The 57,671-nt window shown below is 58.6% G+C and carries 46 protein-coding genes and 4 tRNA genes (1 of these 50 cut by a window edge); 15 read left to right on the top strand and 35 right to left on the bottom strand.

The features are described 5' to 3' along the window. Nucleotides 1–115: 115 nt before the first annotated feature. From MD273_RS06305 to MD273_RS06280, 6 genes are read right to left on the bottom strand one after another with little or no spacing between them, the layout of a single operon-like run. The gene (locus MD273_RS06305; protein ID WP_239036899.1) at nt 116–1,579 is read right to left on the bottom strand and encodes an SLC13 family permease; all 1,464 of its coding nucleotides are present in this window, start codon (nt 1,577–1,579) and stop codon (nt 116–118) included. 47 nt (nt 1,580–1,626) lie between these two features. Continuing rightward, nucleotides 1,627–2,241 (bottom strand): DUF2238 domain-containing protein, encoded by a 615-nt coding sequence (locus MD273_RS06300; protein ID WP_239036898.1) that lies wholly within the window; start codon nt 2,239–2,241, stop codon nt 1,627–1,629. A 56-nt stretch (nt 2,242–2,297) separates the two neighbouring features. Then, nucleotides 2,298–3,512: an efflux RND transporter periplasmic adaptor subunit gene (locus tag MD273_RS06295; RefSeq protein WP_239036897.1), complete on the bottom strand. Its 1,215-nt coding sequence runs from the start codon at nt 3,510–3,512 to the stop codon at nt 2,298–2,300. A 47-nt stretch (nt 3,513–3,559) separates the two neighbouring features. Then, a complete protein-coding gene (locus MD273_RS06290; protein ID WP_239036896.1) occupies nt 3,560–5,935 on the bottom strand; it encodes an ABC transporter permease in 2,376 nt (791 codons plus the stop codon). A gap of 4 nt (nt 5,936–5,939) precedes the next feature. Beyond that, nucleotides 5,940–6,686, bottom strand: coding sequence for an ABC transporter ATP-binding protein (locus MD273_RS06285; RefSeq protein ID WP_239036895.1), 747 nt, complete (start codon nt 6,684–6,686; stop codon nt 5,940–5,942). After that, entirely contained in the window at nt 6,679–6,999 is a 321-nt protein-coding gene (locus MD273_RS06280; protein ID WP_239036894.1) for a TraR/DksA family transcriptional regulator, read from the bottom strand. Before MD273_RS06280 ends, MD273_RS06285 begins: the two co-directional genes overlap by 8 nt. 186 nt (nt 7,000–7,185) lie before the next feature. On the opposite strand from MD273_RS06280, the gene MD273_RS06275 reads away from it, so the two are divergent. Then, the gene (locus tag MD273_RS06275; protein ID WP_239036893.1) at nt 7,186–8,565 is read left to right on the top strand and encodes an SLC5/6 family protein; all 1,380 of its coding nucleotides are present in this window, start codon (nt 7,186–7,188) and stop codon (nt 8,563–8,565) included. A gap of 179 nt (nt 8,566–8,744) precedes the next feature. Here MD273_RS06275 and MD273_RS06270 read toward each other — a convergent pair whose 3' ends face one another. After that, nucleotides 8,745–9,869: an esterase/lipase family protein gene (locus MD273_RS06270; protein WP_239036892.1), complete on the bottom strand. Its 1,125-nt coding sequence runs from the start codon at nt 9,867–9,869 to the stop codon at nt 8,745–8,747. A 252-nt stretch (nt 9,870–10,121) separates the two neighbouring features. Here MD273_RS06270 and MD273_RS06265 point away from each other — a divergent pair, with 252 nt between their 5' ends. The 3 genes from MD273_RS06265 (at nt 10,122) to glpD (ending at nt 14,523) form a co-directional block, all read left to right on the top strand. Further along, nucleotides 10,122–11,165: a hypothetical protein gene (locus MD273_RS06265; RefSeq protein WP_239036891.1), complete on the top strand. Its 1,044-nt coding sequence runs from the start codon at nt 10,122–10,124 to the stop codon at nt 11,163–11,165. Between the two features lie 383 nt (nt 11,166–11,548). Next, nucleotides 11,549–12,799: an ABC transporter substrate-binding protein gene (locus tag MD273_RS06260; RefSeq protein WP_239036890.1), complete on the top strand. Its 1,251-nt coding sequence runs from the start codon at nt 11,549–11,551 to the stop codon at nt 12,797–12,799. A gap of 182 nt (nt 12,800–12,981) precedes the next feature. Further along, on the top strand, nt 12,982–14,523 hold the full coding sequence (gene glpD, locus MD273_RS06255) for a glycerol-3-phosphate dehydrogenase (RefSeq protein ID WP_239036889.1): 1,542 nt from the start codon (nt 12,982–12,984) through the stop codon (nt 14,521–14,523). On the opposite strand, the gene MD273_RS06250 is transcribed toward glpD, so the two are convergent. The 3 genes from MD273_RS06250 to edd are packed head-to-tail and all read right to left on the bottom strand — an operon-like array spanning nt 14,517 to nt 17,937. Continuing rightward, the gene (locus MD273_RS06250; RefSeq protein WP_239036888.1) at nt 14,517–15,128 is read right to left on the bottom strand and encodes a uracil-DNA glycosylase family protein; all 612 of its coding nucleotides are present in this window, start codon (nt 15,126–15,128) and stop codon (nt 14,517–14,519) included. The two genes, glpD and MD273_RS06250, sit on opposite strands and share 7 nt — an antisense overlap. 26 nt (nt 15,129–15,154) lie before the next feature. After that, nucleotides 15,155–16,120 carry a glucokinase gene (locus MD273_RS06245; protein ID WP_239036887.1) on the bottom strand — a complete coding sequence of 322 codons (966 nt, stop codon included), beginning with the start codon at nt 16,118–16,120 and terminating at the stop codon, nt 15,155–15,157. Further along, on the bottom strand, nt 16,117–17,937 hold the full coding sequence (edd, locus tag MD273_RS06240) for a phosphogluconate dehydratase (protein ID WP_239036886.1): 1,821 nt from the start codon (nt 17,935–17,937) through the stop codon (nt 16,117–16,119). Before edd ends, MD273_RS06245 begins: the two co-directional genes overlap by 4 nt. A gap of 169 nt (nt 17,938–18,106) precedes the next feature. Between edd and gap the strand changes: the two genes are divergently transcribed. Continuing rightward, entirely contained in the window at nt 18,107–19,111 is a 1,005-nt protein-coding gene (gap, locus tag MD273_RS06235) for a type I glyceraldehyde-3-phosphate dehydrogenase (protein WP_239036885.1), read from the top strand. A 21-nt stretch (nt 19,112–19,132) separates the two neighbouring features. Continuing rightward, complete coding sequence (gene pyk / locus MD273_RS06230; protein ID WP_239036884.1) at nt 19,133–20,581, top strand: pyruvate kinase; 1,449 nt, start codon at nt 19,133–19,135, stop codon at nt 20,579–20,581. A gap of 64 nt (nt 20,582–20,645) precedes the next feature. Here the strand turns inward: pyk and MD273_RS06225 are convergent, their stop codons facing one another. Genes MD273_RS06225 through zwf form a run of 3 tightly spaced genes read right to left on the bottom strand, consistent with a single transcriptional unit; the run spans nt 20,646 to nt 23,517 of the window. Beyond that, nucleotides 20,646–21,293, bottom strand: coding sequence for a bifunctional 4-hydroxy-2-oxoglutarate aldolase/2-dehydro-3-deoxy-phosphogluconate aldolase (locus MD273_RS06225; RefSeq protein ID WP_239036883.1), 648 nt, complete (start codon nt 21,291–21,293; stop codon nt 20,646–20,648). Nucleotides 21,294–21,335: 42 nt separating this feature from the next. Continuing rightward, nucleotides 21,336–22,055 carry a 6-phosphogluconolactonase gene (gene pgl / locus MD273_RS06220; RefSeq protein WP_239036882.1) on the bottom strand — a complete coding sequence of 240 codons (720 nt, stop codon included), beginning with the start codon at nt 22,053–22,055 and terminating at the stop codon, nt 21,336–21,338. Then, nucleotides 22,042–23,517, bottom strand: a complete 1,476-nt coding sequence (gene zwf, locus MD273_RS06215; RefSeq protein WP_239036881.1) for a glucose-6-phosphate dehydrogenase — start codon at nt 23,515–23,517, stop codon at nt 22,042–22,044. The genes pgl and zwf overlap by 14 nt, the downstream gene beginning before the upstream one ends. 215 nt (nt 23,518–23,732) lie before the next feature. Here zwf and MD273_RS06210 point away from each other — a divergent pair, with 215 nt between their 5' ends. Beyond that, on the top strand, nt 23,733–24,605 hold the full coding sequence (locus tag MD273_RS06210; RefSeq protein ID WP_239036880.1) for a MurR/RpiR family transcriptional regulator: 873 nt from the start codon (nt 23,733–23,735) through the stop codon (nt 24,603–24,605). Between the two features lie 294 nt (nt 24,606–24,899). Here MD273_RS06210 and MD273_RS06205 read toward each other — a convergent pair whose 3' ends face one another. The 10 genes from MD273_RS06205 to MD273_RS06160 form a co-directional block, all read right to left on the bottom strand. After that, on the bottom strand, nt 24,900–26,753 hold the full coding sequence (locus MD273_RS06205) for a SurA N-terminal domain-containing protein (RefSeq protein ID WP_239036879.1): 1,854 nt from the start codon (nt 26,751–26,753) through the stop codon (nt 24,900–24,902). Between the two features lie 126 nt (nt 26,754–26,879). Next, the gene (gene hbs / locus MD273_RS06200; protein ID WP_008174603.1) at nt 26,880–27,152 is read right to left on the bottom strand and encodes a non-specific DNA-binding protein Hbs; all 273 of its coding nucleotides are present in this window, start codon (nt 27,150–27,152) and stop codon (nt 26,880–26,882) included. A 238-nt stretch (nt 27,153–27,390) separates the two neighbouring features. Beyond that, nucleotides 27,391–29,808, bottom strand: a complete 2,418-nt coding sequence (gene lon / locus MD273_RS06195; RefSeq protein WP_239036878.1) for an endopeptidase La — start codon at nt 29,806–29,808, stop codon at nt 27,391–27,393. A gap of 293 nt (nt 29,809–30,101) precedes the next feature. Continuing rightward, the gene (gene clpX, locus MD273_RS06190) at nt 30,102–31,385 is read right to left on the bottom strand and encodes an ATP-dependent Clp protease ATP-binding subunit ClpX (protein WP_239036877.1); all 1,284 of its coding nucleotides are present in this window, start codon (nt 31,383–31,385) and stop codon (nt 30,102–30,104) included. Nucleotides 31,386–31,461: 76 nt separating this feature from the next. Continuing rightward, nucleotides 31,462–32,097 (bottom strand): ATP-dependent Clp endopeptidase proteolytic subunit ClpP, encoded by a 636-nt coding sequence (clpP, locus tag MD273_RS06185; protein ID WP_239036876.1) that lies wholly within the window; start codon nt 32,095–32,097, stop codon nt 31,462–31,464. A 171-nt stretch (nt 32,098–32,268) separates the two neighbouring features. Next, a complete protein-coding gene (gene tig, locus MD273_RS06180) occupies nt 32,269–33,573 on the bottom strand; it encodes a trigger factor (protein WP_239036875.1) in 1,305 nt (434 codons plus the stop codon). 219 nt (nt 33,574–33,792) lie between these two features. Beyond that, nucleotides 33,793–33,877 (bottom strand) — tRNA-Leu (locus MD273_RS06175). Between the two features lie 77 nt (nt 33,878–33,954). Further along, nucleotides 33,955–34,030: transfer RNA gene (locus MD273_RS06170), tRNA-His, on the bottom strand. 88 nt (nt 34,031–34,118) lie between these two features. Continuing rightward, a tRNA-Arg gene (locus tag MD273_RS06165) sits at nt 34,119–34,195 on the bottom strand. Between the two features lie 32 nt (nt 34,196–34,227). After that, nucleotides 34,228–34,304, bottom strand: a tRNA-Pro gene (locus tag MD273_RS06160). 221 nt (nt 34,305–34,525) lie between these two features. On the opposite strand from MD273_RS06160, the gene folD reads away from it, so the two are divergent. Beyond that, nucleotides 34,526–35,383 (top strand): bifunctional methylenetetrahydrofolate dehydrogenase/methenyltetrahydrofolate cyclohydrolase FolD, encoded by an 858-nt coding sequence (gene folD / locus MD273_RS06155; protein ID WP_239036874.1) that lies wholly within the window; start codon nt 34,526–34,528, stop codon nt 35,381–35,383. Between the two features lie 118 nt (nt 35,384–35,501). Here folD and MD273_RS06150 read toward each other — a convergent pair whose 3' ends face one another. From MD273_RS06150 to MD273_RS06140, 3 genes are all read right to left on the bottom strand, one after another. Further along, entirely contained in the window at nt 35,502–37,682 is a 2,181-nt protein-coding gene (locus MD273_RS06150) for a malate synthase G (protein WP_239036873.1), read from the bottom strand. A gap of 62 nt (nt 37,683–37,744) precedes the next feature. After that, on the bottom strand, nt 37,745–39,133 hold the full coding sequence (cysS, locus tag MD273_RS06145) for a cysteine--tRNA ligase (protein ID WP_239036872.1): 1,389 nt from the start codon (nt 39,131–39,133) through the stop codon (nt 37,745–37,747). Next, the gene (locus tag MD273_RS06140) at nt 39,130–40,809 is read right to left on the bottom strand and encodes a glutamine--tRNA ligase/YqeY domain fusion protein (RefSeq protein ID WP_239036871.1); all 1,680 of its coding nucleotides are present in this window, start codon (nt 40,807–40,809) and stop codon (nt 39,130–39,132) included. The genes cysS and MD273_RS06140 overlap by 4 nt, the downstream gene beginning before the upstream one ends. 136 nt (nt 40,810–40,945) lie before the next feature. Between MD273_RS06140 and MD273_RS06135 the strand changes: the two genes are divergently transcribed. After that, on the top strand, nt 40,946–41,446 hold the full coding sequence (locus tag MD273_RS06135) for a peptidylprolyl isomerase (RefSeq protein WP_239036870.1): 501 nt from the start codon (nt 40,946–40,948) through the stop codon (nt 41,444–41,446). Further along, nucleotides 41,443–42,168 carry a UDP-2,3-diacylglucosamine diphosphatase gene (locus tag MD273_RS06130; protein ID WP_239036869.1) on the top strand — a complete coding sequence of 242 codons (726 nt, stop codon included), beginning with the start codon at nt 41,443–41,445 and terminating at the stop codon, nt 42,166–42,168. The genes MD273_RS06135 and MD273_RS06130 overlap by 4 nt, the downstream gene beginning before the upstream one ends. Nucleotides 42,169–42,205: 37 nt before the next feature. Here the strand turns inward: MD273_RS06130 and MD273_RS06125 are convergent, their stop codons facing one another. The 5 genes from MD273_RS06125 to MD273_RS06105 all read right to left on the bottom strand — a co-directional run bounded on the left by MD273_RS06125 (nt 42,206) and on the right by MD273_RS06105 (nt 47,543). Beyond that, the gene (locus tag MD273_RS06125) at nt 42,206–42,916 is read right to left on the bottom strand and encodes an amino acid ABC transporter ATP-binding protein (RefSeq protein ID WP_251068180.1); all 711 of its coding nucleotides are present in this window, start codon (nt 42,914–42,916) and stop codon (nt 42,206–42,208) included. 95 nt (nt 42,917–43,011) lie between these two features. Further along, entirely contained in the window at nt 43,012–44,097 is a 1,086-nt protein-coding gene (locus MD273_RS06120; RefSeq protein WP_239036868.1) for an amino acid ABC transporter permease, read from the bottom strand. Further along, the gene (locus MD273_RS06115; RefSeq protein WP_239036867.1) at nt 44,097–45,284 is read right to left on the bottom strand and encodes an amino acid ABC transporter permease; all 1,188 of its coding nucleotides are present in this window, start codon (nt 45,282–45,284) and stop codon (nt 44,097–44,099) included. Before MD273_RS06115 ends, MD273_RS06120 begins: the two co-directional genes overlap by 1 nt. A 90-nt stretch (nt 45,285–45,374) precedes the next feature. Next, the gene (locus tag MD273_RS06110; protein WP_239036866.1) at nt 45,375–46,400 is read right to left on the bottom strand and encodes an amino acid ABC transporter substrate-binding protein; all 1,026 of its coding nucleotides are present in this window, start codon (nt 46,398–46,400) and stop codon (nt 45,375–45,377) included. Between the two features lie 252 nt (nt 46,401–46,652). After that, nucleotides 46,653–47,543 (bottom strand): hypothetical protein, encoded by an 891-nt coding sequence (locus tag MD273_RS06105; RefSeq protein ID WP_239036865.1) that lies wholly within the window; start codon nt 47,541–47,543, stop codon nt 46,653–46,655. Between the two features lie 245 nt (nt 47,544–47,788). Between MD273_RS06105 and MD273_RS06100 the strand changes: the two genes are divergently transcribed. Then, nucleotides 47,789–48,352: an outer membrane beta-barrel protein gene (locus tag MD273_RS06100; RefSeq protein WP_239036864.1), complete on the top strand. Its 564-nt coding sequence runs from the start codon at nt 47,789–47,791 to the stop codon at nt 48,350–48,352. 51 nt (nt 48,353–48,403) lie between these two features. Here MD273_RS06100 and MD273_RS06095 read toward each other — a convergent pair whose 3' ends face one another. Beyond that, nucleotides 48,404–48,796 carry an acyl-CoA thioesterase gene (locus MD273_RS06095; RefSeq protein WP_239036863.1) on the bottom strand — a complete coding sequence of 131 codons (393 nt, stop codon included), beginning with the start codon at nt 48,794–48,796 and terminating at the stop codon, nt 48,404–48,406. A 335-nt stretch (nt 48,797–49,131) separates the two neighbouring features. Here MD273_RS06095 and MD273_RS06090 point away from each other — a divergent pair, with 335 nt between their 5' ends. Next, on the top strand, nt 49,132–52,137 hold the full coding sequence (locus MD273_RS06090; RefSeq protein WP_239036862.1) for an LVIVD repeat-containing protein: 3,006 nt from the start codon (nt 49,132–49,134) through the stop codon (nt 52,135–52,137). 70 nt (nt 52,138–52,207) lie between these two features. On the opposite strand, the gene MD273_RS06085 is transcribed toward MD273_RS06090, so the two are convergent. Further along, nucleotides 52,208–52,864 carry an OmpW/AlkL family protein gene (locus MD273_RS06085; protein ID WP_239036861.1) on the bottom strand — a complete coding sequence of 219 codons (657 nt, stop codon included), beginning with the start codon at nt 52,862–52,864 and terminating at the stop codon, nt 52,208–52,210. Between the two features lie 101 nt (nt 52,865–52,965). Here MD273_RS06085 and MD273_RS06080 point away from each other — a divergent pair, with 101 nt between their 5' ends. Further along, nucleotides 52,966–53,838 carry an ion transporter gene (locus MD273_RS06080; protein ID WP_239036860.1) on the top strand — a complete coding sequence of 291 codons (873 nt, stop codon included), beginning with the start codon at nt 52,966–52,968 and terminating at the stop codon, nt 53,836–53,838. Nucleotides 53,839–53,879: 41 nt separating this feature from the next. Here MD273_RS06080 and MD273_RS06075 read toward each other — a convergent pair whose 3' ends face one another. Then, on the bottom strand, nt 53,880–54,650 hold the full coding sequence (locus MD273_RS06075) for a ferredoxin--NADP reductase (RefSeq protein WP_239036859.1): 771 nt from the start codon (nt 54,648–54,650) through the stop codon (nt 53,880–53,882). Nucleotides 54,651–54,791: 141 nt separating this feature from the next. On the opposite strand from MD273_RS06075, the gene MD273_RS06070 reads away from it, so the two are divergent. Continuing rightward, complete coding sequence (locus MD273_RS06070; RefSeq protein ID WP_239036858.1) at nt 54,792–55,676, top strand: LysR substrate-binding domain-containing protein; 885 nt, start codon at nt 54,792–54,794, stop codon at nt 55,674–55,676. Nucleotides 55,677–55,888: 212 nt separating this feature from the next. On the opposite strand, the gene MD273_RS06065 is transcribed toward MD273_RS06070, so the two are convergent. After that, entirely contained in the window at nt 55,889–56,494 is a 606-nt protein-coding gene (locus MD273_RS06065; protein ID WP_239036857.1) for a MiaE family protein, read from the bottom strand. A 259-nt stretch (nt 56,495–56,753) separates the two neighbouring features. Between MD273_RS06065 and acnB the strand changes: the two genes are divergently transcribed. Beyond that, nucleotides 56,754–57,671: the beginning of a bifunctional aconitate hydratase 2/2-methylisocitrate dehydratase gene (gene acnB, locus MD273_RS06060; protein ID WP_239036856.1), read on the top strand. Its footprint extends 1,677 nt past the window's final position; only the first 918 of its 2,595 coding nucleotides appear in the window; it begins with the start codon at nt 56,754–56,756; its stop codon lies off the right edge, out of view.

Here is a 57,671-nt window from a genome sequence, read left to right as displayed (position 1 = left end):
CCCTACAACAACGTTTTGCGAACTGGTTCATGGCAGGAACAACAAAGCCCGCGGAAGCCATTAAGCTTGTCGCGGACGTGGGCACTGGCGTCAGCGGGTGTAACTGCAGGTCTTGTCAGAGGGTGAAGACAACCCCCAGGAGGGCATAACAAAGCACCGTTACCACCACGACGCCCATCAGGTTCAGGGCAAAACCGGCGCTGATCATATCGCCGATTTTCATGTCGCCACTGGAAAAAACGATGGCATTGGGTGGCGTTGCCACCGGCATCATGAACGCACAGCTGGCGGCAATCGCGGCGGGAACAGTGAGCAACAGGGGCGACACGCCCTGGGACATGGCCAGAGCCCCCAGCAACGGCAGGAACGCGGCAGCGGTGGCGGTATTGCTGGTCACCTCGGTCAGGAAGATGATCACCCCCGCCACGATAGCAATCAGCAATAACGTTGGCAGGGTTCCGGCCGCGCCCAGGGAGCCGGCAATCCACTCGGCAAGTCCCGAACTGCTGATCACCCCCGCCATCGCCAGACCGCCCCCGAACAACAGCAGTACGCCCCAGGGGATACCCTTGGCAGTCTCCCAGTCCATCAGAAACTGGCGCTCCCGGGTATCAACAGGAATCAGAAACATCGCGATGGCCGCTGCAATCGCAATACCGGTATCGCTCAGCCAGGGCATCAGGCCCTCGGACAACAACGGCCGGAAAATCCAGGCGGAGGCGGTGAGCAGGAACACCAGCCCCACCAGTTTCTCTGCCTTGCCAAGCGGCCCCAGGGCCGCCAGCTCATCTCGGATCAGATCACCGCTGTCATCCTGATGGGCCAGCCCGAAATCCCGACGGGTCAGCCACCACCAGGCCAGCGCCAGCATAAGCATGCTCACCGGAACACCCAGCACCATCCATTGGGCAAAACCCACCGCGATACCCTGGTTTTCACTCAGGTAGGCCGCCAGCAGAGCGTTAGGCGGGGTTCCGATCAGAGTTCCGATGCCACCGATACTGGCGGAGTAGGCAATCGCCAACAACAGTGCCGTGGCGTAACGGCGGACACCTTCCGGGTTGGAACCGTCGGCCATGGCAATGACGGACAGACCAATGGGCAGCATCATGATCGCCGTGGCCGTGTTGCTCACCCACATGCTGAGGAAGGCGGTCGCCAGCATGAACCCGGCGATCTGCCGCCTCGGCTTGTTTCCGACCGCTTTCAGGGTCAACAGTGCAATGCGACGGTGAAGATTCCAGCGTTGCATCGCCAGACCGAGGGTGAATCCTCCAAGAAACAGGAAGATGATCGGATGCGCATAGGGCGATGTGGCCTGCCCGACCGAGCCCAGCCCCAGCGCCGGCACCAAGACGATGGGCAACATCGCGGTGGCGGGGATCGGAATAGCTTCGGTACTCCACCAGGTGGCCATCAGCAGCATAAGGCCGAGGGCGGCCCAGGCTTCTTCCCCCATCGTTTCCGGGGCCGGAAAAAACAGCGTGAAGAGGAGAAACAGGGCACCGAGCACCAGCCCGATGACCTGGCTCGCCGGCAGCCCGCCGGACCGGTCGGTACCGTCTTGAAGTTCAGGCATAAGAACAGGTTTCCATGAGGTTCAATACAGGTCGGTCTGGATTGGATTCAGGATGGCACCCGGGCAAGTTGTCGGTCATGGACGCCCCCGAGCAATAACAGCGCCGCGATAGCACCGAACAGGGCCCACGCCATGTCCGACTGGGTATCCCAGACATAACCCTGGGTTCCGAGGAAGGCTTCTGCTGCCTCGTCACTCAGCAAGGCCACCCACCATTCGATCAGCTCGTAGAAAGCGCTGACGGCCAGGCAGAAGCAGACAATAAAAAACGAAGGCCAGCCTGCCCGCGCGAAGACGTCCAGCCGGATAACCACCTCGCGCGCAATCATCGCCGGGATGAAACCCTGGGCCAGGTGCCCGAGCTTGTCATAATTGTTGCGTTCCCAGCCGAACCAATCCCCGAGATGGTTGAACAGGGGAACTTCGGCATAGGTGTAGTGGCCACCCACCATCAGGATCACGGCGTGTACCAAAATCAGCCAGTAGGCCAGGGAGGTCAGGGGAAAGCGGAAATAACACCAGATCACCAGAGCAAAACCGATTACGGCGGGAAGGACCTCCAGAACCCAGGTCGCACGGTCCCTGGGGTCGATCCCGGACCATACGAACACTGCCAGAAAAATTCCCACCCAGGCCAGGATAGCTGCCGGTTTCTGCGCCATACAATGCACCCCCTTGTCCGAAATGTCCGGTTGACTGGTAATCACTTCTTGCCTCTTCAGCGAGTGCGTATCCTGACCCCGTCCTCCAATTGGCGGTCCGGGTGCCTCACCACAAGATCCCCCGGTGACAGGCCGTCCAGAATCTCGGTCTGCAACCCGTTGCTCTGCCCGGTCTCCACTTCTTGACGATGCACGATATCGTCGAGAGCAACAAACACATAGGCCTGCCCCCGGGAACTGAAGATAGCGGACGACGGTGTCGAGAGCACGTCTTCGGCAGACCAGAGGACGAACGTAGCATCCACCCGGTAACCGTCTCCGAGGGATTGCCACTGTTCAATCGGGCTGACGATATCCGCCACGACCTGCACCCTCTGCTCTTCCACCCCCAACGCTGAGATATCCTCAAAGCCAACCGGCTCGACACGTCGCACCACACCTTCAAGCTCCGGACCACCCCAACCGTCAAAGCGAACCGCCATTTCCGGCTGAAGTTTTACCGCATCGAAACTGAGCACCTCGATCACCACCTCCAGGGCCCGGGGATCGCCGACTTCAACAATCGGATTCCCCCCCTGGATGACACCTTCGCTCTTCCGGGCAACCGATAGAACCGCGCCATTGACCGGGGAACTCACCACCACACGCTCCTTCGGGTGCTGGCCGTCGGTGCGCGCGGCGGACACTTCTAGACGCGTGCGCGCTGCAGCGAGCTCATGGGCCATAACCTCCTCATCGAAGCGGGCAGAACGCAGGATTGCCCTCGCCCGATCGGCTGCTGCCCGGGCCTGTTCCAGTTGCTCGGCAGACACAAAACGGTTTTCATTCCGATCGCCAAGGGACTTCAGTCTTTCGAATTCCTGTTGTGCGAATCTGGCCTCCGCCTCGGCCGCACTCACCTTCTGCCGGGCCGAATTCAGCGCCGATCTCGCCGATTCCACTTTGGCTTCGGCCTCGGCGCGGCTCCTTGCATCCAGGATTGCGGATGGCATCGGATCCACCTCCGTCAGAACCTGTCCGGCGTTGACATTGTCACCAACCTCCAGCATGACACGGTGCAGGTAACCGGAAACCGGTGCCGAGATCAGGTAACGGTCCTTGACCCGGGTTTTGCCCTCCTCGGTGATCACAACTTCCAGCGGACCTCGGCTCACCGTCGCCAGATCCACCCAGACCGGATCAGGGCGCAAGGTGATGGTTACTGCACCTACCGCCAGCACGGCACAGAATGACCAGAACAGCACTTTCCCGTATGAACGCTTCAACTTCACCTTTCCCTACCCCTGCCTTGATAACTGTAGCTATGTTCCATGCTTTGCTATTCCCGCGTCTTGAGAACGGCAACCAGATCGAGGTGTCGCAGGCGCCACCAAGCAATGGCTCCGGAGGCCACGGCTGAGAGCACCACCACGGACGCGGACATGCCCAGCGTGCGACCGGTGATCAACAATGGCACCCGGTAGAGTTCGGTCTGCAACGCAGTAACAATGGCGGTCGAGAGGCCATAACCGGCCAGCCATCCGAGCGGTATGCCAAGGATCAACATGATGGCTACCTCACCAAGAAGAATATGAGCCACTTCATTCCGGGTAGATCCGAGCACCCTCAAACTGGCCAGTTCCCGGCCCTTCTCAGCCAGGGAAATGCGGACCATGTTGTACACCACACCGAAAGCAATAATGCCTCCGAGCAGGCTATTGAAAAAGGTAAAGGTGAGGAAGGTCTTCGCAAGGGTCTCATAAAAACTGTCCAGCATGGACTGTCGGATGCCGATTCCCAGAATCCCCGGCGTTTCCCGGAGTTCCCGGTAAACCGTTCCGGTGTTCCCGGGGTCGAGGTTAAGCAGTGCCTGGTTAACCACAGGGCCTTCTCCCAGCGCCCGATTAAGCGCCGACAAACGCATGTAGGCACCGACGCCCAGGAACTCGCTGGTGACGCCTGCCACCGGGAGCTCAACGACCCGTCGATCACCCTCCAGGATTTCAACAGAAAGGGTCTGGCCGGGTTGTACACCCAGTCGTTTCGCCAGAAAGTCTGTCAGCAAGAGCCCGCCCTCCGGCAGGTCAACTGGCCGCATTTCCTGGTCGATTACGAACTGAAGGTTGGCGTCGGCAGGCATCCCGTTAATGGCGCCACGCCATTCCCGGTGCTCCCGGATCAGCCTGGCGGACACCACCCGACGGCCTTCCAGGTAACGGATCCCGGTCTGCCGTTCGAGCCCGTAAAGCACAGACGCGCTCAAGGGATCGGTGAAAGTGGCAACCACGTCTTGTTGCTGCACGCGGGCAAACTGGGAATGCACCATGAGATTCACGGAATCGAACTGGAAGTTACCCACGAGCACAATGGCGCTGGCCATGGCAATGCCCGCAACCGATAGCAGCGACTTGGCCGGTCGTCGCAATAACTGGCGGGTGATCATGCGTGATGGCTGACTGAATCCGGCCGGTGCGAACAGGCGTTCTGCCAGGCTGACCTTGTAGCGGGCCGGTCCCTCCGGGCGCATGGCTTCGGCCGGTGGCAGGGATGCCGCCTTCCGGATGGCCTGGAGCCCTCCCAACCATGCGGTTCCAACCGTCAGAACCGCCAGCAGGGCAAGCCACCAGGGGCTGAGATGGAACAGCAATGCCGGAAAACGGTAATACTCCATGTACATACCGGCCATTCCCTGCCCGGCCCAGAGTCCCAGCGCCAGACCCAACAGCAGACCAAAAACGGCAATGGTCAGGACCAGCTGACTGTAATGCCAGCCGATCTGACCATTGCTGTATCCGAAGGCCTTGAGAATCGCAATGATGTCGCGCTGGGTACCGATCAGACGGTTTATCACTACATTGAGCAGAAACATGGCGACGGTCATGAAAATCACCGGGAAAACCGTCGCCATGGTCTTCAGCTGATCAAGATCATCACTGAGAAAGCGGTGGGAATACTGATCGTCCCTTCCGAATGCGCCTGTGGCCCCATAGCGGCCCAGTAGCCGATCCAGCTCATCGATAACACCGGCCTCCGGCACATTGTCACGGACCCGGACCACGAGACTGTTGAAAGCACCTTTCATGTCCATCGCAGCGGCCAGTGCATCCACGTTCATCCAGAGCACGCCGTAGCGCTCGTAATCGGGCAACATCCCGCCCGGCGGTATCACATAGATGAATTCGGGGGATTCCAGTACGCCCGTCAAAACCAGAACCTGGCGGCGGCCATTGATGATCGCGGGGAAACGGTCACCGGTCTTCAGGCCGTGCGCTTCGGCAAAACTGCCAATGACAGCAACCTCGCTTGCGCGCCCGGGCTGTGGCAAACGCCCCTTCCGCAGAAAAACCCGGTTAACCTCAGGCTGCCCCCCTGACGGCAGTGAGATCAGGCGTGCCGACACCGGCTCCGTAAACCCCGGCATCTCGAGCTTCGCCGCTCCTTCAACTCGTGCGGTGTAACGAGTGATACCCGGAATCTGTTCCACCTGCTGGAGAACATGGAGGGGCGCGCGTTTAAGCAGCGCAAAGACGTGGGCGAACTGATGCTGTTCGTAATAGCTTTCACGGGTGAGCGTCAGGGACGAATAGTTTACCAGTGCCATCACGCAGACACCGACGCCACCGGCGATGACAAGTGCGATGGCCAGGACCTGCCCCCGCATTTGCCACAGTTCCCTGCGAATCTTGGTGTTGAGAGCCGGGGTGGTCAGGGGCATGGGGTCACCAGGTCAGCGTCTTGGGGTCCTGCCGCTCGGCATTGCGCGACTCGCCACTGATTCTGCCATCCGACATGGTGATGACCCGGTCGCCCATGCCGGCAATGGAAGCGTTGTGGGTGATGATGACCGTGGTCGTTCCGGTCTCCCGGTTGGCCTTATTCAACGCCTGTAATACCAGTACTCCCGTGGCCGAATCCAGCGCCCCGGTCGGTTCGTCGCAAAGCAGGACGTCGGGGCGTTTGGCGACGGCCCGGGCAATGGCCACCCGCTGCTGCTCACCCCCCGAAAGCTGGGCGGGAAAGTGGTCCATGCGAGGCTCCAGCCCGACCAGGGCCAGCGCCTCTTCCGGAGTCATCGGGTCGGATGCAATTTCGGTTACGGCCGCTACATTCTCCCGGGCAGTCAGGCTGGGAATCAGGTTGTAGAACTGAAAGACGAAGCCGACATGTTCCCGGCGATAACGGGTAAGCTCAGCATCACTCGCCTGGCTCAGATCGTGATCCAGGTAATGCACCTCGCCCGCGGTTGGCACGTCAAGGCCGCCGAGGATGTTCAGCAGGGTCGATTTTCCGGAGCCGGAGGCACCCAGCATAACCACCAGCTCACCGGCATACAGGTCCAGATCAACCCCTCTCAGAGCATGCACCTGCACTTCGCCCTGATCGTAGACCTTGGTAACACCACGGGTCTGGAATACCGCCTCGCTGCCCACGGAATCAAGGTACCGCGCTTTTACTGAGTCAGTCACCGGCACAGTCGACGCAGAGCGTGGTGTAGGGCAACACCTGCAACCTGCGAGGGTCTATTTCCTCCCCACAGGATTCGCACTCTTCACCAACACCGTCGTTGATTCGTTCAAGGGCATGCTCAATCTGAACGAGTTCGGCGCGCGCTTCACTCTCCAGGGAATCAACCACTTCATCGTTCTGCGTTTGCGTCGCCTGCTCCTCAAAATCCTTGTCCAGGGCACCGTCTTCGCGTTTCTGGTGGGCATGATAACGAGTCAGCCGGGCCTGAAGATCGGCTTTCAAGGCTTCCAGTTCGGATTTACGGTCAGTCATGGCGGATTACGGCTCCTCTGAGCTGTCTGGGAAAATTAACGCCTACACTAAAGCATAAGCTGAACCCTGGATTGATGCCTGTCAAAAATCGCACCTGAGCCAGGGTAATGAACAGAAGGCCTGCCATCGCTCTACCCGACACAATGTGGCAACATGCCGCATTTCTGGGACGGCGGAGTAATTCGGATGATCTACACCACCATTGCGGCCCTTGGCGCCGCGCTGATCCTCTTTGTGTGGCTTGGCCTGAGGGCCCGGTTGGCGGAAGGCAATCTTGACGATTATGTAACCGCGCGGAACTCGCAGGGAGCGCGGGCCCTCGGTCTTTCGTTCCTTGCTTCGGGGATGGGGGGCTGGATACTCTTCGCGCCTCCGGAAATCGGTGCACTTGTCGGGCCCCTGGCCCTGGCGGGTTATGCTCTGGGCGCCGCCCTGCCCTTTATCGTATTCGCCTTCTGCGGCCCGGCAATCCGACGCAGATTGCCACGGGGTCGCAGCATCGGCGAGTTTGCCGAGTCCTGCTATGGCACCGGCGTGCGACGTTATGTCTCCGCCATTTCCGTGCTCTACATGCTGTGTTTCGTGACCGCTGAACTGACCGCCATTGGCGCCATCACCTCCCTGCTTTCCGGTGTGAACGGCGACCTGGTGATCCTCGGTGTGGCCGTGACCACCCTGCTCTACACCGCCTGGGGAGGTCTCAGGGCAAGCATCGTTACCGACCAGTGGCAGTCCTTTTTGTTGATTGGTTTGCTTGCCATCGTCGGCTTCGTGGCCATCGATCGGGTTCCGGATGTTTCTGCCGCGGCGTTACCGGACGTGCCGGCCAGCAGCGCCCTGGGCGTCGCGCTGACGCTCATTATTGCGGTAACCGCAGCCAACCTGTTCCATCAGGGCTACTGGCAAAGACTCTGGTCAGCCCGCGACACCGATGCCCTGAGCCGCGGTGCCCTCATTGGCGGCGTCATCACCATTGCGGTGGTTGCCGTGGTCGGAGGCCTGGGTATTGTCGCCGCCGTGAGCGGAATTGAACTGGGCCAGCCTCCGATTCCCTTCTTTGCATTGCTGGCCGATGCACCCACCTGGCTGGGGCTGGCTGCCCTGATCCTGGCGATCACCCTCGTCGCATCGTCTGTCGACACATTGCAGAACGGCCTCGCGTCACTCGCCGTTTCTGAGAAGACCGGGCTGTCGCTGACCAGCGCCCGCTGGATTACGGTGATCCTGATGATACCGGTGGTACTGGTTGCCCTGCAGGGTATCTCCGTTCTCCGCCTGTTTCTGATTGCCGACCTTCTTTGCGCAACAGCGGTGATTCCGGTCCTTCTCGGACTGTGGGGCCGGATGACCACCCCGGCGGCGGTGACCGGAGGCCTGGCGGGACTGGCGGGCGCCATCCTGCCAGGCTGGGTGGCGAGCGGCACCCTCACTTCAGGTCTTCTGGCGGCCAGCTTTCCCGACAGCATACCAACCCTGCCGCCGTTTCTCGGTGCCCTGGCGACGTCCGGACTGATCAGCGTTGTGATCGCGCTGCTCCAGAGCCGCCAACGTGCACCCGAAGCCTGAGGCTTGCCCGGCAATCGGTTCGGATCCGGATCTATAGACAGGTCCGGGTCTGAGCTGAGGCAGCGCCTCATCTCCCGACCTCCACCTTGCTGCGCCCCGGCTCTTCGGGAAGCCCTGCGTCGATTTCTGAGGATTTTCGGGGGCCGGCAGTCACGTTCCGGCCCCCTTTTTTTCCCTGTTCAGTCACCCCGATCGGCAATGTAATCGGTAATGGCAGCGTAGAACTCCATTTCGTCGAAGCTGTCCGGCCCGACACCGATCACATCCAGGTGATCCTGGTTGATGACATAGCTTGAGGACGTCATCTGGGTGCTGTTCGGATGGTTGATGTCACTCACGTAACCCAACCCGGTCTGAACCCAGGCGTAATCAAGACAGCCCCAGCACTCGTAATACTCCATGCGATAGCCCTGTTGCTGGCTGTTGATGCCAACAAGGCCGTCGTCATCCCGGTCCCCGGCATAACCATCGCCCTGCCCGGCTGCGCCGTCACCGTTACAGTCGTCGTAGCAGTAGCCGTCACCATCGATGTTGTAGATGAATTCGGACAACAGCCACAGCGCAGGGTTCACACTGCTGCCTTTCTGCGCCGTCATCATCGACACCGAATTGGCGACGTAGTTGGTGCTCGAAGGATACTTCTGGTTGAAAGCCTTCATCCCGGTGGTTACGCCGTCGTTGGGGTCGTAATCGTCATACACCAGCTGCTTGGCACCGGCGATGGCATCGTTCCCGCTGCCATAGACAACGTTGCCATAGTAGTTGGCGAGGGTTTCGGTGATCTGGTTGATGTAGTGGTCCAGGATGTATTTGGCCGCCGGTGAACCCCGATGTGGCGATGAGACACTGACGTGGGTCTGGACGACACGGTAACCCTTGCGTTCCCGCAGCAGCCGGGCCGCCTTGCGTGAATCGATCCCACCCTGGGAGTGGGAGATAATGTTCACACGGCTGGCCCCCGACGTGGCCATATAGCTTTCGATGTTGTTCGCCAGCTGATAGCCACGGACCTCCGAACTCTGGAACGGAGTCACCGAGGAGACAAAGCTGCGCTGGTTATCGTTGATATCGCCGTTGCAGCTGGATTCCAGGAATTTGTCACAGGGATCGAGCACAAACGTGCCGTAATCATCGCCCCAGTAATCGTATCCCAGAATATCGTCGAATCCGGCCATGCCATGGGCAAAAACCACCGGATATTGCGTGCGGTTGGCATCCCTTGCCAGGGTCGCGGGTGCGATCACCATCCCGGTGACCAGGAGCATCACTGCGCCCACCCTTGTCAGGGCACTTTCGTTCTTCATGGTGTTAGCCTCTTGTTTTTTTTGTGCGCTTGACCACGGTACTGCTACCTGTTCCACCTGGACACAGGCAACCGGGTGCCTAAAAAACAGGCACCCCATTTCTAGCCCATATCCACCCGACCCGTTGTGAGAAAGATCACATCTGCAACAATTAGCTGATACCTTCTCATTTTTTGCATTGGCTCACACTGCCGACAACCGGAGCCTGCTACGTTTGGGGCCGGTTCATAACAACAATCAAAGGTGACCGGTGTGAAAGGAAAGAAAATCTCGGTGCTGGTTATCGGTTCTGCGCTGATCGGGGCCCTGGTTTATCAATGGGCCGGAAGCGACCCAACCGCAGCCACGCAGCCCGGCATGGACTCAATACAGGAAACGGCGACTGCGGAAACTCCACCGATTCCACCCAAGCCCGCGGCTTCAGCTTCACAGGAAGCGCCTTCGCGAAATGATGATCTGGAAGCCTTCCGGGAGCGGTTGATGGCCCGCTTCGCAGGCCAGCTTGATCACCCGAGCGGCCAGATACGGTTGCTCGAGGAGCTAATGCGTTACCTGAACCAGTTCGACCCCGAACATTGGCGCGAAAGCCTGTCGGCGCTGCTGATGAGCTGGTTTCCCGAGCGTAGTGAAGAACTGTTGAACCGGGCTGAAGCCATGATCGCCTACCAGGATTTCATGGAACGGGAGCAGTACACGCTGCGCTCCATGGGGCCGGAGGAGCGTAGAGACTTTATCTGGGCCAAACGCCGGGAACTGTTTGGTGAGGCCGCCGACGAAATCTGGCAATCCGAGCTGCGCAACCATGCCCTGAGCCAGTCGCTCAAAGAACTCGATCAACAGTCGGGGGCCACCCTCGCCAAGGCCGAGGCGTACACCCGTGCAATCGAGGATGCCTATGGCGAAGAGGCCGCCCGCGTCATGGAGCGACGGCGCCAGGAGCTGACTGATCGGTTTCTTTCCCTTGCCTCGGTGCAGGAATCACTGCACGAGCAGGCACCGGAACAACGTTATGAAACATTGCGCGGAATCCGCCAGCAACTCGGAATGGAAGAACAGGCTCTGGACCGTTGGGATCAGCTTGACCGAACCCGGGACGACCGCTGGGCCAAAGGCGAGACTTACGAAACCAGGCGCCAGGCCATCGTCGAAAAATACCAGCCCGGACCTGAGCGGGAAGAGGCGCTGGACAACCTGAGCCGGGACATTTTTGGCAATGAAATGGCAGCGATTATCCGGGATGAGGAGAAAGCGGGCTACTACCGGTACCGGGAGAGCCGTGTGTACGGACAGAATTAGCAGAGAAATTCCCCCAAGGCGTGATTTGGGGGAATAGTCGGGCGCAGGAAACTCCCTCTCAATCCGGCGATGTCTCTGGCATCTTTGAGCATTTACGCAAGCTTGGGCAATTTGGTAATCGCCACCCTGCAGGGCTGCAATTCGACCCTCCCGCGCCCGCTCCGGTTCGCCCTGCTTGAGGCTGCTCGGGGGCAAAGGACGCCCTGATTCCGCCCCGGGCACTCCGATTGACATATATCAACTGCCTACAAACTGTTACCTAAATTTCCACCTTCGTCCCATTGTTGGTCTTATCATCACCGTTGACACTTACGTGCGCGTAATTACAACAATCAGAAACTACATTCCACCGAACCGGTGGTATTGCTTGGAGGCCAACTTCCATGACTTTGAGAAAAGTCCTGTTTTCCGCCTGCCTGCTCATGCTGGCAAGCTCCACTATCTATGCTGAAACCCTGAAGATAGCTCTCAACTACCCGCAGACCGGGCGCTACAAGGACCAGGGCCTGCAACAACGGCTCGGCGCCTTTCTGGCCGTGGATGAAATCAACAAGGCCGGCGGCGTAATGGGACAACCGCTGGAACTGGTCATCCGTAACACGCGGGGCGAGCCCAAGCAGGGTGCGCAGAATACCGCCGAGCTGATTGACCGGGAAGGCGCAAAGATGGTGTTCGGCGGGGTATCCAGTGCCGTGGCCATCGCCTCCGGCAAGGCGGCCCGGGACCGGGACACCATCTACTTCGGCACCCTCACCTACTCAAATGCCACGACCGGCGCTGAAGGCCACGAGTACATGTTCCGTGAGCCCTACAACGCCTGGATGACCGCCAAGGCCCTGAGCCAGTACCTCGGCCGCAACCATGCTAATGAAGAGTATTTCTACATTACCGCCGACTACACCTGGGGCTGGTCCGTCGAGGAATCCGTGCGCAAGTTCTCCGGTACCGAAGACACCAATGCCCATCAGGGTGTGAAGACACCGTTCCCGCGGGCGCTGATTTCCGATTTCCGCGGTGCCCTGGAACAGGCGATGGCCAGCGATGCCAAGGTCCTGATGCTGGTGCTGTTCGGCGATGACATGGTTCGGGCTCTGAACGTCGCCTACGAAATGGGAGTCCTGGACAAGATGCAGGTGGTGGTTCCCAACCTGACCCTGGGCATGGCCCGGCAGGTCGGGCCGACCATCATGTCGGGCATCGTTGGCGCATCCCCCTGGGTCTGGAACCTTCCGTACGAGAAGAACTATGCCCGTGGCAAGGAGTTTGTGGAGGCCTTCTCCGAGCGCTACGAGATGCGCCCGTCAACCTCGGCAGCTTCCGCCTACAGCATCATCTACCAGTACAAGGACGCCGTGGAGCGGGCGGGCACCACCGACAGTAAAGCAGTCATCCGCGCGCTGGAAGGACACCATTACAGCCTGCTCAAGGACGAACAGTACTGGCGCGAGTTTGACCACCAGAATATCCAGACCGTACACGTAGTGAAGGTCAAGGACCGGAACACTATCGTTGCGGACGAATACAGCTCGGATTACTTTGACATCATCGACTCCATGCCCGGCGACGAGGCCGCCCAGACCCGTGAGGAATGGGAAGAGCGCCGGCGTGAGGCGGGCAAGTCCACCCGACTCTGAAACCGGTCCGGTCCTTCCAGGGAGGACCTCATCGGGCGGGGCATCAGACCCGCCCGACACCTCCTCCCTCTCCACTCCCTCCGCAATCGTCCGCCAAGTCGTTAAAAAGCTGCAGAAAGCCTCCCGAAACACTAAACTCGGAGCATATTCCCTTGAGTCGATAAGCAGGAGGCACCCGAGTAATGACAAGGAAGCAGGATGACTATGATGTTGTGATCGTTGGCGGTGGCGTCAACGGTACCGGCATCGCCATGGATGCCGCCGGGCGTGGGCTGAACGTCCTGCTTTGCGAGATGAACGACCTCGCCTCTGCTACATCATCCTCCAGCAGCAAACTTATACACGGCGGGCTGCGCTATCTCGAACACTATGAGTTCCGGCTGGTGCGAGAGGCCCTGGCAGAGCGAGAAGCGCTGCTGCGCAATTCGCCCCATATCATGTGGCCCATGCGCTTTCGCCTGCCGCACCGGCCACATCTGCGACCGGCCTGGATGATCCGGACCGGGCTATTCCTGTATGACCACCTGGCCAAGCGTGAGCTGCTGCCAGGCTCCCGAGCCATCAGTTTCGATGAGAGCGACCCGCTCAAGCCGGAGATCACCCGCGGTTTCGAGTATTCCGACGGCTGGGTGGACGACGCCCGCCTGGTGGTCCTCACCGCCCGAAAGGCGCAACAGTGTGGGGCAACCATTCTGACCCGGACCAAGTGCATCAGGGCCGATCGGGGCGTCGACCACTGGGGGGTTACCCTGAAGAACACGATCGACGGCAATCAACGGACGGTTACCGCCAGAGTGCTCGTCAATGCCACGGGCCCCTGGGTCAGCCGGCTGTTCGGGGAATCCCTCTCCATGCAGGCACCGAAAATGATCCGGATGGTCAAAGGCAGTCACATCGTGGTGCCCAGGCTCAACAAGGGAACGGAGGCTTACATTCTCCAGAACGAAGACGAACGCATCGTGTTCGTGATCCCATACGAGGACAGGTTCTCGCTGGTCGGCACGACGGATGTGGACTACGAGGGAGATCCCCGGGAAGCAACCATCTCTCCTGAGGAAACGCACTATCTCCTTAAAATCGTCAATGACCACTTCAGGCGGCAGTTGTCGCCCCGGGATGTCGTCTGGTCATACTCGGGGGTACGGCCACTGATGGACGACGAGGAAGGTGACGCCCAGAAGGCTTCACGGGACTACTCGTTCGAAGTGAACCGGGAAGACAACAAAGCCCCTCTGATCTCGGTATTTGGCGGCAAGATCACGACCTACCGCAAACTGGCCGAGGCAGCCACGGAGAAGCTGTGCCAATTCTTTCCGGACGCCGGCCCACCATGGACCCGGACTGCGGTTCTGCCCGGAGGAGAGTTCGACGACCATGAATCCCTGAGCCTGAAACTCCAGTCTGACTTCCCCTGGTTGGCGCCGGATATCATAAGCCGCTACGTGCGGACCTATGGTACGTGCACATACGACTTCCTCAGCGATTGCCGGTCCCCGGAGGACCTCGGGATTCGGTTTGCCGGGAACCTGTATCGGGTCGAAGTGGATTATCTGGTGCAACACGAGTGGGCCATGACCGCGGAGGATGTTCTCTGGCGCAGGACGAAACAGGGGTTGTTTGCATCGGAGGAGGATATTCAGGCACTGGAGCAGTACCTGAGTAAACCGACGGTGAAGCACAAAGTTCCGAGAGCCACCGACCAGCCGGCGCCCGCCGGTCACTGACTGTCCGGGTGGCCAAGCACCAGGGCGATACGCGCCCGCAAGGCGGGCACGACGTCCTGTTCGAACCAGGGATTATTCCTTAGCCAAAGGTTATTGCGGGGGCTCGGGTGCGGCATCGGTATCGTGTCCGGCCAGTACTCTCGCCAGGCCCGAACATTCCCGGTCACGGACTTGTGCTGACCTCCGAGGTGCCATGCATGTGCGTACTGGCCAATCAGCAGAGTCAGTCGGATACGCGGCAGCCTGGCCAGCAGGGTTTTTCGCCAGGCCGCGGCACATTCCGGTCTGGGCGGAAGATCACCGGACTTGCCCGTTCCCGGATAGCAGAAGCCCATGGGCAGAATGGCCAGCTTTTGCTCATCGTAGAAGGTATCCCGGGTTACCCCCATCCAGTGCCGAAGCCGGTCACCACTCGGGTCGTTGAATGGCAGACCGGTCTCATGCACCCGGCGTCCGGGTGCCTGGCCCACCACCAGGATTCTCGCCGATTCACTGAGCTGAACCACCGGCCGGGGCGCGTGGGGCAGCACATCCGCGCAGATCGTACAGGCCCTCACCTGCCGCACCAGCTCATCAAACGGTAATCTGTCCAGATCGTCCGCCATAAAAGTCGCCTGTTATCCGGATACGATCAAACCTCCGGGTTACCCAACGCTTCCGCGGCCCCCAGCAATCCGGTGTAGGGCTCGGTGACCACATAGACCGGCGTGTACTCGAGCAGCGGGCGCATACGTCCCTTGTCCTCAAAGCCGTTTCTGAACGGGCTCTCCAGGAAGAACTCCAGAAACCTTGGCAGGATACCACCACACAGGTAAACCCCGCCCAGACTGCCCAGGGTCAGCACGCCGTTACCGGCGGTACGCCCGAGAATCTCGCAGAAGTGACGCAGGGTTTCCCGAGCCAGCGAATCAGTGCTTTCCAGGGCCGCCGCAGTGATCTTTTCAGGCGCATCCAGTGGCGCCGCCACGCCCCGGATCTCGGCGTGGGCCTGGTAGAGGTTGAGCAGGCCCTGACCACACAGGATTCGCTCCACCGACACGCGACCGAACCGGGCTTTGAGAATCCGAAGAATACCCATCTCGACGTCATCGGTCGGGGCAAAGTCCACATGCCCACCCTCGGTCATCAGCGGTACCCAGCCGTTGTTGATGGGCACCAGACCAGACACCCCCAGGCCGGTGCCCGGCCCCATTACCAGGCGCGGCCTGCGCGGATCGCCGGGGCCACCGCAGACATGCACAAGGTTGGTCTGCGGCACATGCGGCACACCCAGGGCCATCGCCGTAAAATCATTGATAACCTTGAACGCTGACCAGCCAAACTGCTGGCGCACGTCCTCGGTATCGAATCGCCAGTGATTATTCGTCATCCGGACCTGCGTACCCCGGACCGGTGAGGCGACCGCAAGACAGGCCTGAGTGACAGAATTGACCCCCACCCTTTGAAGGTAGTCAACAACCGCCCGGTCCAGGTTGTCGTACTCAGCGCATGTCAGTACTTCTATAGCCTGCGGTTGCACATCCCCCTGCTCTACCAGGGCGAATCGCGCATTGGTACCCCCGATATCGCCAACCAGGGAATAGTGTTTTGCCGTCATGCGTCGTGATTCCAGAAAAAGCTCGCACCCTGCTCAGGGTTGCTGGCTGACCGGCGCAGCCAGCCGAACAACTCCCGCCCATAGCCGTGATGATACGCGGACAGATCTGCTTTTGCAGACTCCCTTTGATCGAACTCCTGCCCGTCCACCTTCACCGACAACGATCCATTCTCGGCATCCAGGCAAATCACATCGCCATCGCGTACCCGGGCGAGCGGACCGCCATCCAGGGCCTCCGGGTAGACGTGAATCGCCGCCGGTACCTTGCCGGAGGCACCGGACATCCGCCCATCGGTAACCAGACCGACCCGGTAACCGCGATCCTGGAGCACACCCAGATACGGTGTAAGCTTGTGCAACTCCGGCATGCCATTGGCTTTCGGGCCCTGGAACCGCACAACCACGATACAATCCTTATCCAGCTTACCCGCCTCAAAGGCCGCCTTCAGCTCATTCTGGTCATTGAATACCACAGCCGGCGCTTCGATGTGATGATGCTCCGGAGCCACTGCCGACACCTTGATCACACCGCGGCCCAGATTACCGTCAAGCACCTTCAGCCCGCCATTGGGCGCAAACGGCTCAGCGGCGCTGCTGAGTACTTCCGGCCACTGACTCTTGTCGACCGCAGGCTTCCAGGTCAGCGTTTCACCTTCAAGCCCGGGCATCTGCGCGTAGCGCTCCAGACCATGACCGACCACCGTTTCAACATCGTTGTGCAGATAGCCGGCGTTCAGCAGCTCCCGGATAAGATAAGGAGTACCGCCGGCCTCATGGAAGGCATTGACGTCCTCCTGACCATTCGGGTAAATCCGGGTCATCGACGGGACCACGGAAGACAGCTCCGCGTAATCGTTCCAGTCAATAATGATACCTGCCGCCCGGGCAATGGCGATCCAGTGGATAGTGTGGTTGGTGGAGCCGCCGGTCACCAGCAGGGCAACCAGGGCATTGACGATCGACTTCTCATCCACCATGTCGCCCAGGCCAAGCTCACCGCCATGGGGCTTCGAAAGCCGGATAACCTGTTCCGTGGCCGCGCGGGTGAGCGCTTCTCGCAACGGTGTGCCCGGATTCACGAACGCGGCGCCGGGCAGATGCAGACCCATGACCTCGACCAGCAACTGATTGCTGTTGGCGGTGCCATAGAAGGTACAGGTGCCGGGGCTGTGGTAAGACTTGCTCTCGGCCTCCAGCAACTCATCCCGGCCCACCTTCCCTTCGGCGTATAACTGGCGAATCCGCTGCTTCTCCTTGTTGGGCAGACCGGAAGGCATGGGCCCGGCCGGTACCAGGATTGTAGGCAGATAACCGAAGCTCAGGGAGCCAATCAGCAGACCCGGCACAATCTTGTCACAGATACCCAGCAACAAGGTGGCATCAAACATATTGTGACTGAGAGCCACCGCAGTGCTCATGGCAATGGTATCCCGGGAAAACAGACTGAGCTCCATACCCGGCTGCCCCTGGGTAACGCCATCGCACATCGCCGGCGTGCCGCCGGCAAACTGGGCCACCGACCCCATACCGTGCGCAGCCTCACGAATGATATCCGGGAACTTTTCATAGGGCTGATGGGCCGAAAGCATATCGTTGTAGGCCGACACCATGGCCACGTTGGCCTTGTTCATGAACTTGAGGGTGTCCTTGTCAGCCTGATTACAGGCGGCAAAACCGTGGGCGAGGTTGCCACAGGACAGGGTGCTGCGATGGGGGGACTGCGCTTTCAGGGCATTCATCCGGTCGAGATAGTCCTGCCGGGTGGTCCGACTGCGCTCGATGATTCGCTGGGTAACCTTGTCGATGGTGGGGTGCATGGCGAACTCCATTGCTTCGCAAAATTTGATTGTCGGTTATTGATGTAAGTTTACTTACTTTTTTTGATCATTCTACCCAGAGAACGTTCATTTATTATTTTTTTGTTGTTATATTTACTACATCTTGAGCGGTAACCGAACAAAAAACAGTCAAAGAAGGAGTCAAGACATGACTATCCGCATCGCAATCAACGGTTTCGGCCGCATCGGTCGCAACGTTCTCCGGGCACTTTATGAAAATAACTACCGAAAGCAGATCCAGATCGTTGCGATCAACGATCTGGGCGACGCAGAAACCAACGCCCATTTGTTGAAATACGACAGCGTTCACGGCCGCTTCGACGGCGTCGTCAGCCACGACGCCGAATCCCTGACTGTAAACGGTGACCGCATTGCCATCACCGCGATCCGCAACCCCGAAGAACTGCCCTGGAAAGACTTCCACATAGACGTGGTTTTCGAGTGCACCGGCCTGTTCACGAGTCGCGACAAAGCAGCTGCCCACCTCAGTGCCGGCGCCCGCAAGGTAATCATCTCGGCCCCCTCCCCGGACGCCGACGCAACTGTGGTCTACGGTGTAAATCACCACACCCTGGAAGCCGGACACGATGTCATCTCCAATGCCTCCTGCACCACCAACTGCCTCGCCCCGGTCGCGGAAGCCCTGCACCAGGCGGTTGGTATCGAAAGCGGCCTGATGACCACCATCCACTCCTACACCAATGACCAGAAACTCAGCGACGTCTACCACACCGATTTATACCGGGCGCGCTCTGCCACGCAGTCCATGATCCCGACCAAAACCGGCGCTGCGGCTGCTATCGGCAAGGTAATTCCCGAGCTTGATGGTAAACTGGACGGGCTAGCAGTCCGTGTTCCGACCATCAATGTATCACTGGTGGATTTCGGCTTCATTGCCGGCCGGGACACCACGGTCGAGGAAATCAATGAAGCGGTCCGGGCGGCAGCGGAAACCAATCCGGTCCTCGGCTTCAATACCGAAAAGCTGGTAAGCATTGATTTCAACCACAACGCGTTGTCCAGTGTGTTTGACGCAAATCATACCCGGGTGCTCGGTCGCCATGTAAAAGTCATGGCCTGGTATGACAATGAGTGGGGCTTCTCCAACCGGATGCTCGACAACGCCATCGCACTCGTCAACGCCGGCCAGTAAACAGACCAAAGGACAGATACCATGCTCAGGCGTACCAAGATAGTCGCCACCCTCGGTCCCGCCACGGACACCCAGGAAGCCCTTGCCGCTATTATCAGGGCCGGCGTTGACGTAACCCGACTCAACTTCTCCCACGGCAGCGCCGACGAGCACATCGCGCGGGCGCACAGAGTTCGGGAAGCAGCCGCCTCCCAGGGACGCTTCGTCGCACTCCTGGCCGACCTCCAGGGCCCCAAACTGCGCATCGCCCGCTTCGCCGGGAACAAAGTGTTCCTGGAGGCCGGCCAGACATTCATCCTCGATGCCGCCATGGACAAGGAAGCCGGCACTTCCGATCGGGTCGGCATCGACTATGAGCAACTGATTGCCGACGTTGCGCCGGGCGACATCCTGGTACTGGACGACGGGCGTATCGAAATGGAAGTGACCTCGGTGGATGACCACAGCATCACCTCCACCGTCCTGATTGGCGGCCCCTTGTCGAACAACAAGGGGCTGAACAAGCGTGGTGGCGGCCTTTCCGCCGAGGCGCTGACCGAGAAGGACAAGCAGGACATAGTCACCGCCGCCAAACTGGGTGCGGACTACGTGGCTGTCTCCTTCGTGCGCACCGCTGAGGACATGCACACCGCCCGCAGGTTGTTGCGCGAGGCAGGATCGGATGCCGGGCTGGTAGCCAAGATCGAGCGTGCCGAACTCGCCCACGATGAAGCAGCCCTGGATGCGGTGATCGAGGCATCGGATGCGGTCATGGTCGCCCGCGGCGATCTGGCGGTGGAAATCGGCGACGCGGAACTGGTCGGCGTACAGAAACATATCATCAACCGGGCACGATCTCTTGACCGGGTGGTGATCACCGCCACCCAGATGATGGAATCGATGATCACCAACCCGATGCCGACCCGGGCTGAAGTATCGGACGTCGCCAACGCAGTCATGGACTATACCGATGCCGTCATGCTCTCCGCCGAGACGGCCGTGGGCGACTACCCGATCGAGGCCGTCGAAGCGATGGTGCGGATCTGCCTGGGCGCGGAAAAGCATCCCTCCATGCACCAGTCCAAACACCGCATCCACGAAAGCATGGAACACGTTGACGAGGCTATTGCCCTGTCAGCCATGTATGCCGCCAACCACCTGGACGGCGTCACGGCAATCATCTGCATGACCGAGACCGGGGCCACCCCCCGGCTGATGTCCCGCATCAAGTCGAGCCTGCCGATCTTTGCCTACTCGCGACACCACACCACCCAGCATCGGGTTGCCCTGTTCCGCGGCGTCCAGACGGTGCCGTTCGATTCCGCGACGATTCCGCACGAGCAGACCAACGCTCTGGCCGTGGCTCAACTGGTCGAGCGTGACGTGGTCAAGGACGGCGACCTGGTAGTGATCACCAAGGGCGACTACGTCAACGCCCAGGGCGGAACCAACACCCTGAAGATCGTGCGGGTCGGGTCGGACATTCGCTGACCCCGCCACGAAGACAAAAAAGCCCACCGCGTCAGGTGGGCTTTTTTGTGGATCGATTGACCGCTCAGAGGCTGGCAAGACTCTGCCTGGCAATATCGGAAACCCTGCCCCAGTCCTTATTGGCGATGGCTTCCGCCGGGGTCAGCCAGGAACCACCAACCGCCTTCACGTTACCCAGCGCCAGATAGTCTTTCGCCGTGGCCTGATTGATCCCGCCCGTCGGGCAGAAGGTCACATCCGGGAACGGGCCGGCGAATGCCTTGAGCGCCGGTCGTCCACCGGAGACCTCGGCGGGGAAGAACTTGAATTCCCGGTAGCCAAAGGCATACCCCATCATCAGCTCGGAGACCGTGGCAATTCCGGGCAGAAGCGGTGCCTGGGAGGTCACCCCGAACTCCAGGATGGCCTCGGTGACCCCCGGGGTGATCACGAACTGGGCGCCCGCCGATTCCACCTGCCGGTACTGGGCAATGCTGGTGACGGTACCGGCGCCCACCCACGCCTCCGGAATGGCCTTGCGCACCTGCTCAATGGCCCGCACGCCGTGCTCGGTCCGCAGGGTGATCTCCAGCACGCGAATACCGCCATCTACCAGCGCCTGGCACAGGGGTATGGCATCATCAGGATCCTTGATCGCAATAACGGGCACCAGGGGGCAAGCATCAAGAACGGCCTGAACCCTGTCCCGGTGATAGTCGGATAGTTGATTCATCGGTTATCTCCAGAATTCTTTCAAGACGGGATTTCAGAGCCGTCAGGGGCTCCAGAAGATGTTCAGCCCGGGCTTGATAAAGCCTCGAATCGGCATCGCCAGCAGATCTTCGGGTTCGGATAACGCCACCCTGAGCGTTTCAACCTTGTCCACGCCCTTGAGATGCAAGGCGGTAAAACGGGCACCACTCAGCGCGGGAAACGTCAGGGTAATCCGTCGCTGGGCCTGGGACGGCGGCGTCATCGCAGCAACGATTTCGGGGCTGGACACGTCCATTGCACCGGGCAGCTCCGGCGCATCCGGGAACAGCGAGGCCGTGTGACCATCGTTACCCATCCCCAGGATCAGCACATCAATCGGCAAGTCCAGTTGTCCGAGCTCCCGCCTGACAGCCTCAAGCCCCTCCTCGGGCGTCTCACCCGGCTGTTTCAACGACAGGAAACGCGCGGCAGCAGCATGATTCCTGAGCAGGTTTTCCCGAACCAGAGTGGTGTTGCTGGCCGGATCTCCTTCCGGCACCCAGCGCTCGTCTGCAAGAAGAACATCCACCCGGCTCCAGTCCAGAGGCTTTTCCGACAAAGCCTGAAAAAAGGGCAACGGGGTGGAGCCACCGGAAACCACGAGGCTGGCCCGCGATGCCTCTTGCAGCCGCTGCTCCAGGAACCGGGAAACGGCATCTGCAAGCTCTGCGGCCACCTGCTCAGGGGTCTCGCCGAAACAGGCGCGAACCCCGGCAGGCAGCTTGATATCAGGCGTCTTCATACCAACTCCTTCCATCCCTGGTAATCATGGCAATGGAGGCCACCGGCCCCCACGTTCCGGCAGCATAGCGCTTGGGCGGCTCACCGCTGTCCTTCCAGTTGCGGATGACCTGATCCACCCACCGCCACGCATATTCAACTTCATCCCGGCGCACAAACAGGTACTGATTCCCCTTCATAACCTCCCAGAGCAGTCGCTCGTATGCATCGGGAATCCGTTCGGTCTCAAAGGTTTCGGAGAAGGTCAGCTCCAGCGGGCCCTGACGCAGGCGCATACCCTTGTCCAGGCCCTGGTCCTTGGTGAGGATTTTCAGGGACATCCCCTCATCAGGTTGCAACCGGATGATGAGCTTGTTGTTTGCCAGGTGCTTCTGGTCCGGATCAAAAATATAGTGAGGCGCAGGTTTGAAGTGGATGATGATCTGCGACAGCTTCTCCGGCAGGCGCTTGCCGGTGCGGATATAGAATGGCACCCCGGACCAGCGCCAGTTATCGATCTCGGCTTTCAGCGCCACAAAGGTTTCGGTCTCACTACCCTTGTTGGCGCCCTCTTCTTCCAGATAACCGGGCACCGGCTTGCCATCGCTGGTCCCGGCGGTGTACTGGCCCCGGACCACGTATCGGTCCATCATGTCAGGCGTAACCTGTTTGAGCGCCTTGAGCACCTTGACCTTTTCGTCCCGGATACTGTCTGCGGACAGGTCTGCCGGTGGATCCATCGCAATTAGACAGAGCAGCTGCAGCAGGTGGTTCTGAACCATGTCCCGGATTTGACCGGCCTGATCAAAATAGCCCCACCGACCTTCGATACCCACGCTCTCGGCGACGGTAATCTCCACGTGGGAAATGTGGTTCTGATCCCACTGGGAAGCGAACAGGTTGTTGGCAAAACGCAATGCGATCAGGTTCTGGACCGTCTCTTTACCGAGATAGTGATCAATACGGAACAACTGGTTTTCGTTGTAGACCGCCCCGAGCTCGTCGTTGATCACTCTGGAGGACTCAAGGTCATGGCCAATGGGTTTCTCGACCACCACCCGGGTCTTTTCGTTACAACAGTCGGCCGCTTTCAGGTTGCGGGCGATGACCCCGTACATTGAAGGGGGCGTCGCCATATAGACGATCAACTCGTTGTTGGGAGCATCACGCCAATCCTTCAGGGCTTCATAGCCTGCGGGATCATTGAAATCCAGCAACTGGTATTCGACTCGCTGCAGAAATCTCTCGGCAACTTCCGGCTCGAATTCTTCCGCCTTCACATGATGCTTCAGCTTGTCGAACAGCTGCTCGCGCACGCCCTTTGTATCCGCCTCTGTGCGGGCAATTGCCAGTATCCGGCTCCCCTCGGCCAGCAGGCCCGCCCGATCGAGCTGATAGAACGCCGGAAACAGCTTTCTCTGGGCGAGATCCCCCAGAGCGCCGAACAACATAAGGTCACAACGGGTATTGGTATTGTTGACCATTGGTTCCTTCTCTCTGTTATTGACGGCAGTCACAGCTTTACCGACTCCAACTACCGATGTAGTAATTTTAAACAAATAATGACAGCTGAAAATCGTTTTTCCAAGGAAAATTTGACTTAAATGATATTTTTACTACCCCATTCCCGAACGAAAAGCGGTATAATCACTCCGATTTTCTTATAACCATTGCACCAGCTGCAGGGAGTATCCACACCATGGCCGCGAATCAGTCGCACCGTGACGACAATCTGCTTGAAGATATACAGGCCCGGCTGGACAGCCTGAATAAATCCGAGCGCAAGGTGGCCGAGGCCATCCTTCGGGATCCCAGCGCCGCCACCCGCTACAGCATCGCGGCCCTGGCCCGCGCCGCGGACGTGAGTGAACCCACGGTAAACCGTTTCTGCCGCGGCTTCTCCGCCACCGGCTTTCCCGATTTCAAGATCCGGCTGGCCCAGAGCATTGCCACCGGTACCCCCTACGTCGGCCAGAACGTTGAGCCCGACGACACCGTCGCCGAGTTTGCCGACAAGATCATGCTCAGCACCATTGCCAGCCTGGACAAGGCGCGCCAGTCCCTGGACCCCAAGGCCCTGGCGACTGCCATCGACTACCTGATCCAGGCCAAACAGATCAACTTCTTCGGAATGGGCGGCTCTGCCTCCGTGGCCCTCGATGCCCAGCACAAGTTCTTCCGGTTCAACATCCCGGTCATGTCTTACGATGATGCCCTGATGCAACGTATGGTGGCCGCCGGCTCCCAGGTGGGTGACGTAATCGTATTGATCTCCTACACCGGCCGAACCAAGGAAACCGTCGATATCGCCAAGGTTGCCCGCGAGAACGGCGCCACCGTGATCGGTATCACAAACCCGGAATCTCCCCTGGCCGACTGCTGCACGGTTGTTCTCGGTGTTACTGCACCGGAAGATACCGAGGTGTACATGCCTATGTCGTCGCGGATCATCCACCTGACCGTGATCGACATCCTGGCGACCGGCGTGACACTCAAGCGCGGTGCGGATTTCCTCGGTCATCTCAAGAAAATAAAAGAGAGCCTCAAGGCGACCCGTTTCCCCCAGAGCTGAGGCTCCAGCCGCTTCTTTCAAGTTAGCAGACACTGCCCGGGAGGGGCTCATTCTTCTACGCCCCTCCTACCCCTGATCTACCCCCGATTTTTTCAGCCCGGTTGATGTGCCAGATCCGGCTTTACCGCCGGAAACCGCTGTTTACGGATCCTTATTCGGTGTGGCCGGCGAAGTGCCCGAGATCTATAGCCGGAAAGCTCAGCAAGCGGGCCGGGCGTGACAATAGCCCGGCAAACCATGGACAAAAAAAGGGGAGCCGACATGGCTCCCCTTTTTTTGGTCACAGAACGTGCGTCAAGGGCGCTCGACTTCTGCCTGATCACGAAGATACTGCTGGTATGCAGCGTACTCGCGCTGGCCCTCAAGTGATGCCAGGAACTGACGAAGTTGCTCGAACTCCTGGCCGTCCCGGTCCGCGTCTCCTGCGTTAACCGCATCAAGTGCTACAACCGCCGCCTGCTGAGCGGTCACGGTGTTGCCATAGGTTGCGGCCCCCTCTTCCGGGCGCGGCAGGGAGAAGGCTGTTCGCATGACCGCGGGAGCTACATCTCCGGCATTACGGCCCTGCGCCTCATAGGATTGCCACTCGCCGGCTTCAATATTCTCCGACGACTTGCCTTGCTCAAGACTGGCGATGACGGCTTCGGCCCGCGCGGCCAGCGCCTCGCGGGTTTCCTGCGCCACCAGGCGCTCGCGAATCTGATCACGAACCTCGGCGAGCGGCAACTGCTGCGCCTCACGGTATTCCCTGACACGGGCAACGACTGAAAGATTATCCCCCACATCAATCAGCTCCGTGTTGTAGCCGCCGTTCAGGACGTCGTCCGAGAACAGCTGACGCACCAGGCCGGCGTGGTCAAACGGTGCCTGACCGCCATCGCGGGTTACACCGCTGATCTCGCGCACCTCGAGCCCCAGCTCCTCGGCCGGACCGGCCAGATCGTCGGCGGCGTAGGCAGAATCCGCCAGTTGCGACCGGACCTCGGCAAACCGCGCTTCAGCCTTGTCTCTGGCCAGCTCACTACGCAACTGTTCCTCCAGCTCCGCCAATGGCGGCACCTCGGAACGGCGAACATCTTCAAGCTTGATCAGGTGAACACCGAAACTGGTGTTCACTGGCTCGGAGACCTCACCCTCTTCCAGTGCAAACAGAGCGTCTTCAAAGGCTTCGTCATAAACGCCACGCCCCGCGTAGCCGAGATCACCGCCTTCCTCGGCCGAGACGGTATCAATGGAATATTCCTCCGCAAGCGCGGCAAAGGATTCGCCGGCGGCCAGACGTTCCTGGATGGTCGCCATGGTCTCCGACGCGTCGGCTCCATCCTCAATCAGGATATGAGATGCCCTGCGCTCTTCTCGCGCCAGGTCATCGGAACGTTCCTCGTAGTAGGCCTGCAATTCTTCGTCCGTGACTTCTGTACTGTCTGCAAGGGAACCCAGAGAAAGCGCGATATAGGCCGCATCGACCTGCTCCGGCTGCTGGAAAGCGCTCGCATTGTCCTCGTAGAAGGCCTCTACTTCCGCATCGGTAACCTCTACCTGATCGGCGACGACGCTGGCAGGAATTGTCAGCACCCGGAAATCACGGGTCTGGTTCTGGATCTGCAGCAGTTGGGCCGCATTCTCCTGGCTCGAAATACCGCTCTGTACGATGCCTGCACGGATCTGGTTGACCACGTATTGTTTGCGCATGGCCTCACGGAATTCACCCACACCCATGCCCATGTTGCGCACAGTCGCCACGAACCGGTCCCGGTTGAATTTGCCGTCCACCTGGAACTGGGGCATCTGGGTAATCAGGGAATCAATGTCAGCATCGGACAACGCAAGCCCCTGGTTCGCGGCATCCTGGGTCAGAACCGATTCCTGGATCAGGGATTCAAGAACATCTTTCCGGATCTGGTCCTCATTCAACAGGGACGGATCCGGAGTTTCCATTTGTGACAGGCGGCGCTGGCTTTCAAGTTGCACCAGGCGGAGAAACTCGCGCTCGGTAATATCTTCGCCATTGACAGTCGCTACCTCCGGCTCACCGGAAAAGCCGCCGATTATGGCGTCCATTCCCCATATGGAGAGGGATACAATCAACAGCCCGATAATGATCTTGGCAATGGTACCCTGGGCATTTTCCCGAATATCTTGAAGCATGTTACTCCCGAATCCCCGTCAAGGTCGTGCGGTATTGTTACAACGTAAAAAGGCGCACCCTGTCCGGAATGCGCCTTCAATTCTTCTGGGCGGCAGGCCGAAGCCAGGCCGCCGGAGAAAGAACCGTTACTTGACGGCGTCTTTCAGGGCCTTACCTGCCTTGAAGCCAGGCACTTTTGAGGCCGGGATCTTGATCTCGGCACCAGTCTGCGGGTTACGACCGGTACGAGCAGCACGCTCTTTCACAGAGAAAGTACCAAAGCCGATCAGGGTAACCTGATCACCTTTTTTGAGGGCACCGGTAATGGAGTTGGTCATGGCGTCCAGAGCACGGCCAGCGGCGGCTTTGGAAATATCTGCGGACTCTGCAATTGCATCGATAAGTTCGGACTTGTTCACACTAAACCCCTTCGATTTCAGGTTGAAGATGTTATAGGTTGGTTTATTTCTTCGCGGACGTTCTCGACTATCGCATAAGCGTTCCGAGAATTCCATTCTTCAGTTTTATTATTCCTTGCGGCTGTTAACCGGTGTTCGGAATAGGCACTTACTGCGCGGGAGCCCTTGGTATTGGCTGCTTCACGGCGAAACAGTTATACCAACGGGCTCTCAGGCGTGTCAACAACTCATCAAGGCTTTAATGCGTATTTATGCGCTCTGCAGCATCGCCTTCCTCGTCCCGGGGTTTCCCGGAACCGGTCTCGCCGGACGCTGATTCGGCATGGGGCTCGGGGGGATACGCCAGAGCGATATCCAGTACCTCGTCGATCCACTTGACCGGACGGATCTCCAGAGACTCCTTGATATTCTCAGGTATCTCCTTGAGATCACGAACGTTTTCCTCAGGGATGATGACGGTCTTGATGCCGCCGCGATGGGCCGCCAACAGCTTCTCCTTGAGCCCGCCAATCGCAAGGACACGCCCCCTGAGAGTGATCTCACCGGTCATCGCCACGTCCGCGCGAACGGGAATTCTCGTCAGTGCGGACACAAGTCCGGTGCACATCCCGATACCTGCGCTGGGGCCATCTTTCGGGGTGGCACCCTCGGGTACGTGGATGTGCAGGTCATGCTTCTCATGGAAGTCATTGGCTATACCCAGTCCGGCTGCACGGCTCCGCACCACGGTGAGGGCGGTCTGGATGGACTCCTGCATCACATCGCCCAGTGAGCCGGTCTTGACGACGCGGCCCTTGCCCGGTGTCAGGGCACATTCGATGGTCAGCAACTCGCCGCCTACCTGGGTCCAGGCCAGACCAGTGACCTGGCCGATCTGATCGCTCTCCTCGGCAAGACCGTACTTGAACTTCTTGACGCCGGAATAGTCTTCCAGCATGTCCGGCGTCAGCGTTACAGCAGCCTTCTCACCGGCTTCGACGTGCTCGCGCACCACCTTACGGCAAATCTTGGCAATCTCACGCTCCAGGCCGCGCACACCCGCTTCCCGAGTGTAATAGCGGATGAGATCGCGCAGGGTTTCTTCCGGCATCTTCAGCTCATCCTTGCGCAGGCCGTTGGCCTTGATCTGCTTCGGCAGCAGGTAGCGCAGAGCGATATTCACTTTCTCGTCCTCGGTATAGCCGGGGATGCGAATGATCTCCATCCGGTCCAGCAGGGCCGGCGGAATATCCATGGAGTTGGAAGTGCACACGAACATCACATCCGAGAGATCGTAATCCACCTCAAGATAATGATCATTGAAGGTATGGTTCTGTTCCGGGTCCAGCACTTCCAACAGTGCGGAAGCCGGGTCGCCCCGGTGATCCATGCCCATCTTGTCGATCTCGTCGAACAGGAACAACGGATTCTTCACCCCTACCTTGGACAGCTTCTGCAGCAGCTTGCCCGGCAGCGCTCCAATGTAGGTCTTGCGATGACCGCGAATCTCGGCTTCATCCCGCACACCACCCAGCGCCATCCGGGTGTATTTGCGGTTGGTAGCCTTGGCGATGGACTGGCCCAGCGAGGTCTTACCCACGCCAGGAGGACCCACCAGACACAACACCGGCCCTTTTACCTTCTTGACGCGGCTCTGGACGGCCAGGTACTCGAGAATCCGCTTCTTCACCTCGTCCAGGCCGTAGTGGTCCCGGTCGAGGATTTCGCGGGCTTTCTCTATGTCGTGGCGTACCCGGCTGCGTTTCTTCCAGGGCACTGCCAACATCCAGTCGATGTAGCCACGCACCACAGTCGCCTCGGCGGACATCGGGGACATCATCTTCAGTTTATTCAGCTCGGCTTCGGTCTTCTTGCGGGCTTCTTCCGGCAGGCCGGCTTCTTCGAGTTTCTTCTCGAGCTCTTCAAAATCGTTGTTCCCCTCACCGAGCTGGCCCATCTCTTTCTGGATGGCCTTCATCTGCTCGTTCAGGTAGTACTCCCGCTGGCTGCGCTCCATCTGTTTCTTCACACGGCCACGGATACGTTTCTCGACCTCGATCAGGTCGATTTCACCATCCAGCTTGCCCAGCAGCAGATCCACGCGCTTGCGCACATCCAGAGCTTCCAGCAGCTCCTGCTTCTCGGGAATGCGCATCTCGAGGTGCGCCGCCATGGTATCCGCAAGGCGCTCCACCTCGTTAATGCCGGTCAGGGAGTTGGAGACCTCGGAAGGAACCTTCTTGGAGAGTTTGACGAATTTCTCGAACTCGTCCATCAGGGTCTTGACCAGCACTTCCTCTTCGCGCTCGGGCAGAGACTCTTCTTCCAGCAGCACGGCGCTGCCGGTGAGGTAGTCAGCCTCATTGATATTACTGATGGAGGCCCGGGCATTGCCCTCTACGAGTACTTTCACGGTACCGTCAGGGAGCCGCAGCATCTGCAGCACGGTCGCCAGGGTGCCCATATCGAACACATCACTGGCACCGGGCTCATCGGTAGAGGCGTCGCGCTGGGCCACCAGCAGGATTTCCTTGCTGCCCTCCATGGCCGCTTCCAGCGCCTGGATGGATTTTTCGCGGCCGACAAACAGGGGCACCACCATGTGCGGGAACACCACCACGTCCCGCAGAGGGAGCAACGGGTATTCTTGCACGGTATCTTCGGATATCAGGGTCATAGGACTTCCTCTGACGGTATTTCTTTCAGCATATCACCCTTCATTGGGGCGCTGAGGAAAATTGCAATCTTTTTACGGGGGGAAAAACGGATTGGGATTCGAGTTCACATGGAGGTGAAGATGGGGTCAGAAGAAAGCGTTCTTCTGACCCCGGAGTTCGAACGTTAAGGCGGGGTCAGATGAAGGTTTTCATCTGACCCCTGAGTCTCGGCGTGGGATTGGGGTCTGATGAAGGCTTTCATCTGACCCCGGGTTTACCTTCCCCGCCTGCAAGCCGGTCCGGCAACTCCCTTTCAGTCCTCGGGCACAGCCTTGGCGTGGTCACTGCTGGCGTAGATCTTGAACGGCTCGGAATCACCCTTGATCACGCTCTCGTCAATGACCACCTTGGTGACATCATGCTCTGAAGGGATCTGGTACATGGTGTCCAGCAGCGTGGCTTCCATGATAGACCGCAATCCCCGGGCGCCGGTCTTGCGCTCCATGGCCTTGCGAGCGACAGCGCGCAGTGCATCCTCACGGAAGTCCAGCTCAACGCCTTCCATGTCGAACAGCTTCTGGTACTGCTTGGTCAGGGCGTTCTTGGGCTGCGTCAGGATCTGCACCAGGGCATCTTCGTCAAGTTCTGTCAGCGTTGCTACCACAGGCAGCCGGCCGACGAACTCGGGAATCAGACCGAACTTCACCAGATCCTCGGTTTCCACGTCCTTGATGACATCACCGGTGCTCTTGGCATCGTCCTGGCTCTTCACCGTGGCGGAGAAACCAATGGAACTGCGCTCGGAACGTTCCTGGATCACCTTTTCAAGGCCGGCGAAGGCACCACCACAAATGAACAGCATGTTCGTGGTGTCCACCTGCAGGAATTCCTGCTGCGGATGCTTGCGGCCACCCTGGGGTGGAACCGAGGCAACGGTGCCTTCGATCAGTTTCAGCAGGGCTTGCTGCACACCCTCACCCGATACATCCCGGGTAATGGAGGGGTTGTCCGACTTGCGTGAGATTTTGTCAATCTCGTCGATATAGACAATACCGCGCTGGGCCTTGTCCACGTCATAGTCGCACTTCTGCAGCAGTTTCTGGATGATGTTCTCGACGTCCTCGCCCACGTAACCGGCTTCGGTCAGCGTGGTCGCATCTGCAATCGTAAAGGGAACATTCAGCATGCGGGCCAGCGTCTCGGCAAGCAGGGTCTTACCACTGCCGGTCGGGCCGATCAGCAGGATATTACTCTTACCCAGCTCGACATCGTTCTTGCCCTCGCCATAGCGCAGCCGCTTGTAGTGATTGTAAACCGCGACGGACAACACCACCTTGGCACGATCCTGTCCAATGACGTATTCGTCCAGAGTTTCCCGGATCTCCGCAGGCGACGGCAGACGATCGCTCGCCTCCTCCTGGGAATTCTCCTGGATTTCCTCCCGGATAATGTCATTGCACAGATCTACGCACTCGTCGCAGATGAACACCGAGGGCCCTGCAATGAGCTTACGGACTTCATGCTGGCTCTTTCCACAAAACGAGCAGTACAGCAACTTGCCGTTATCGTCGCCTCTGCCGTTTCTTTCATCTGCCATTGAATTACCTCTGTTCGTCAACTGCCGGCGTTACTGGCAGGTACGCCGGCCAAGGTTGATGCGATTACTTTCAGTATTATGTATTCGGCACGCGCTTATCAAGTACCGAATCGATCAGACCGTACTCTTTCGCCTGCTCCGGATCCATGAAATAGTCGCGATCCGTGTCCTTCGAGATGGTATCCAGATCCTGGCCGGTATGCTTCGCCAGGAGGGAGTTCAGGGTATGGCGGATCTTCAGGATCTCACGGGTGTGGATCTCGATGTCCGTTGCCTGCCCCTGATAGCCACCCAGCGGCTGGTGGATCATCACTCGGGAGTGCGGCAGGCACGCCCGCTTGCCCTCGGCACCACCTGCTAGCAGGAAGGCGCCCATGCTGGCCGCCTGACCGATACACAGGGTCGCCACATCCGGCTTGATGAACTGCATGGTGTCATAGATGGACATGCCGGCAGTCACGGAACCACCCGGGCTGTTGATATAAAGGTGGATGTCCTTGTCCGGATTCTCGGATTCCAGGAACAACAACTGGGCCACGATCAGGTTCGCCATGTGATCTTCCACCGGCCCGACCATGAAAATCACCCGTTCCTTGAGCAACCGGGAATAGATATCGAAAGAGCGCTCACCACGGGCGGTCTGCTCGATAACGATTGGCACCAGGCCGGAATTGGTAACCATTGCGGGACCATCAATTGGTTTCTGCGTCATGTGCGCCTGAACTCCTTATGGACAATGGATCGTGGACTCGCCCCACGACATTTTCTGATGTTTTTACACACCTTACTGTGCCACCAGTCGGCCCAGATGAAAACAGCCGGACAAGCCGGCTGTTTTCTGGTTCGGCCAACGCGACCGGCCTCATGAACCGGTCACGGGTGATCAGCGCTGTGGCTGACCTGCGGCAACGGCCTCTTCGTATTTCATCTTCTTCTCTTTGACCTTAGCCTGCTCCAGGACATGGTCAACTACTGCGTCTTCCAGTACTGAAGACTCGATCTGGGACTTCTGATCCGGGTTGTTGTTGAAGTGCGCAACAACTTCCTCAGGCTGTTCATACGTAGAGGCGATCTCCTGGATCTTTTCCTCTACCTTGGCCGGCTCGGCTTTCAGGTCATTCTGCTTGACCACTTCCTGGAACAGAAGACCGGTCTTCACGCGGCGCGTGGCCTGTTCCTCGAAGATTTCCTTGGGCAGTTGCTGGAAGTCAACCTGACCACCGAAACGCTGAACCGCGTCCTGGCGCAGGCGATCGATTTCCTGGTCCACCAGGGCAGCCGGAACGTCCAGCTCGGTGGTTTCCAGCAGACCATCGACTACGTCGTTCTTGACCTTGTTGGATACCGCCTGCTTGAGCTCACGCTCCATGTTCTTCTTCACTTCTTCACGGAAAGCGGTTTCGTCCTCGGCCTCAATACCGAACTTCTTGAAGAACTCCTGGTCCAGCTCAGGCAGCTGTGGCTCTTCAACCTTGTGGATCTTGATCTCGAACTTGGCCGGCTTACCCGCCAAATCTTCGTTGTGGTAGTCCTCGGGGAAGGTCACTTCGATTTCCAGCTCTTCACCGGCCTTGCCGCCAACGATGCCTTTCTCGAAGCCCGGGATCATCTGGCCAGAGCCCAGGGTCAGGCGATGCCCTTCGGCGGATCCGCCCTCAAATTCCTCGCCGTCGATGGAGCCCTTGAAGTCGATGGTGACAATGTCCTTGTTCTTGGACTTGCGCTTGACTTCCTTCATGGTGGCCTGCTGACGACGCAGGTTATCGATCATGGTATCGATATCCTTGTCGGTCACTTCCGACTGGGGCTTCTCGATTTCGATCTTGCTCAGGTCGCCCAACTCGATTTCCGGAAGCACTTCAAAGGTTGCCACGAACTCGAGGTCCTTGCCCTCTTCCATGGTCTTCGGCTCGAACTTGGGCCAACCTGCCGGATTGATGTCCTGCTCCTGCAGTGCCTTGATGTAGTTGTCGCGCATAACCTCGCCAACAACTTCCTGGCGGATGCTGTCACCGAAACGACGCTTGACCACGCTCATGGGCACTTTGCCAGGGCGGAAGCCGTTCAGGCGCACAGTCCGAGCAGTTTCCTGCAGGCGTTTCTGGACCGCCTGGTCGATTTCCTGGGCGGGCACACCAATCGTCATGCGACGCTCGATGTTGGAGGTCGTTTCAACAGACACTTGCATGGAAGATCCTCAAATTACAGGTTCGGTATGTGAATGAATTCTATAATAAAAGTCCGATTCCGGGCGATTCACACGGAAAGGACCGAAAATTAAAAGCCGGTAGTTTATCACGGTTTGCACCGCCGAGAGAATCACCTGTACGGCACGGGTTTGGCGGTACGGATCACGATTTCTCAGGCCAACCGAAGATATGGGGATAAAATCCGGAAAAGAAAGGGGTGGTGCGAGCGGAGAGACTCGAACTCTCACGGGTTGCCCCACTGGAACCTAAATCCAGCGCGTCTACCAGTTCCGCCACGCTCGCATGCACAACACTGAACGGAGGCGCAATAGACACTACCAAAGTTCAGGCTTTGCGGAAAATCACTTCAGGGGGAAAAGTGGGGTGGACGAAGGGGTTCGAACCCTCGACCGCAGGAGTCACAATCCTGAGCTCTACCAACTGAGCTACGTCCACCACATCAGGGAGGTACCTTACGGCACGCTTCTGCTTACTTCAACTTTGCTGGTTCGGCGAGTCCGGTGCCAATCTGCTTCGAGCAGTATGGCGCGCCCGGCAGGACTCGAACCTGCGACCATCCGCTTAGAAGGCGGATGCTCTATCCAGCTGAGCTACGGGCGCTTGACCGTTCGCCCACCTGAATATCCAGAAAATGGTCGGGGTAGAGAGATTCGAACTCCCGACATCCTGCTCCCAAAGCAGGCGCGCTACCAGACTGCGCTATACCCCGTCTGCCTGAACAACAAGTGCCTCAGCAAAGTTGGCGCGCATATTACCGGCGCCGGGCGGCGCCGTCAACACGCATTCGAAAAAACCGATCGAATTGGCACTGATGAAGACCCCGGGTGACACGAAAAGTTCCCCCCTGCCCTGGTCCAATTGGAGTTCTGGCGGAAGCATGAGACAATTGCCGGCCTTCATTTATAGATGCCCAACCGACAAGACGGAAACATGAGCGCCAAACTGATTAACGGAAAAGAAATCGCCGCCCAGGTGAGACAGCAAGTCGCCGCCGGCGTTGAAGCCCGAAAGCAGAAGGGCCTCCGGGCTCCTGGCCTGGCGGTTGTACTGGTCGGCAATGATCCGGCCTCCCAGGTTTATGTTGGCAACAAGATCAAGGCTTGCGAGGAGGCCGGCATCCTGTCCCTGTCCTACGACCTGCCGGAAGACACCTCCCAGGAAGCCCTGGAAGCGCTGGTGGACGAGCTGAACGAAAACCCGGCCGTAGACGGCATTCTGGTGCAGCTGCCACTACCGGATCATCTGGATGCGGACCCCATTCTCGTCAAGATTCGCCCTGACAAGGATGTTGATGGCTTCCACCCCTACAATATCGGCCGCCTGATGCAGCGCAAACCTACTCTGCGCCCTTGCACGCCCGCCGGCGTAATCACCCTGCTCGACTCCATCGGCACACCCTACAAGGGTCAGCACGCGGTGATCGTTGGCGCCTCCAACATCGTGGGCCGCCCCATGAGCATGGAGCTGCTGTTGAAGGGTGCCACCACCACCGTGTGCCACCGATTTACCCCGGACCTGGCCAAATTTGTCGGCGAGGCTGACATCCTGATTGCCGCTGTCGGCAAACCCGGACTGGTCAAGGGCGAGTGGGTGAAGCCTGGCGCCACTGTGATTGACGTCGGGATTAACCGGATGGAAAACGGCAAGCTTAAGGGTGATGTGGAGTTTGAGGTTGCGGCCGAGCGGGCGGCGTATATCACGCCGGTGCCCGGGGGTGTGGGCCCGATGACGATTGCTACATTGTTGCAGAACACCTTGTATGCAGCGGATGTGCTGCATAAAGACTGATGAAGGTGGGGTCTGACCCCATTCGGGGTCAGACCCCGGAGGTAGAGCCAGACCCCATTTTCGGCCTCCCACAAAAAACCCGCGGCAAACCGCGGGTTTTTTGCGTCTGGCTTACGCCTTACTGGCCGTACTTCGCCTTGGCCTTCTGACGGTACTCGTGCAGAAGCGGCTCGGTGTAGCCGTTCGGCTGCTCACAGCCCTTGAGGACCAGGGCCATGGCCGCTTCGAAGGCAACGCTGTCATCGAAGTTCGGAGCCATGTTGCGATAAGCCGGATCGCCAGCGTTCTGCTTGTCGACGACCGCCGCCATGCGCTTCATGGTTTCTTCGATCTGCGCTTCGGTGCAGATACCATGATGCAGCCAGTTGGCCAGCAGCTGGGAGGAGATCCGCAGGGTGGCCCGGTCTTCCATCAGGCCGACGTTGTTGATGTCGGGCACCTTGGAGCAGCCCACACCCTGATCGATCCAGCGCACCACGTAGCCCAGGATACCCTGTGCGTTGTTGTCCAGCTCCTGCTGGATGTCCTCGGCGCTCAGGGAGGACGGATCCTCCATCACCGGCACAGTCAGGATATCTTCCAGAGCCGCTCGCTCGCGCTTGGCCAGCTCTTTCTGGACGTCAAATACGTTTACCTGGTGGTAATGCGTCGCGTGCAGGGTTGCGGCGGTCGGAGACGGAACCCATGCGGTGTTGGCGCCGGCCTTCGGGTGGCCGATCTTGGCTTCGAGCATGCCCGCCATCAGGTCCGGCATGGCCCACATGCCCTTACCAATCTGGGCAACACCGGAGAAACCGGTTTCCAGACCAATATCCACGTTCCACTGCTCGTAGGCGTTGATCCAGGTCGCCTGCTTCATCGGGCCCTTGCGGATGAACGGACCCAGTTCCATGGAGGTATGAATCTCGTCACCGGTGCGGTCCAGGAAGCCGGTGTTGATGAACACCGCACGCTCTTTGGCCGCGTGGATACAGGCCTTCAGGTTGACGGTGGTACGACGCTCTTCGTCCATGATACCAACCTTCAGGGTAAAGCGCGGCAGGCCAAGCGCATCCTCGACGCGACCGAAGAATTCGTTGGTGAACGCCACTTCTTCCGGGCCGTGCTGCTTGGGCTTGACGATGTAGACAGAACCCTTGGTGCTGTTCTGGAACTTGCTGTTGCCCTTGAGATCGTGGATGGCAATCAGCGACGTAATCAGGCCGTCCATCAGACCCTCGGGGATCTCGTTACCGTCGTTCAGAAGGATAGCCGGGTTGGTCATCAGGTGGCCGACGTTACGGATGAACATCAGGCTGCGTCCCTTCAGTGCCAGCTCGCTGCCGTCAGCGGCGGTGTAGGTACGGTCCGCGTTCATCTTGCGGGTCATCTGCTTGCCGCCCTTCTCGAAGGTCTCTTCAAGATCACCCTTCATCAGGCCGAGCCAGTTGCGGTACGCCAGAGCCTTGTCGTCAGCATCCACAGCGGCAACAGAGTCTTCGCAGTCCATGATGGTGGTCAGCGCGGACTCCATCAGGACATCCTTCACGTGCGCTCCGTCGTCCTTGCCGATCGGATGGCTGGCATCGATCTGGATCTCGAAATGCATGCCGTTCTTGACCAGCAGCACGCCGGTCGGGGCGTCGGCAGCGCCGGTGTAGCCCACGAAGCCGGACTCATCCTTAAGGCCGGTGGTCTCGCCGTTTTGCAGCTTGACGACCAGCTTGCCACCTTCGACAGAGTACTTCGCAGCGTCCTTGTGGCTACCGGAAGCCAAAGGCGCAGAGCTGTCCAGCAGATTGCGGGCCCACTCGATAACCTTGGCGCCACGAACCGGGTTGTAGCCCGGCCCCTTGTCGGCTCCGCCTTCCTCGGAGATTGCATCGGTGCCGTAAAGGGCATCGTACAGGCTGCCCCAGCGGGCATTCGCCGCATTCAGGGCGAAACGGGCATTCATGATCGGAACCACCAGCTGCGGGCCGGCCATGGTGGCCACTTCCGGATCAACATTGGAAGTGGCGATCTTGAAGTCCGCCGGCTCTTCCACGAGGTAGCCGATGTCTTTCAGGAAGGCCTTGTATTCGGCCATGTCCAGCTTCTGACCCTTGTGGTCACGGTTCCAGCTGTCCATTTTTTCCTGGATAGCGTCACGCTTTGCCAGCAGTTCGCGGTTGCGCGGGGCCAGCTCGTTCACGATCTTGTCGAACTCTGCCCAGAATTTGTCAGAATCGATACCGGTACCCGGAATCGCTTCATTGTTTACGAAATCATACAGATTCTTCGCGACCTGAATGCCGCCAATTTGTACGCGTTCTGTCATCGTTGTCTGCCTCAATGCGTTTGTTTTCCCGACTCACAGTCAGTCGGAGCCTGGATCCCTGTTTACCCCCGGCGCCAGGTCGTGCCTTCCCTGGAATCATCCACAATAATTCCCTTCTCCGCGAGTTCGTCGCGAATCCGGTCAGCCTCGGCAAAGTCTTTTGCCTTGCGGGCGTCGGCCCTGGCCTGAATCAGCCCCTCGATCTCTTCGGCGCTCAGCTCGCCTCCGGTATCGGCCTGGAAGAAGGCTTCCGGATCCTGCTGCAGCAGCCCGAGAACAGCACCCAGGCGAACAAGTACAGCAGCACTTCGTTTCGCCTCGTCCTCGTTACCGTCACGACGGTACTGATTGATTTCATTGGCCACACCGTGCAACACCGCAATTGCACCGGCTGTGTTGAAGTCATCATCCATGACTTCGGCAAAACGGCGGTCATGCCCGGTTTCAGGCGCATCCGTTTCCTTGGCCGGAACAATGCCTCGCAAGGCATGATACAGCTTGGTCAGCGTCCGCCCAGCCTCGGCCAGGTTGTCTTCCGAGTAGTCCACCTGACTGCGGTAGTGGCTCGATACCAGGAAGTAACGCACGACTTCAGCCGGATACTTGTCCAGAATCTCGCGGATAGTGAAGAAGTTCCCCAGGGATTTGGACATCTTCTCCTTGTTCACGCGAATGGCGCCAGCGTGCATCCAAGTATGAACGAACTTGTGTCCTGTGGCGCACTCCGACTGGGCGATTTCGTTTTCATGATGCGGAAAGAGCAGGTCCGGCCCGCCGCCATGGATGTCAAAGGTGTCACCCAGGCATTGGGTCGACATGGCGGAACATTCGATGTGCCAGCCGGGACGACCATCACCCCACGGCGACGGCCAACTGACCTCACCCGGCTTGGCCGCTTTCCAGAGGGCAAAGTCGGCCGGGCTGCGTTTGGCCTCCTGGACATCGACCCGGGCACCAGCAACCAGATCCTCCAGTTTTTTCTTGCTCAGCCTTCCGTAATCCGGGAACGACTCCACCGCAAAATAGACATCACCATTCTCTGCCGCGTACGCATGGCCGGTGGAGACCAGCTTATGGATCATGGCGATGATCTCATCAATGTAGGCCGTGGCACGAGGCTCCTCGTTTGGAGACAAAACACCGAGCTTGGCCTCGTCCTCGTGCATCGCCCGTATCATCCGGTCGGTCAGGTCCGAATAGACCTCGCCATTCTCATCGGCGCGGCGCAGGATCTTGTCGTCGATATCCGTGATATTGCGGACATAGTGAACGTCGTAGCCGCGGTGGCGCAGGTAACGGGTGATCACATCGAAGGCCACCAGCACCCGGGCGTGGCCGAGGTGGCAGTAGTCGTAGACGGTCATGCCGCAGACATACATGCGGACCTTGCCCGACTCGATGGGTCGGAATTCTTCCTTTTGCTGCGTCAGCGTGTTGTAGATTCGGATCACTTGCCCCCCTTACCCCAGGAATCCCGCAGGGTGACGGTACGGTTGAAGACCGGGCGACCGGCGGCCGCTGTCTGCTCCTCATCACAGAAGAAATAGCCTTCGCGCTCGAACTGGTACGGCAGATCCGTGCGCGGGTCCGCCAGGCCTTTTTCAACCCGGGCGCCTTTCAGAACCACCAGGGATTCCGGGTTCAGGTGGTCAACGAAATCACCGTCCTTGTCGCTGTCCGGGGATTCGTGGTTGAACAGACGATCGTAGAGGTTGATATCCGCTTCCACGCTGTCCGCTGCGGAAACCCAGTGGATCACACCGTTCGGCTTGTAGCCCTCGGGGTTCACGCCCAGGGTGTTCGGGTCAAATTCACACTTGAGCTCAACAATCTCGCCGGTGTCATCCCGAACAATCTCGCGGCAGGTCATGACATAACCGCCACGCAGGCGCACAGCCTGGTCGGGCGCCAGACGCTTCCACTTGCGTGGCGGCTCCTCGGCGAAGTCCTCCCGATCGATGTACAGCACCTGGCTCCAGGTCACTTCCCGCTCACCCATATCCGGGTTTTGCGGGTGCACCGGCAGGGTCAGGGTTTCGGTCTTGTCTGCCGGATAGTTGGTCAGGGTCACCTTGAGCGGGCGCATCACACACATCGCTCGCGGTGCCCGGGTGTTCAGATCCTCCCGGATGGCGTGCTCCAGCATGCCCACGTCCACGGTGCCGCCGGCCTTGTTCACCCCGATCATGTCGCAGAAGTTTCGGATGGATTCCGGGGTGTAACCGCGACGACGCATACCGGAAATGGTGGGCATGCGCGGATCATTCCAGCCGTCCACGTAACCTTCGTCCACCAGACGCTTGAGCTTGCGCTTGGAGGTAATGGTGTAGTTCAGGTTCAGCCGGGCAAACTCGATCTGACGCGGATGACAGGGAACGGAAATGTTGTCCAGCACCCAGTCATACAACGGCCGGTGATCCTCGAACTCCAGGGTACACAGGGAATGGGTTATCCCCTCCAGGGCGTCGGAGATCGGGTGGGTGTAGTCGTACATCGGATAGATGCACCACTTGTCGCCAGTCTGGTGGTGATCGGCGTAACGGATCCGGTACAGGATCGGGTCCCGCAGGTTGATGTTCGGGGACGCCATGTCGATCTTGGCGCGCAGCACCAGCTCGCCATTCTGGTATTTGCCGTCACGCATGTCTCGGAACAGCTGCAGGTTTTCGTCCACCGGGCGGTCACGGTACGGGCTGTTACGACCAGGCTCCTTCAGGGAGCCCCGGTATTCGGCCATCTCGTCGGCCGACAGGGCACAAACATAGGCCTTGCCGTTGCGGATCAATTCTTCGGCAAAGTCGTAGAGGGCATCGAAGTAGCCGGAGGCATAACGCACCTCACCTGCCCATTCGTAGCCCAGCCAGTGCACATCCGCCTTGATGGCATCGATGTACTCCTGGTTTTCCTTCTCCGGGTTGGTGTCGTCAAACCGCAGGTTGCACTCGCCACCAAAGGTCTCGGCAATGCCAAAATTCAGACAGATGGACTTGGCATGACCAATATGCAGGTAGCCGTTCGGCTCCGGCGGGAAGCGGGTGACGACCTTGCCGGTGTGCTCACCTTTGGCGATGGCGTCTTCGATCAGGCTCTGGATAAAGTTGTGGGCTTTCTTCGATTCGGCGCTCATACAATCTCTGTTGGACAGGGGTTGAATCTTAAACCGCGTATTATACTCACAAATCCTTTCCTGACTCATGCATAGCGCAAAACTCTTGAGTACAATAGCGAGCTGAAACCCCGATAAACCTTTACAGGAAACCCTGATGATTCTGTTGCAAACCAATTTCGGTGATATCAAGCTCGAACTGGACTACGACAAGGCCCCTGAAACCGCAAAGAACTTTGAACAGTACGTTCGCGACGGTTTCTACGACGGGTTGATCTTTCACCGCGTGATCAGCAACTTCATGATTCAGGGTGGCGGCTTCGAGCCGGGCATGACCCCGCGCAAAACCCGCGAGCCGATCCAGAACGAGGCCGATAACGGCCTGAGCAATATGGTTGGCACTATTGCCATGGCACGGACCATGGATCCCCATTCCGCAACCGCGCAGTTCTTCATCAATGTCGAGAACAACGGGTTTCTGGACCACACCGCCAAGAACGCAGAAGGCTGGGGCTACTGCGTCTTCGGCAAGGTGGCCGAGGGCATGGACACCGTCAACAAGATCCGTGCGGTGCGCACCACCATGCGCGCCGGCCATCAGGACGTTCCCGCCGAGGACGTGATCATCGAGAAGGCCGAGGTTCTGGAGGACGCGTGACCACGCTGTTTATCTCCGATCTGCACCTGGAAGAGTCGCGCCCGGATATTACGGACGCGTTCCTGACCTTTCTGAAAGACCGGGCCATGGGTGTGGAGCGTCTGTATATCCTGGGGGATTTCTTCGAAGCCTGGATTGGTGACGATGAGCGCACCCCCCTGCAGGAAACCGTCGCGGCCGCCCTGAAGGAAGTGAACGAAAACGGCACCGACATCTTCCTGATGCACGGCAATCGGGATTTCCTGATTGGCGAGGATTTCTGCAACCGTGCCGGCGCGACCCTGCTGGATGACCCCACGGTGGTGGATCTCTACGGTACCCCTACCCTGCTGATGCACGGCGACAGCCTGTGCACCGCGGATGTGGAATACCAGAAGTTCCGCGCCAACATGCGCAACCCGCAGTGGCAGCAGATGATCCTCGCTCGCCCCCTGGAGGACCGCCAGCAAATGGCCCGGCAGTTACGGGAAATCTCCATGGCGAAGAATCAGGGCAAGGCGGAGACCATCATGGATGTCACGCCCGAAGAAGTCGTAAAGGAAATGGAAGCCCACGGTGTCCAGCGCCTGATTCATGGCCACACGCACCGTCCGGCGATCCATGACCTGGAAGCCAACAGCAAGCCCGCGAAGCGTTTTGTCCTGGGTGATTGGGACAGCCATGTCTGGTGGCTGCGAGTTGATCCCGGTGAGGAGCCGGAACTGGGAAAACACCCTCTTTAAATGAAAAAGGCCGGGCATTCACCCGGCCTTTTTCCTGCTAGTGCTGCAGAATCTGTTGAAGGAACTTCTGGGTTCTGGGCTCTTTGGGGTGACTGAAGAACTCGTGAGGCGGAGCCTCCTCCACGATCTCGCCCCCATCCATAAAGATAACCCGATCAGCCACCGTCTTGGCGAATCCCATCTCGTGGGTAACGCAAAGCATGGTCATGCCACTGCCAGCGAGTTCGATCATGACGTCCAGCACCTCCTTGATCATTTCCGGGTCCAGGGCGGAGGTCGGCTCATCAAACAACATGATCTTTGGCTTCATGCACAGGGCACGGGCAATCGCCACCCGCTGCTGCTGCCCCCCGGACAACTGCCCCGGGTACTTGTTGGCCTGGTCGGGAATTTTCACCCGCTCGAGGTATTCCATGGCCGTGGCCTCGGCTTCCTTGCGGGGAATTTTCCTCACCCAGATCGGTGACAGGCAACAGTTTTCAAGTACCGTCAGGTGCGGAAACAGGTTGAAGTGCTGAAACACCATGCCAACCTCACGCCGCACGGTATCAATGTGCCGAACGTCGTCTGTCAGCTCGACATCATCAACGATGATCTTGCCTTGCTGGTGCTCCTCCAGGCGATTGATACAGCGTATGAACGTCGACTTCCCGGAACCGGAGGGTCCGCAGATAACGATGCGCTCACCCTGCTTGACCGTCAGGTTCAGGTCCTTGAGGACATGGAAATCCCCATACCACTTGTGCATCTGCTCAACCCGTATGATGTCGGGCTTGTCTTCCTGACTGGAAGGAGCTGACTGAGTTTCGGGAGTTTGGGTTTGTTCTGTCATTGAGTTACCCATCAGGTTTTGTGACCGGTATCGAGTTTGCGTTCGAGGTTCTGGCTGTATCGGGAGATACCGAAGCAGAAAACCCAGAAGCAGAAGGCGACGAAGACATACCCTTCCACGGCAACGTTCTGCCAGGCCGGGTCCGTCACGGTGGACTGCACGGTGCCAAGCACATCAAACAGCCCGATAATCAGTACCAGGGTGGTATCCTTGAACAGGGCAATGAAGGTATTCACGATGCCCGGAATGACCAGCTTCAGTGCCTGCGGCAGAATGATCAGCCCCATTTTTTTCCAGTAGCCCAGGCCCAGCGCATCGGCTGCCTCGTACTGACCCCGCGGGATGGCCTGCAAGCCCCCGCGAATGACCTCCGCCATGTAGGCCGACTGCCACAAGGTAATCCCGATCAGGGCCCGGAGCAGCTTTTCAAAGTTCATACCTTCGGGCAGGAACAACGGCAGCATCACCGATGCCATGAACAGCACGGTAATGAGTGGAACCGCACGCCAGACTTCAATGAACACCACACACAGACCACGAATGATCGGCATGTCGGAGCGACGCCCCAGCGCCAGGAGAATCCCGATGGGCAGGGACGCCAGGATACCGATATAAGCCAGAATGAGGGTCAGCATCAAGCCGCCCCATTTGGTGCTTTCAACGGTCTCCAGCCCAAACAGACCGCCCGGAATGAGGAAATAACCAATAACGGGCAGCCCGGTGATACCGAAAAGCCCCAGCCATTTCCGTCCGGGAAATCGCTCGATGAACTGGGGCACAAAGGCAACGGCAAGAAGGATGAACATCACATCCACCCGCCATTGCAACTCGTCCGGATAGAATCCGTAGATGAAGAAATTAAGGCGCTGGCTGACAAACAGCCAGCAAGCGCCAGCACCGGTACAGTCACTGGGTTCGCTGCCCCGGAAGTTGGCATCCAGAAAGACCCAGCTCACCAACGGCCCAACACTTGTCACGAGCAGGTATCCGACCAGCACAGTCAGTAGCGAGTTGTACCAGGTTGAGAAGAGGTGCTCCCGCATCCAGGCAATCGGATGGAACGCCTTTTTGGGTGGTTTCATCGTTGACTCCGCCATCATCGCTCCTTAATCGCCACGGCCCGGTTATAGATATTCATGAACAGGGAGATAAGCAGGCTGATGGTTAGATAGACCGCCATTGTGATTGCGACAACCTCAACGGCCTGTCCTGTCTGGTTCAGTGTGGTCCCCATGAAGACAGCCACAAGATCGGGGTAACCGATCGCGGTTGCCAGCGATGAGTTTTTCACCAGGTTGAGATACTGGCTGGTCAGGGGTGGAATGATCACCCGCATGGCCTGGGGAATGACAACGAGCCGAAGGGTCAGCCCGTTAGGTAAACCAAGTGCATGGGCCGCCTCTGTCTGGCCTTTGCTGACGGACAGAATCCCGGACCGCACGATTTCCGCGATAAAGCTGGCGGTGTACAGCGAGAGCGCGATCCAGAGGGCCGCCAGTTCGGGAATCAGTGTGATGCCACCGCCAAAGTTGAATCCCTTGAGTGCGGGAATGTCCCACACCAGAGGCTGCCCCGCGACGAAATAGGCCAACACCGGCAGTAGCACGACAATGGCCAGACCTACCCTGAACGTTGGGAAAATCTCGCCGGTCGCCAGCTGCCGTCTTTTGGCCCAGCGTTTCAGCCCGACAACCGCCACGATCGCCACGATGATGGCGCCCCAGACGAGACCGAAGCCGTCCTGCGTCAATGGCTCCGGCAGGTACAACCCCCGGTTGTTCAGGAACACTGTCCCGCCCACGTCCACACTCTGACGGGGAGATGGCAGATTACTGAGCACCGCGAAATACCAGAAGAAAATCTGCAACAGCAGCGGAATATTACGAATAACCTCGATGTACACCAAAGAGATCTTGGCGACCAACCAGTTATTCGACAGCCTCGCGACACCGATCAGAAAACCGAGAATTGTCGCAGCAACAACCCCCATCGCGGAGACCAGCAGGGTATTGGTGAGACCTACCCAGAAGGTGCGGCCATAGGACATCGTTGCGTCGTAGGGCACCAGGCTCATGATAATGGCAAAGCCAGCGGATTCATCGAGGAATCCGAAACCGGTGCTGATTCCCCGGCTCTCCATGTTAGAGAGCGTGTTGTCGACGAGTGTCCAGCCACCCCAGAAGACAAAGGCGATGACTACAGCCTGGAAGAAGAGTGATCGAACCCGGGGGTCATACCAGGGCTTGGGTCCCGCCGGCCTCGAATCGATCGTTTGTTTTTTCATCAAGTTTCCCCGAAAGCTTCCCTGCTTCTTGACTCATCAGAGATAAGTCGAGGAGCGCCTTTGGTGACGCCCCCGACATGCTTTCAGGATTTAACGAACCGGCGGGGCGTACATTATCCCGCCTTCAGTCCAGAGCGCGTTCAGGCCGCGGTCAAGACCGAGCGGAGTGTCAGGACCGACGTTGCGGTCATACATCTCGCCGTAGTTGCCAACGTGCTTGATAACCTCGTATCCGAAGTCGTGTTGGAGACCCAGTTTCGCGCCCATATCGCCGTCCGTTCCCAGCAGACGCTGAATATTGGGGTTGTCCGACTTCAGCATGTCGTCGACGTTAGCCTGGGTGACGCCCAGCTCTTCCGCGTTGATCTGAACCGAGAGTACCCATTTCACGATATTGAACCACTGGTCATCGCCCTGGCGGACAACCGGCCCCAGCGGCTCCTTGGAGATCGTGTTAGGCAGGATCTTCGCCGAGCTCGGATCAGCCAGCTTCGAACGCAGTGCGGCCAACTGGGAACGATCCGAAGTCAGGACGTCACACCGACCTGCTGAAAACCCCTGTACCGTTTGTTCAGAGGTATCGAACACGATCGGTTTGAACTCCATACCCTTGGCACGGAAGTAGTCCGAGAGATTCAGCTCGGTGGTCGTACCGGACTGGATACAGATGGTCGCGCCACTCAGCTGGGAGGCATCGTCCACTCCGATGCCCTTGTTAATCAGGAACCCCTGGCCATCGTAGTAGTTCACACCGGCGAAGTTCAGGCCCAGCGAAGCGTCCCGGGTCAGCGTCCAGGTGGTGTTCCGTGACAGCATATCAATCTCGCCGGATTGCAGAGCGGTGAAACGTTCCTTGGCTGTCAGGGGCGTAAACTCCACCGCCTTTCCGTCACCCAGAACAGCAGCGGCCACGGCCCGGCAGGTATCCACGTCGATACCCGTCCAGTTGCCATTTTCGTCAGGCTGGGAAAAGCCCGGGAGACCGTTGGTTACACCGCACTGGAGGTGGCCTCTGTTTTTAACAGTGTCCAGGGTAGAGGCGGCAAGGGCCTGAGAGGAAGCGAACGTACCAATGACTAGCGCTGCACCGGCAGCAATCGATCGGACTTTGAGCATTCTTTATCTCCGAGGTTTTGGTGTTGAGAACGACATGGGCTCAGCAGCAATTACCGAGCCACAACAACTCAACACCTTGATTTTGTTATATTTATCCTTGAAAAACCCTCCCGGCACAGAAGTGTCGCGGAAGACTGGCAAACTCCGCTGCATCATAACGGAGCAGCCCCTGCCCTCGCGCTCCTGTACGGGGCAGTTACCTCAAAGCGTAGAACATTCTTAGCAAAATCAAATACTGTTTGAGAAAAATTATTATTCTTCGCTTGCCGGGGCAGGTTCGCGATAGGTGTCCAGCCTGTGTAGCCAGCCAGGTAACCAACGCTCCCGCTCTATCGGATTCTCGGCATGCAGGGCGCGTCGGGTCAGCACTTCACCCGCCGCCTCCCGAAATGCTGTCAGGGATGTCTTGCCGCGCCCGGTTTCCATATTCAGCAACACCTGCAACAAGCCCCAACCCTCCCCCTGGTATCGTTCGGTTGCAGCGAGCCCCTCACCCTTGAAGTTCACATAATCCATCAAGGCGTAAACGCCTCCGGGGGTCGAACTGAGATCCGCCAGCAATGAGCGCACGTCCTCACGGCGGTCCCGGGGAGCAGCCCGAATGACCTTTTCCAGAGAATCCTTGGCCCGTCGGAAAATGAACTCCGCCTGCAATCCCTGGGTGCCGGCAAGAAACTCGCGAAGTTCCGCGACACGGGTGGAATCCTCCTCGCCCAGAAATGCCTGTCGGTCGGGCCAGGGAGCATCAAACGGATCGAGATTCACCAGCCAGTCCGGCACCGGTGCCTGGCGCTGGGTCATGTACTGGATCAGTTTGGGAAAACTTTCGACAAATCGTCCTTCGACGCCCTGCGGGTACCAGATGAAATGACCAATCCCCAGCGAAGGGAACGCTTCCCCGGCGTTCCAGTGCACCAGGCATTCCAGCTTACCCGCGCATTCGTTCTGAAATATCTTCTGGCCGACCCAGTCCAGTTGTGCGGGTTCAAGCGCCAGTGAAATGTCAGCCCCCCCGGCACGCTGATCCGCAGACACCGATTCCTTCGCGGGAGCCCCACGGGAATCCTCGTCAGGACCGGCATCGCAAGCGGTCAGAACCAGGAAGGAAATCAACAGTACTCCCGAAAACAATCTCTTGGCCAATCGTTTGCCCCCTTCAGAAAAAATCCCTCATCAACAATTATGAAGCACAAGGAACTGATCGGTAATGGCTGGGTATTTACCGATTGTTCAGGTTGATTGCCTTCTCCACGGATATTCGCCAAATGCGACTCGTGTCACCGGGTTACAAAAAGACTAAAGATTGCCTGTTTTCAATAATATAGGTTCCGGGCTCCGGTATCGGAGGCTGTCCGATCCGGCACTCAATAACAGAAAAAGGATGTTGTATGAAGAACGCAGTGATTTGCTCGGCTCTGTGCGCCGCCCTCGCTTCCGGAGTTGCCCACGCGGATAACCACGCCACCTCTGGTTCCAATGGCCTCACCACCAACGATCTGGTTGCAAATGGCTACGCGGAAGCACGCCTGGGCTTCGCCGATATGGACCTGAGCGATGATGCCATTGTTGTTGCAGGTACTTTCGGTACGAGTCTGGATCAGGTCGCACCGGGACTGGGTGCGGAAGCCGAGCTGACCCTGACCGCTGCAGATGCCGAGAGCAGCTATTTCGGACAGAAACTTGAGGCAAGTTATTTCGGCCTGGGCGGTTATGCCACCTATACCCTGCGCCTGGATGGACAGGCCAAGGGGCTGGAACTGCTGGGCCGGGCCGGCCTGGTTTATGTGGATGCAGAGGTTGACACTCCAATGGGCTCAGCCAGCGATTCCGAGATCGAACTCGGCGTGGGTATTGGCGCCCGCTACAACCTGCAAGACAATCTGGCCATTGTGGGCCGTTTCGACACCTACGACATTGATGTTCTGAGCATCGGTGCGACCTACCGGTTCTGATTCCCGGATGAACCGTCAGGCCCTGTCGCTGACAGGGCCTCCAACAACCCGTTACTCCATCATGTGCTCGGCCAGTTTCGCCTTGATACCCTCTGGAATTGGAACCGATTTTTCATGCTCATAGTCAAAGTGAATCAGCACTGAGACGCCGCGGGCGATCTTCTTGCCATCCTGCCAGGCCTCCTGGATCACGCGGAAAGAGCTGTTACCTATCTCACCGACGCCAGTGCGGATTTCCACCGGCATATGCCAGTAACTCTGGGCCAGCAGGTCAATCTCCAGGCGCGCCAGAATCAGCGGCCAGGTTTTGACTTCCAGCGTCGGGTGGAAAATCCGGAAAATCGGAGTCCGACCCTGCTCGAACCAGACCGGCAATGACGTGTTGCTGATATGGCCCAGAGCGTCGGTATCGCTGAATCTTGGTTCAATCTCGAGTTTGAACATTCTCGTTTCCTGTCGTTGTATCTCTGTGCTGGTTATTCGTGCCGCAACGCGTCGGTGAGATTGAGCATGACGGCTTTCTGCGCGGCAAAATACCCGAAGATGATCCCAAGCGCCATTACTGCGGGAGGTCGACAGGGCGATCGATTCAACCAATTACATTTGTCATAGCCTTGAGGCATATCAATATGCAATTCGCCGAGTGACTTCTATATTGCCAGTACAGAACGTGTAGTTTTTGGTCAACTCATCAGGACCACTAACGTTTCTGCCTCCACTCGAAAAGACTTGTAAAGGCTCGGCCACTTGGCCAACAAAAAGCCAGGGAGATTTGAGTTATGGGTAGTAAATTTCGTCGGTCCGTTCTGCCAGGCGCTCTGGCGGCAGGTTTAGTTACAATCCTGACCGGCTGCGAGCGCAGCGATCACGATGCCTCACTGGGCACTCCGCAGGGCGAAGCCATTGTCGAGGCATTCCTGACCGAAAAAGCCGTCCAGATCGGCGGCGCCACGACTGCAACGGCCCGTGCCGAAGTCGGTGGGACTGACTGGGCGGTCTACAACATGGCCAACCGCCTGGCAATCACACCGATCCAGACCACCGCAGGCGCGGTCCATGAGATCGAACTGGAAAGCTTTATCCAGGACATTCTTGTGGTGCCCTATGAGGGGCGCACCTATGCATTGGCGGCGGTTCGCGAATCCGGGATTGCGGTGGTCGACATCACCGATCCGGCTTCGATGCAGGTGCTGCATACGACACCCGTGAATTACGAACAGAGCGGAATCAAATACGCTGAAGGCGGCGGTGACGTAGTGACAGACGTCACTATCTCGGGGCACGGCTTCATCAAGTCTCTGGAGACGAACGGCATCGACCTGTGGGTTGCAAACGAGAGTTACGGCATCCACCGTACCGCCCTTGCCAATGTCGTCTCGGCAACACCGGCTACGGAGGAAGACGGGACGCTCGTCATCGACGATGAGGTCTACACCCTCCAATACTCGGGGGAGCACCCCTGGGGTGCCCCGGCAGATTTGCAGCTGCATACGGACGGCAACCTGTATGCGGCCATCGGCTTCCTCGGGCTCGGAGTCTATGATCCGGCCACTCTGGACCGCATCGGTTACTACAACCTCTATACCGATACCAGCGTTTCCGAAGACTGGTTCCTGGACATGGACGTGACAACCCAGGTCCAGACCGGTGCCACGGCCGATGGCGAAGGGTACCTGGACGCCGAGACGGGCATGCCCAACCATAACCAGGCCTCCTTCGAGATTCTGGAAGTCTGGCATGGCGACAATGACACGGCTGCGACACCCTGGGCGGATTTCGACCGCTACGGCAAGTACTACTACAAGGCCAACAAGCTGGATGTCGAAACCTACAACACCGGTAGCGGCAACCAGACCATCGTTTACCTGGCCTACGGTCTGGCCGGTCTGGTAGCAGTGGACGCCACCGACACTGCCAACATCGCCTACCAGGGCTATGCCCCGGCCGTGCCTGCCCATGGCCCCGATGAGCCGACCGGTGAGCAGTCACAGAGCCTGTTCCCCTACTTCGGGGTAGGTATGCTCAAGGAAGCGGGCGTCGTCGATGTCGAGGTCGATACCACCAACAACCGGGTGTACTATGCCGACCACTTTGCCGGTCTGGTCGCCCTGGATAACGCCGATGCTCCTGCCGGAAATTGGCAACAAGGCGCCGGAGGCTTTGATAACGACCTGTTCCCGGAAAGGCTACACTGGCCCGACTACGAGTTCGTGACCTCCTACGACATGGGCGCTTGGAACCCGGACGACAACGAATCGCTGCCCATCTGGATGTACGAGGCCCCGAGCCTGCTGGTCACCGGTGAAGTAAGCGGCCATGGCAACGCGCTGTTCCTGATGGAAGGCATCAGTGATGACCCTGGCGCCGTGGACGTGGTCCAGGCCACGGGTGCCGGTGGCCTCAACTTCATGGATATTGGTGACCTGACAACCGGGAGCACCGACATGGCCACCAAGTTCACGGTACCCGCCTACTTTGCCAGTACCACGGAAACCTATGCCGATGCCGATGGCGCGCCAACTTCGCCCCTGGCGGTGGGTCACACCCAAGGCGTAGCGGCGACGCAACAGTATCTCTACATGGCCGATGGCCCCCATGGGATGATTGTCTGGCAGATCGCGGATGCCGATGGCAATGCGCTTGATGAACCACACGTGGTAGCCAATACGGTGGTCGACGAATACGAAGTCGACAACCCGGACGGCTCCACGGTCTACCCGACTCCCCATGCCTATAACGTGATCATGGGTGGCAATGACGACATGGCCTATGTGATGTCCCAGAGCCTGGGGTTGCGCCGCGTGGATGTAACCGGGGCAGAGGCCGGCCAGGGTGTTCCCGGCACACCGCTACTGCTGACACCACAACCCTCGGACTTCTTCGAGCATAACCTGGACTCAGGCTCGTTCGGTGGCATCAGCCGGCAGGATCACGCCTATGACGTGGATTTCCATGGTAATTATGCGGTGGTGGCAGACGGCAGCAACGGACTGACCGTATACGACATGACCATGAACCCCGCCGACGGTACCGGTAACCACGTCGTTGCCAACCTGGGCTCAGCGACCGGCAATCCTCTTTTGGGTCGGGCTTCGGGCGTTGAACTCTGGACAAGCCCTTCAGACGGCAGCATTTACGCCTTCGTGGCCTCCGGCCACTCCGGTATTGCCGTGGTCGACATGACCGGCCTTCTGCTGGACGGGGTCACCCCCGGCATGGAACTGGTCAAGATCTTCCAGCCAATCAAGATCGAGGAAGAACTGGATGGCACCGTGCACATCGGCAAGGCCGACAGCCGCAGCGTCGATGTGGATGTCATCGGTGACCATGCCTACTTCAGCTACGGCGGTTTCGGGCTGCTGGCCTACAGCATTGACGATCTGCTGGCGCCACTGCCCTCGGGGGTCGAACCGGACAAGATCTGGAGCATGGGTGGCAGCGGTTTCGACTACCGCCCGGAGGCAGTCGCCCAGTATCGGCTCCAGGCCGAACCGGGACTTGAGGAGTCTGATCCAGAGGCCCTGTACATGACCCCGCAGTACTTCCCCGCCGACACCCTCCTGGTCGATGGCGACGGACAATGGTACACCCTCGACGAACCACGGCTGCTGTTCTACGTAGCGTACGGGGAAGCGGGTGTTGCCAAACTCGACTGGAGCGATCCCGCCAATCCGGTACTCCTCGAGCACCAGCAGACCGTCGGTGAAGCGACAGGAACCGCGATCGCGAATGGACGGGTCTACGTGGCCGATGGTGGCGGGGGGCTGGTGATCTTCCGTCAGTAAAACCTCGACACCAGAATGAAGAAGGCCGGGAACTCCCGGCCTTCTTCGTTTCATGGATGGCAAGTTCCATTCAAAACCGGTGCCCCACCGCCAGCGTGAACACCACCGGATCGACCTCCATTTCAATAGTTTCGTTAATGGCTCCGGAAAATCTGGCGTCTGTGTCCAGCAGGGTATACCGAACGTCGAAATTGACCAGTACCGGCCCACCGAAATCCAGCTCAACGCCTGCCAGTAAGGTGGGGTCAAAGGTGCTGTCCAGATTGACGTCGAGACCGGACGGTCTGGCGTTCTCATCATAGAACTTGTTGAATGCAACGCCGGCGCCAAGGTAAGGGGTGACGGCAGAAGTGTCGTCCATGAAGAAATTCATGGTGAGATAGGTCGGCACGTACTTCACATCACCGATCTGGCCTAAACCAAGATCCTTCAAGCGGTGATTGCCTTCAAGATCGGGCGAGTACGGTAACGAGGAACTGATTTCGAGGGCGGCATAGTCCGTGAAAAACCATCCCAGGGTGCCACTGAGGGCAATATCGCTTTCCAGGCGGACACCGCTACGGGGTATGGCCGAGAAGCTCTCACTACCCGTATCCGGATCCATGGCACTGACTCCGGCCCGGACATAAAAATCGCCGGCTCCGGCGTATACCGGGCCTGTCAGCACCACCCCCAACAATGGAATAACCGCAGCACTGGCCAGACCTGAGCCCAAAACTCCCTTCATAGTGTTTTCCTCCGGGGAAAGTGAGTTGACGGGACGAGATAACGCTCTCTAGAGTCTAGTAAAGATCAGCCGTCCTTGAAGGAACAGGAGACACCCACCGGATGCCGACCCTCAAACCCGCCAAACTGGGCTTACGAACGCGCCTTTTCCAGCTGATCTTCGAGTCGGACACACCGGTCGCCAAGGCGTTTGATATCGCCCTGATACTACTGATCTTCCTAAGCGTAGCGATCGTGATGCTGGACAGCATTGACCGGTATCACGAGCGCTTCGGTTCGCTGTTTTTCTACACAGAATGGGTCGTTACCGTTATCTTCACCATTGAGCTGGCACTGAGGATCTACTGCCTGGAAAAACCCTGGCTCTACCTGAAAAGCTTTTATGGAGTCATTGATGTTCTGGCGGTCCTGCCCACGTGGCTGGTGCTGATCTTCCCAGGGGCTCAGGTACTGGTGGTTGTGCGGCTACTGCGCGCGCTCCGTCTGTTCCGGGTTCTGGAAATGATGACACTGGAGGGGGAGAAGCGTCTGCTCTGGGGAGCCCTGGTACGGAGCCGGCACCAGATCGGGCTTTTCCTGTTCACCGTCCTGATGCTGGTGACCATCTTTTCGTCCGTCCTGTATCTGATCGAACCGGCCGAAGCGGGCTTCAGCAGCATTCCCAAGGCCATCTACTGGGGGATCGTCACTCTGACCACGGTCGGCTATGGGGACATCACCCCAGTTACGGCTCTGGGACAATTCATCTCCGTCGCGATCATGCTCACCGGTTACTCGATCATTGCCTTGCCGGTGGGTATTTTTTCCGCTGAGGTCATCCGGGCTCTTCAGAGGGAGCGCTATTCCAATGAAGCCTGTCCGGGTTGCGGAAAGCACCGCCACGAGCAGGACGCCCGCTATTGCAAGTACTGTGGTACCTGGCTTGATGAAGAGACCACCGACCCTCGCAAGAAAGCAAAAAGCCCCGGGGCCTGAGACCCCGGGGCTTTCATGAGCGAATCCGCTGAACCGAGAGCTTACTGCTCCACAAACGCCCGCTCGATCACGTAGTGCCCCATGTCGCCGCCCCGGGCCTCGCGGAATCCCATCTTGTCCAGGATGGCGCAGGTATCCTTGAGCATGCTGGGACTGCCGCAGATCATGAATCGGTCATGGTCAGGATCGAAATCCGGAAGCTCGAGATCCCGTGTGATTTTGCCAGACTCCATGGCATCGGTCAGGCGGCCCTCGTTACGGAACGGCTCCCGGGTGACAGTCGGGTAGTACAACAGCTTGCCTTTCACCATCTCGCCAAAGAATTCGTTTTCCGGCAGCTCCTCGATTTCTTTCTGGTAGGCCAGCTCCGAGATGTAGCGCACACCGTGGGTCAGGATCACCTTGTCGAAAGCCTCGTAGACTTCCGGGTCCTTGATGATACTCATGAACGGGGCCAGTCCGGTGCCGGTGCTGATCAGCCAGAGGTTCCTGCCAGGCAGAAGGTTGTCCAGCACCAGGGTGCCGGTCGGCTTCTTGCTCAGCAGGATCTCGTCGCCCGGCTTGATCTGCTGCAGGCGGGAGGTCAGCGGGCCGTCCGGCACCTTGATGGAAAAGAACTCAAGCTCTTCCTCATAGTTTGCGCTGGCGATACTGTAGGCGCGCATAAGCGGCTTGCCATCGGTCTCAAGGCCGATCATCACAAAATGACCGTTCTTGAACCGGAACCCGGGATCGCGACTGGTCTTGAAACTGAACAGGGTGTCGTTCCAGTGATGGACGCTGGTGACCGTTTCTTTCATCAGGTTGCTCATGTAAACCTCATACCTGCGATCAAGCAAAAACTTGATTTGTCTGAATATCGATTGCCTGAAGTGTAACCCATGGCTAACCTATCGATGAAATGGGATATACCCATAACCTTATTCGACAAAATCGATTTATGGCGCTTCCTTATGAAATTCAGTTTCCGTCAGCTTGAAGTCTTCCTTGCCGCCGCCCACTTCCAGAACATCACCCGGGCTGCCGATTCACTGGCCATGTCCCAGTCCGCGGCCAGCAGCGCCCTCAAGGAGCTGGAAAGCCAGTTCGATATCCAGCTCTTTGACCGGGTGGGCAAACGCCTTCAGCTCAATGAACTCGGGCGCCTGTACCGACCCAAAGTGGAATCCGTGCTGGCCCAGGCCAGGGAACTGGAACAGGCCTTCAATAAGCACACGGAAGTCGGCGCCCTCAAAGTCGGCGCCACATTGACTATCGGAAACTATCTGGCCGTCGGGGTCATGGCCCAATACATGAATACCCCTACCCATCCCCGGGTTTCTCTGGAGGTGGCCAACACCAGCACCATTGCCCGGCGGGTGAAGGATTTCGAACTGGACATCGGTCTGATCGAGGGGGAACTGCAGTCGTCCGAGCTTGAGGTCATTCCCTGGCGGGGGGACGAACTGATGGTGTTCTGCTCCCCTACTCACCCGCTGGCCAGCAAGGGCAAACTGACCGATGACGATCTGCGCGAAGCCACCTGGATCATGCGCGAACAGGGCTCCGGAACCCGTCAAAGCTTCGAGCGCGGCATGCACGGCCTGCTACCGGATCTGAATGTGTTGCTGGAACTGGAGCATACCGAGGCGATCAAGCGGGCGGTGGAGGCAGATCTGGGTATCGGCTGCCTGTCGCAGGTGGTTCTGGCCGACGCCTTCCGACGGGGCAGCCTGGTGCCATTGGAAGTGCCGGAGCATCGGCGCTTTGACCGGCAGTTTTATTTCATCCTGCACAAGCAGAAGTATCGGAGTGCGGGGATTGATGCGTGGATGGAGTTGTGCCGGGGGCTGGAGTGATGAAGACAGGGCCAAGATGAAGAAGGGGTCAGATGAAAGCTTTCATCTGACCCCATTTTCAGGTCGAAGCCCGGAGTTCGGAGCGTAAACCAGGGGTCAGATGAAAGCCTTCATCTGACCCCATTTTTGGGTCGAAGCCCGGAGTTTGAGGCGTGAACCTGGGGTCAGAAGAAAATGTTCTTCTGACCCCGTCTTACCTTCGCGAACCCGTGCTAGCCCACCGGCCCACTGTGGAAGCGAAATTCACTATCCGGCGACTCGATCAACTCCTTCTCGATCGCCAGAAACGCCCCCACTCTCTCATCCACGGGCCCGCCATTGGCCTGCACCGCCAGCTTCAGGTAGTCCTGGTAATGCCGCGCCTCGGACTTCAACAGGCCGTTGTAGAAATCCGTCAGTTTGTCATCCAGATACGGCGCCAGCGCGGCAAACCGCTCACAGGACCGGGCCTCGATGATTGCGCCTACAATGAGCACGTCCACCAGCCGCCCCGGGTCCTCGGCGCGCACCGCCTGCCGCAGCCCGGCCGCATATCGGGCCGGTGTGAGGTGGCCATAATCCACGCCACGCTTGTTCATGATCGCCAGCACCTGCTCGAAATGGCGTAACTCTTCCCGCGCGAGCCGGGACATCTTGTTCAACAGGTCACGGTTGTCCACGTAGCGGTACATCAGGCTGAGGGCCGTGGAAGCCGCTTTCTTTTCGCAATGGGCGTGGTCGATGAGCAACAGGTCCTGGTTGGCCAGGGCATTGTCGATCCACTTCTGCGGGGTGCGGCACGGGAGGAAATCGTGAATCTCTTGCAGGGCGTCAGTCATATCGGATTTTGGGGCTGAAAATTGGGGAGGCCGGAGTATAACGCACCTAGCAGACTTCTCCGACCTCTGTCCAACTTAACTTTGTAAGGGGTTTCCTATAGAATGCAGCGCCAGTTTAGGGAGTCTCTGAATAAACCCTGAATACCCCGACCCAAAATTTCAGGCATTATTCAGAGGCTCCCGTGGCCTTTTCGCCATAAAACTCCCGCCAGGCATGATGCCGTAAAGCGGGACATTCCAACTGATGAGGGTCCATATCGTGTTAGAAGCCTATCGTGAACACGTTGCCGAACGTGAAGCCCTGGGTATCCCCCCCAAGCCCCTGAACGCCGAGCAGACCGCAGCCCTGGTTGAGCTGCTGAAGAACCCGCCGGCGGGTGAAGAGGAAACCCTGGTATACCTGCTGGAAAACCGCATTCCGCCGGGCGTGGACGAAGCTGCCTACGTCAAGGCCGCCTTCCTGTCCGCCATCGCCAAAGGCGAAGCTACCTCCCCGCTGATCAGCAAGGAATACGCTGTAAAACTGCTGGGCATGATGCAGGGTGGTTACAACATCGAGACTCTGGTTGGACTGCTGGACGACAGTGAACTGGCCGAACTGGCTGGTGAGCAGCTGAAGAAAACCCTGCTGATGTTCGACGCCTTCAACGACGTGAAGGAAAAGATGGACGCCGGCAACGCCGTCGCCAAGTCTGTTGTTGAGTCCTGGGCCAACGCCGAGTGGTTCACCAACAAGAAGAAGGTTCCCGAGAGCACCAAGATGGTGGTGTTCAAGGTTACCGGCGAAACCAACACCGACGACCTGTCCCCGGCTCCGGATGCCTGGTCCCGCCCGGACATCCCGCTCCACGCCCGCGCTGCCTACAAGATGGAACGCGACGGCCTGAAGCCGGAAGAGCCCGGCGTAACTGGCCCGATGAGCCAGATCGACGAAATCAAATCCAAGGGCCTGCCAGTTGCCTTCGTAGGTGACGTGGTCGGTACCGGTTCTTCCCGTAAGTCTGCCACCAACTCTGTTCTGTGGTTCTTCGGTGAAGACATCCCGGGTGTGCCGAACAAGCGTGCCGGCGGTGTCTGCATCGGCAGCAAGGTTGCCCCGATCTTCTTCAACACCATGGAAGACGCCGGCGCTCTGGTATTCGAAGCCCCGGTCGACAACATGAACATGGGCGACGTG

Origin of the sequence: Marinobacter sp. C7 (genome assembly GCF_022343555.1) — a bacterium.
In the GTDB taxonomy this organism is placed as follows: domain Bacteria; phylum Pseudomonadota; class Gammaproteobacteria; order Pseudomonadales; family Oleiphilaceae; genus Marinobacter.
Note: the sequence above shows the minus strand (reverse complement) of the source record. Positions and strands in the feature narration are given on the sequence as shown.

What these genes read in the sequence shown, in the direction of transcription:
- MD273_RS06305 (WP_239036899.1), bottom strand. Translation starts at nt 1,579, where the DNA reads ATGCCTGAACTTCAAGACGGTACCGACCGGTCCGGCGGGCTGCCGGCG.
- MD273_RS06300 (WP_239036898.1), bottom strand. Translation starts at nt 2,241, where the DNA reads ATGGCGCAGAAACCGGCAGCTATCCTGGCCTGGGTGGGAATTTTTCTG.
- MD273_RS06290 (WP_239036896.1), bottom strand. Translation starts at nt 5,935, where the DNA reads ATGCCCCTGACCACCCCGGCTCTCAACACCAAGATTCGCAGGGAACTG.
- MD273_RS06280 (WP_239036894.1), bottom strand. Translation starts at nt 6,999, where the DNA reads ATGACTGACCGTAAATCCGAACTGGAAGCCTTGAAAGCCGATCTTCAG.
- MD273_RS06275 (WP_239036893.1), top strand. Translation starts at nt 7,186, where the DNA reads ATGATCTACACCACCATTGCGGCCCTTGGCGCCGCGCTGATCCTCTTT.
- MD273_RS06270 (WP_239036892.1), bottom strand. Translation starts at nt 9,869, where the DNA reads ATGAAGAACGAAAGTGCCCTGACAAGGGTGGGCGCAGTGATGCTCCTG.
- MD273_RS06260 (WP_239036890.1), top strand. Translation starts at nt 11,549, where the DNA reads ATGACTTTGAGAAAAGTCCTGTTTTCCGCCTGCCTGCTCATGCTGGCA.
- glpD (WP_239036889.1), top strand. Translation starts at nt 12,982, where the DNA reads ATGACAAGGAAGCAGGATGACTATGATGTTGTGATCGTTGGCGGTGGC.
- MD273_RS06250 (WP_239036888.1), bottom strand. Translation starts at nt 15,128, where the DNA reads ATGGCGGACGATCTGGACAGATTACCGTTTGATGAGCTGGTGCGGCAG.
- MD273_RS06245 (WP_239036887.1), bottom strand. Translation starts at nt 16,120, where the DNA reads ATGACGGCAAAACACTATTCCCTGGTTGGCGATATCGGGGGTACCAAT.
- edd (WP_239036886.1), bottom strand. Translation starts at nt 17,937, where the DNA reads ATGCACCCCACCATCGACAAGGTTACCCAGCGAATCATCGAGCGCAGT.
- gap (WP_239036885.1), top strand. Translation starts at nt 18,107, where the DNA reads ATGACTATCCGCATCGCAATCAACGGTTTCGGCCGCATCGGTCGCAAC.
- pyk (WP_239036884.1), top strand. Translation starts at nt 19,133, where the DNA reads ATGCTCAGGCGTACCAAGATAGTCGCCACCCTCGGTCCCGCCACGGAC.
- MD273_RS06225 (WP_239036883.1), bottom strand. Translation starts at nt 21,293, where the DNA reads ATGAATCAACTATCCGACTATCACCGGGACAGGGTTCAGGCCGTTCTT.
- pgl (WP_239036882.1), bottom strand. Translation starts at nt 22,055, where the DNA reads ATGAAGACGCCTGATATCAAGCTGCCTGCCGGGGTTCGCGCCTGTTTC.
- zwf (WP_239036881.1), bottom strand. Translation starts at nt 23,517, where the DNA reads ATGGTCAACAATACCAATACCCGTTGTGACCTTATGTTGTTCGGCGCT.
- MD273_RS06210 (WP_239036880.1), top strand. Translation starts at nt 23,733, where the DNA reads ATGGCCGCGAATCAGTCGCACCGTGACGACAATCTGCTTGAAGATATA.
- MD273_RS06205 (WP_239036879.1), bottom strand. Translation starts at nt 26,753, where the DNA reads ATGCTTCAAGATATTCGGGAAAATGCCCAGGGTACCATTGCCAAGATC.
- lon (WP_239036878.1), bottom strand. Translation starts at nt 29,808, where the DNA reads ATGACCCTGATATCCGAAGATACCGTGCAAGAATACCCGTTGCTCCCT.
- clpX (WP_239036877.1), bottom strand. Translation starts at nt 31,385, where the DNA reads ATGGCAGATGAAAGAAACGGCAGAGGCGACGATAACGGCAAGTTGCTG.
- clpP (WP_239036876.1), bottom strand. Translation starts at nt 32,097, where the DNA reads ATGACGCAGAAACCAATTGATGGTCCCGCAATGGTTACCAATTCCGGC.
- tig (WP_239036875.1), bottom strand. Translation starts at nt 33,573, where the DNA reads ATGCAAGTGTCTGTTGAAACGACCTCCAACATCGAGCGTCGCATGACG.
- folD (WP_239036874.1), top strand. Translation starts at nt 34,526, where the DNA reads ATGAGCGCCAAACTGATTAACGGAAAAGAAATCGCCGCCCAGGTGAGA.
- MD273_RS06150 (WP_239036873.1), bottom strand. Translation starts at nt 37,682, where the DNA reads ATGACAGAACGCGTACAAATTGGCGGCATTCAGGTCGCGAAGAATCTG.
- MD273_RS06140 (WP_239036871.1), bottom strand. Translation starts at nt 40,809, where the DNA reads ATGAGCGCCGAATCGAAGAAAGCCCACAACTTTATCCAGAGCCTGATC.
- MD273_RS06135 (WP_239036870.1), top strand. Translation starts at nt 40,946, where the DNA reads ATGATTCTGTTGCAAACCAATTTCGGTGATATCAAGCTCGAACTGGAC.
- MD273_RS06125 (WP_251068180.1), bottom strand. Translation starts at nt 42,916, where the DNA reads ATGCACAAGTGGTATGGGGATTTCCATGTCCTCAAGGACCTGAACCTG.
- MD273_RS06120 (WP_239036868.1), bottom strand. Translation starts at nt 44,097, where the DNA reads ATGGCGGAGTCAACGATGAAACCACCCAAAAAGGCGTTCCATCCGATT.
- MD273_RS06115 (WP_239036867.1), bottom strand. Translation starts at nt 45,284, where the DNA reads ATGAAAAAACAAACGATCGATTCGAGGCCGGCGGGACCCAAGCCCTGG.
- MD273_RS06110 (WP_239036866.1), bottom strand. Translation starts at nt 46,400, where the DNA reads ATGCTCAAAGTCCGATCGATTGCTGCCGGTGCAGCGCTAGTCATTGGT.
- MD273_RS06100 (WP_239036864.1), top strand. Translation starts at nt 47,789, where the DNA reads ATGAAGAACGCAGTGATTTGCTCGGCTCTGTGCGCCGCCCTCGCTTCC.
- MD273_RS06095 (WP_239036863.1), bottom strand. Translation starts at nt 48,796, where the DNA reads ATGTTCAAACTCGAGATTGAACCAAGATTCAGCGATACCGACGCTCTG.
- MD273_RS06090 (WP_239036862.1), top strand. Translation starts at nt 49,132, where the DNA reads ATGGGTAGTAAATTTCGTCGGTCCGTTCTGCCAGGCGCTCTGGCGGCA.
- MD273_RS06085 (WP_239036861.1), bottom strand. Translation starts at nt 52,864, where the DNA reads ATGAAGGGAGTTTTGGGCTCAGGTCTGGCCAGTGCTGCGGTTATTCCA.
- MD273_RS06080 (WP_239036860.1), top strand. Translation starts at nt 52,966, where the DNA reads ATGCCGACCCTCAAACCCGCCAAACTGGGCTTACGAACGCGCCTTTTC.
- MD273_RS06075 (WP_239036859.1), bottom strand. Translation starts at nt 54,650, where the DNA reads ATGAGCAACCTGATGAAAGAAACGGTCACCAGCGTCCATCACTGGAAC.
- MD273_RS06070 (WP_239036858.1), top strand. Translation starts at nt 54,792, where the DNA reads ATGAAATTCAGTTTCCGTCAGCTTGAAGTCTTCCTTGCCGCCGCCCAC.
- MD273_RS06065 (WP_239036857.1), bottom strand. Translation starts at nt 56,494, where the DNA reads ATGACTGACGCCCTGCAAGAGATTCACGATTTCCTCCCGTGCCGCACC.